General features: G+C 70.1%; 43 protein-coding genes and 3 pseudogenes (1 of these 46 running past the window's edge). 23 read left to right on the forward strand and 23 right to left on the reverse strand.

Annotated features, from left to right (window positions below; all coding sequences use genetic code 11):
- Nucleotides 1-204 precede the first annotated feature (204 nt).
- The 4 genes from ACZ5K7_RS39310 to ACZ5K7_RS39325 are packed head-to-tail and all read right to left on the reverse strand — an operon-like array spanning nucleotide 205 to nucleotide 5,975.
- Nucleotides 205-2,223, reverse strand: coding sequence for an acetoacetate--CoA ligase (locus tag ACZ5K7_RS39310; protein WP_468921675.1), 2,019 nt, complete (start codon nucleotides 2,221-2,223; stop codon nucleotides 205-207).
- A 16-nt stretch (nucleotides 2,224-2,239) separates the two neighbouring features.
- Nucleotides 2,240-3,862 carry a bifunctional 3-(3-hydroxy-phenyl)propionate/3-hydroxycinnamic acid hydroxylase MhpA gene (mhpA, locus tag ACZ5K7_RS39315; protein WP_468921678.1) on the reverse strand — a complete coding sequence of 541 codons (1,623 nt, stop codon included), beginning with the start codon at nucleotides 3,860-3,862 and terminating at the stop codon, nucleotides 2,240-2,242.
- Complete coding sequence (locus tag ACZ5K7_RS39320) at nucleotides 3,859-4,833, reverse strand: fumarylacetoacetate hydrolase family protein (protein WP_468921680.1); 975 nt, start codon at nucleotides 4,831-4,833, stop codon at nucleotides 3,859-3,861. The genes mhpA and ACZ5K7_RS39320 overlap by 4 nt, the downstream gene beginning before the upstream one ends.
- Nucleotides 4,830-5,975, reverse strand: coding sequence for a VOC family protein (locus ACZ5K7_RS39325; protein ID WP_468921683.1), 1,146 nt, complete (start codon nucleotides 5,973-5,975; stop codon nucleotides 4,830-4,832). The genes ACZ5K7_RS39320 and ACZ5K7_RS39325 overlap by 4 nt, the downstream gene beginning before the upstream one ends.
- A gap of 137 nt (nucleotides 5,976-6,112) precedes the next feature.
- On the opposite strand from ACZ5K7_RS39325, the gene ACZ5K7_RS39330 reads away from it, so the two are divergent.
- Nucleotides 6,113-6,748, forward strand: coding sequence for a TetR/AcrR family transcriptional regulator (locus ACZ5K7_RS39330; protein WP_468921686.1), 636 nt, complete (start codon nucleotides 6,113-6,115; stop codon nucleotides 6,746-6,748).
- Nucleotides 6,749-6,903: 155 nt separating this feature from the next.
- A complete protein-coding gene (locus ACZ5K7_RS39335; RefSeq protein ID WP_468921689.1) occupies nucleotides 6,904-7,089 on the forward strand; it encodes a hypothetical protein in 186 nt (61 codons plus the stop codon).
- Nucleotides 7,090-7,146: 57 nt separating this feature from the next.
- Here ACZ5K7_RS39335 and ACZ5K7_RS39340 read toward each other — a convergent pair whose 3' ends face one another.
- Both ACZ5K7_RS39340 and ACZ5K7_RS39345 read right to left on the reverse strand, forming a co-directional pair.
- Nucleotides 7,147-8,193 carry a zinc-binding dehydrogenase gene (locus tag ACZ5K7_RS39340; RefSeq protein ID WP_468921692.1) on the reverse strand — a complete coding sequence of 349 codons (1,047 nt, stop codon included), beginning with the start codon at nucleotides 8,191-8,193 and terminating at the stop codon, nucleotides 7,147-7,149.
- A gap of 134 nt (nucleotides 8,194-8,327) precedes the next feature.
- On the reverse strand, nucleotides 8,328-11,549 hold the full coding sequence (locus ACZ5K7_RS39345) for a bifunctional cytochrome P450/NADPH--P450 reductase (protein WP_468921694.1): 3,222 nt from the start codon (nucleotides 11,547-11,549) through the stop codon (nucleotides 8,328-8,330).
- Between the two features lie 413 nt (nucleotides 11,550-11,962).
- Between ACZ5K7_RS39345 and ACZ5K7_RS39350 the strand changes: the two genes are divergently transcribed.
- Nucleotides 11,963-12,619 (forward strand): TetR/AcrR family transcriptional regulator, encoded by a 657-nt coding sequence (locus ACZ5K7_RS39350; RefSeq protein ID WP_468921697.1) that lies wholly within the window; start codon nucleotides 11,963-11,965, stop codon nucleotides 12,617-12,619.
- A 577-nt stretch (nucleotides 12,620-13,196) separates the two neighbouring features.
- Here the strand turns inward: ACZ5K7_RS39350 and ACZ5K7_RS39355 are convergent.
- The 4 genes from ACZ5K7_RS39355 to ACZ5K7_RS39370 form a co-directional block, all read right to left on the reverse strand.
- Nucleotides 13,197-13,949: a TetR/AcrR family transcriptional regulator gene (locus ACZ5K7_RS39355; protein WP_468921700.1), complete on the reverse strand. Its 753-nt coding sequence runs from the start codon at nucleotides 13,947-13,949 to the stop codon at nucleotides 13,197-13,199.
- 275 nt (nucleotides 13,950-14,224) lie between these two features.
- Nucleotides 14,225-14,554, reverse strand: a complete 330-nt coding sequence (locus ACZ5K7_RS39360) for an NIPSNAP family protein (protein ID WP_351704457.1) — start codon at nucleotides 14,552-14,554, stop codon at nucleotides 14,225-14,227.
- A gap of 70 nt (nucleotides 14,555-14,624) precedes the next feature.
- Nucleotides 14,625-15,044 carry an SsgA family sporulation/cell division regulator gene (locus ACZ5K7_RS39365; protein ID WP_468921703.1) on the reverse strand — a complete coding sequence of 140 codons (420 nt, stop codon included), beginning with the start codon at nucleotides 15,042-15,044 and terminating at the stop codon, nucleotides 14,625-14,627.
- 27 nt (nucleotides 15,045-15,071) lie between these two features.
- Complete coding sequence (locus ACZ5K7_RS39370) at nucleotides 15,072-15,326, reverse strand: hypothetical protein (protein WP_468921706.1); 255 nt, start codon at nucleotides 15,324-15,326, stop codon at nucleotides 15,072-15,074.
- 485 nt (nucleotides 15,327-15,811) lie between these two features.
- On the opposite strand from ACZ5K7_RS39370, the gene ACZ5K7_RS39375 reads away from it, so the two are divergent.
- Complete coding sequence (locus ACZ5K7_RS39375; RefSeq protein WP_468921708.1) at nucleotides 15,812-18,274, forward strand: SpoIIE family protein phosphatase; 2,463 nt, start codon at nucleotides 15,812-15,814, stop codon at nucleotides 18,272-18,274.
- A gap of 80 nt (nucleotides 18,275-18,354) precedes the next feature.
- The gene (locus ACZ5K7_RS39380) at nucleotides 18,355-20,790 is read left to right on the forward strand and encodes a SpoIIE family protein phosphatase (protein ID WP_468921711.1); all 2,436 of its coding nucleotides are present in this window, start codon (nucleotides 18,355-18,357) and stop codon (nucleotides 20,788-20,790) included.
- A gap of 216 nt (nucleotides 20,791-21,006) precedes the next feature.
- Here ACZ5K7_RS39380 and ACZ5K7_RS39385 read toward each other — a convergent pair whose 3' ends face one another.
- The 3 genes from ACZ5K7_RS39385 to ACZ5K7_RS39395 form a co-directional block, all read right to left on the reverse strand.
- The gene (locus ACZ5K7_RS39385) at nucleotides 21,007-23,184 is read right to left on the reverse strand and encodes an FUSC family protein (protein WP_468921714.1); all 2,178 of its coding nucleotides are present in this window, start codon (nucleotides 23,182-23,184) and stop codon (nucleotides 21,007-21,009) included.
- A 388-nt stretch (nucleotides 23,185-23,572) separates the two neighbouring features.
- Entirely contained in the window at nucleotides 23,573-24,748 is a 1,176-nt protein-coding gene (locus ACZ5K7_RS39390) for a glutathione-independent formaldehyde dehydrogenase (RefSeq protein ID WP_351704475.1), read from the reverse strand.
- 324 nt (nucleotides 24,749-25,072) lie between these two features.
- On the reverse strand, nucleotides 25,073-26,194 hold the full coding sequence (locus ACZ5K7_RS39395) for a hypothetical protein (protein ID WP_351704478.1): 1,122 nt from the start codon (nucleotides 26,192-26,194) through the stop codon (nucleotides 25,073-25,075).
- A 155-nt stretch (nucleotides 26,195-26,349) separates the two neighbouring features.
- On the opposite strand from ACZ5K7_RS39395, the pseudogene ACZ5K7_RS39400 reads away from it, so the two are divergent.
- Both ACZ5K7_RS39400 and uvrA read left to right on the forward strand, forming a co-directional pair.
- Nucleotides 26,350-26,490 (forward strand): annotated as a pseudogene (locus ACZ5K7_RS39400) (transcriptional regulator); the annotation flags it as partial.
- A gap of 367 nt (nucleotides 26,491-26,857) precedes the next feature.
- Nucleotides 26,858-29,344 carry an excinuclease ABC subunit UvrA gene (gene uvrA / locus ACZ5K7_RS39405; RefSeq protein ID WP_468921718.1) on the forward strand — a complete coding sequence of 829 codons (2,487 nt, stop codon included), beginning with the start codon at nucleotides 26,858-26,860 and terminating at the stop codon, nucleotides 29,342-29,344.
- Here uvrA and ACZ5K7_RS39410 read toward each other — a convergent pair.
- Together ACZ5K7_RS39410 and ACZ5K7_RS39415 are read right to left on the reverse strand one after the other, a co-directional pair.
- A pseudogene (locus tag ACZ5K7_RS39410) lies at nucleotides 29,317-29,406 on the reverse strand (transposase); the annotation flags it as partial. The gene uvrA and the pseudogene ACZ5K7_RS39410 overlap by 28 nt on opposite strands.
- A 140-nt stretch (nucleotides 29,407-29,546) precedes the next feature.
- Nucleotides 29,547-30,740, reverse strand: coding sequence for an MFS transporter (locus ACZ5K7_RS39415; protein ID WP_468921721.1), 1,194 nt, complete (start codon nucleotides 30,738-30,740; stop codon nucleotides 29,547-29,549).
- A 260-nt stretch (nucleotides 30,741-31,000) separates the two neighbouring features.
- Here ACZ5K7_RS39415 and ACZ5K7_RS39420 point away from each other — a divergent pair, with 260 nt between their 5' ends.
- Nucleotides 31,001-31,891 (forward strand): LysR family transcriptional regulator, encoded by an 891-nt coding sequence (locus ACZ5K7_RS39420; RefSeq protein ID WP_468921723.1) that lies wholly within the window; start codon nucleotides 31,001-31,003, stop codon nucleotides 31,889-31,891.
- A 333-nt stretch (nucleotides 31,892-32,224) separates the two neighbouring features.
- On the opposite strand, the gene ACZ5K7_RS39425 is transcribed toward ACZ5K7_RS39420, so the two are convergent.
- Nucleotides 32,225-34,006 (reverse strand): PucR family transcriptional regulator, encoded by a 1,782-nt coding sequence (locus tag ACZ5K7_RS39425; protein ID WP_468921726.1) that lies wholly within the window; start codon nucleotides 34,004-34,006, stop codon nucleotides 32,225-32,227.
- A 292-nt stretch (nucleotides 34,007-34,298) separates the two neighbouring features.
- On the opposite strand from ACZ5K7_RS39425, the gene dnaK reads away from it, so the two are divergent.
- The 9 genes and pseudogenes from dnaK to ACZ5K7_RS39470 form a co-directional block, all read left to right on the forward strand.
- Complete coding sequence (dnaK, locus tag ACZ5K7_RS39430) at nucleotides 34,299-36,200, forward strand: molecular chaperone DnaK (RefSeq protein ID WP_351704494.1); 1,902 nt, start codon at nucleotides 34,299-34,301, stop codon at nucleotides 36,198-36,200.
- 8 nt (nucleotides 36,201-36,208) lie between these two features.
- Nucleotides 36,209-36,817 carry a nucleotide exchange factor GrpE gene (locus ACZ5K7_RS39435; RefSeq protein ID WP_351704497.1) on the forward strand — a complete coding sequence of 203 codons (609 nt, stop codon included), beginning with the start codon at nucleotides 36,209-36,211 and terminating at the stop codon, nucleotides 36,815-36,817.
- Between the two features lie 6 nt (nucleotides 36,818-36,823).
- Nucleotides 36,824-37,774, forward strand: a complete 951-nt coding sequence (locus tag ACZ5K7_RS39440) for a DnaJ C-terminal domain-containing protein (RefSeq protein ID WP_468921730.1) — start codon at nucleotides 36,824-36,826, stop codon at nucleotides 37,772-37,774.
- Complete coding sequence (locus ACZ5K7_RS39445) at nucleotides 37,774-38,181, forward strand: chaperone modulator CbpM (RefSeq protein WP_468921733.1); 408 nt, start codon at nucleotides 37,774-37,776, stop codon at nucleotides 38,179-38,181. The genes ACZ5K7_RS39440 and ACZ5K7_RS39445 overlap by 1 nt, the downstream gene beginning before the upstream one ends.
- A complete protein-coding gene (clpB, locus tag ACZ5K7_RS39450) occupies nucleotides 38,172-40,811 on the forward strand; it encodes an ATP-dependent chaperone ClpB (protein ID WP_450973671.1) in 2,640 nt (879 codons plus the stop codon). Before ACZ5K7_RS39445 ends, clpB begins: the two co-directional genes overlap by 10 nt.
- The gene (trxA, locus tag ACZ5K7_RS39455; RefSeq protein ID WP_468921736.1) at nucleotides 40,808-41,254 is read left to right on the forward strand and encodes a thioredoxin; all 447 of its coding nucleotides are present in this window, start codon (nucleotides 40,808-40,810) and stop codon (nucleotides 41,252-41,254) included. Before clpB ends, trxA begins: the two co-directional genes overlap by 4 nt.
- Before the next feature lie 5 nt (nucleotides 41,255-41,259).
- A complete protein-coding gene (locus ACZ5K7_RS39460) occupies nucleotides 41,260-41,523 on the forward strand; it encodes a UBP-type zinc finger domain-containing protein (RefSeq protein WP_351704513.1) in 264 nt (87 codons plus the stop codon).
- Nucleotides 41,523-43,310, forward strand: coding sequence for an FAD-dependent oxidoreductase (locus ACZ5K7_RS39465; RefSeq protein WP_468921740.1), 1,788 nt, complete (start codon nucleotides 41,523-41,525; stop codon nucleotides 43,308-43,310). The genes ACZ5K7_RS39460 and ACZ5K7_RS39465 overlap by 1 nt, the downstream gene beginning before the upstream one ends.
- 240 nt (nucleotides 43,311-43,550) lie before the next feature.
- Nucleotides 43,551-43,835, forward strand: a pseudogene (locus ACZ5K7_RS39470) (transposase); the annotation flags it as partial.
- A 40-nt stretch (nucleotides 43,836-43,875) separates the two neighbouring features.
- Here ACZ5K7_RS39470 and ACZ5K7_RS39475 read toward each other — a convergent pair.
- The 3 genes from ACZ5K7_RS39475 to ACZ5K7_RS39485 all read right to left on the reverse strand — a co-directional run bounded on the left by ACZ5K7_RS39475 (nucleotide 43,876) and on the right by ACZ5K7_RS39485 (nucleotide 48,927).
- On the reverse strand, nucleotides 43,876-45,741 hold the full coding sequence (locus ACZ5K7_RS39475) for a phosphorylase family protein (RefSeq protein WP_468921742.1): 1,866 nt from the start codon (nucleotides 45,739-45,741) through the stop codon (nucleotides 43,876-43,878).
- Between the two features lie 790 nt (nucleotides 45,742-46,531).
- Nucleotides 46,532-46,939, reverse strand: a complete 408-nt coding sequence (locus ACZ5K7_RS39480; RefSeq protein WP_468921745.1) for a (2Fe-2S) ferredoxin domain-containing protein — start codon at nucleotides 46,937-46,939, stop codon at nucleotides 46,532-46,534.
- A complete protein-coding gene (locus ACZ5K7_RS39485) occupies nucleotides 46,936-48,927 on the reverse strand; it encodes a heavy metal translocating P-type ATPase (RefSeq protein ID WP_468921748.1) in 1,992 nt (663 codons plus the stop codon). Before ACZ5K7_RS39485 ends, ACZ5K7_RS39480 begins: the two co-directional genes overlap by 4 nt.
- Before the next feature lie 95 nt (nucleotides 48,928-49,022).
- Here ACZ5K7_RS39485 and ACZ5K7_RS39490 point away from each other — a divergent pair, with 95 nt between their 5' ends.
- Complete coding sequence (locus ACZ5K7_RS39490; RefSeq protein WP_351704531.1) at nucleotides 49,023-49,412, forward strand: ArsR/SmtB family transcription factor; 390 nt, start codon at nucleotides 49,023-49,025, stop codon at nucleotides 49,410-49,412.
- Between the two features lie 65 nt (nucleotides 49,413-49,477).
- On the opposite strand, the gene ACZ5K7_RS39495 is transcribed toward ACZ5K7_RS39490, so the two are convergent.
- Entirely contained in the window at nucleotides 49,478-49,978 is a 501-nt protein-coding gene (locus tag ACZ5K7_RS39495) for an MFS transporter (RefSeq protein ID WP_468921751.1), read from the reverse strand.
- Nucleotides 49,979-49,984: 6 nt separating this feature from the next.
- Between ACZ5K7_RS39495 and ACZ5K7_RS39500 the strand changes: the two genes are divergently transcribed.
- A complete protein-coding gene (locus ACZ5K7_RS39500) occupies nucleotides 49,985-50,116 on the forward strand; it encodes a hypothetical protein (protein ID WP_468921753.1) in 132 nt (43 codons plus the stop codon).
- On the opposite strand, the gene ACZ5K7_RS39505 is transcribed toward ACZ5K7_RS39500, so the two are convergent.
- A complete protein-coding gene (locus tag ACZ5K7_RS39505) occupies nucleotides 50,113-50,286 on the reverse strand; it encodes a hypothetical protein (protein WP_468921756.1) in 174 nt (57 codons plus the stop codon). The genes ACZ5K7_RS39500 and ACZ5K7_RS39505 overlap by 4 nt on opposite strands.
- Between ACZ5K7_RS39505 and ACZ5K7_RS39510 the strand changes: the two genes are divergently transcribed.
- Entirely contained in the window at nucleotides 50,287-51,651 is a 1,365-nt protein-coding gene (locus ACZ5K7_RS39510; RefSeq protein WP_468921758.1) for a glutamate decarboxylase, read from the forward strand. It abuts the gene before it with no gap.
- A 498-nt stretch (nucleotides 51,652-52,149) separates the two neighbouring features.
- On the opposite strand, the gene ACZ5K7_RS39515 is transcribed toward ACZ5K7_RS39510, so the two are convergent.
- Together ACZ5K7_RS39515 and ACZ5K7_RS39520 are read right to left on the reverse strand one after the other, a co-directional pair.
- Nucleotides 52,150-52,827, reverse strand: coding sequence for a GAP family protein (locus ACZ5K7_RS39515; protein ID WP_468921761.1), 678 nt, complete (start codon nucleotides 52,825-52,827; stop codon nucleotides 52,150-52,152).
- A gap of 47 nt (nucleotides 52,828-52,874) precedes the next feature.
- On the reverse strand, nucleotides 52,875-54,263 hold the full coding sequence (locus ACZ5K7_RS39520) for a glycoside hydrolase family 43 protein (protein WP_468921763.1): 1,389 nt from the start codon (nucleotides 54,261-54,263) through the stop codon (nucleotides 52,875-52,877).
- Between the two features lie 225 nt (nucleotides 54,264-54,488).
- Here ACZ5K7_RS39520 and ACZ5K7_RS39525 point away from each other — a divergent pair, with 225 nt between their 5' ends.
- The 3 genes from ACZ5K7_RS39525 to ACZ5K7_RS39535 form a co-directional block, all read left to right on the forward strand.
- Nucleotides 54,489-55,913 carry an amidase gene (locus ACZ5K7_RS39525; RefSeq protein WP_468921764.1) on the forward strand — a complete coding sequence of 475 codons (1,425 nt, stop codon included), beginning with the start codon at nucleotides 54,489-54,491 and terminating at the stop codon, nucleotides 55,911-55,913.
- A gap of 75 nt (nucleotides 55,914-55,988) precedes the next feature.
- The gene (locus ACZ5K7_RS39530; RefSeq protein WP_351703794.1) at nucleotides 55,989-56,207 is read left to right on the forward strand and encodes a hypothetical protein; all 219 of its coding nucleotides are present in this window, start codon (nucleotides 55,989-55,991) and stop codon (nucleotides 56,205-56,207) included.
- 132 nt (nucleotides 56,208-56,339) lie between these two features.
- Nucleotides 56,340-57,671, forward strand: partial view of a flotillin family protein gene (locus ACZ5K7_RS39535; protein WP_468921768.1) — the 5' portion only. Its footprint extends 159 nt past the window's final position; only the first 1,332 of its 1,491 coding nucleotides appear in the window; the start codon lies at nucleotides 56,340-56,342; its stop codon lies off the right edge, out of view.

The raw sequence follows: 57,671 nt of genomic DNA on the forward strand, positions 1-57,671 counted from the left end.
TTTGTTTTTGGGTGGTGGGGGGGGGGGTGTTTTTTTTTTTTTTTTTTTTTTTTTTTTTCTTTTTTTTTTTTTTTTTTTTTTTTTTTTTTCCCCCCCCCCCCCCCCCCCCCCCCCCCCCCCACCCCCTGGGGACGGGGTCTGCGGAGCCGGGCAGGGCACCAGGACCCGGTGCTGTCACGTGGGTCTGGGGTCCCCCGGCCGACGTCATGTGTTGTGCGCTGACCGCTTGTTCCGCTCCGCGCCCAGGCGGGCGAAGTAGGCGATCAGGTCGGGATTGTCGACGGCCTCGGGGTTCAGGACCTGCTCGGCGGGGGCGCCCTGGAGCAGGCGCTTGACGGGAACCTCGAGCTTCTTGCCGGTCTTCGTGTGCGGGAGCGCCGCTACGGCGAGGATCTCGTCGGGGACGTGGCGGGGTGAGGCGCCGGTGCGGATGGCGTCGCGGATCTTCTCGCGCAGGGAGTCGTCCAGGTCGACCCCGTCGGCGAGGACCACGAAGAGCGGCATCCAGTAACCGCCGTCGGGTTGCTCCGCGCCGATGACGAGAGCCTCGGTGATCTCGGGGAGGCGTTCGACGACGTCGTGGATGTCGGCGCTGCCCAGGCGTACGCCGTTGCGGTTGAGGGTGGCGTCGGAGCGGCCGTGGACGATCACCGAGCCGTGCGAGGTGAGGGTGATCCAGTCGCCGTGCCGCCAGACACCGGGATAGGCGCCGAAGTAGGCGTCTCGGTAGCGGCTGCCGTCGGGGTCGTTCCAGAAGTACAGCGGCATGGACGGCATGGCCCGGGTGACGACCAGTTCGCCGACCTGGTCGAGGACGGGGTTGCCCGTCGCGTCGTAGGCGGCCAGGGCCACGCCGAGACTGGGGGCGGACAGCTCCCCCGCCCAGACGGGGGTCGTGGAGGCGCTGCCGGCGAAGCCGGAGACGATGTCGGTTCCGCCGCTGGTGGAGGCCAGCTGGATGTCGGGGTGGACGTGGTCGCGGACCCAGGGATAGGCGGAGGCGGGCAGGGCGGAACCGGTGCAGCCGACGACGCGGACGGCCGACAGGTCGTGCACGGAGGGTTCGATGCCCAGCTTGGCCATGGTCAGCAGGTACTGAGGGCTGGTGCCGAAGACGGTGACTCTGTGACGGGCGGCCAGCTCCCACAGGACGTCCGGACGCGCCTGTGGTACCGGGCTGCCGTCGTAGGTACAGGTGGCTGCTCCGGTCAGCAGGGTGGAGACGACCAGGTTCCACATCATCCAGTGGGTGGTGGTGTACCACAGCAGCCGGTCCCCGGTGCCCAGGTCGGTGTGCAGGCCGAGCATCTTGAGATGTTCGAGCAGGACGCCGCCGTGCCCGTGGACGATGCCCTTCGGCAGGCCGGTGGTGCCGGAGGAGAAGACGACCCACAGGGGGTGGTCGAACGGCACCGGGACGATGGTGAGGTACTCGACGCGGGTGGCCGCGTCCTCCCAGGGAACTCTCAGCCCCGAGTCGCCGCCCTCGGGCCACTCAAGGCCCACGTGGTCCACGAGCACCGTGGCCTTCAGCGTCGGCAGGGCGGCGGCCAGTTCGAGCGAGGCGGCGCGGCGGTCGTGGGTCGTGCCGTTGAAGAGGTAGCCGTCCGCGGTGATGAGCACCGTGGGTTCGAGCTGGGAGAAGCGGTCGGCGGCGGCCCTGGGTGCGTAGTCCTGGCCGCACACCGACCACACCGCGCCCAGGCTTGCGGTCGCGAGGAAGGCGATGACGGCGTGGGGGGTGTTGGGCAGGTAACCCACCACCCGGTCCCCCTGTCCGACGCCCAGGTCGCGCAGGGCGGCAGCGACGGAGGCGACCCGGGCGCGCAGGTCCCGGCCCGTGATCTCGTAGCCGGCCCCGGTCTCGTCCAGGGCGGTGATCGCGGGAGCGTCCGGCCGCAGGTGGCGCAGCGCGTGATGGGCGTAGTTGAGGGTGGCGCCGGGGAACCAGCGGGCGCCGGGCATGGTCTCCTCGGCCAGCACCCGCTCGTACTCGGTCGTCGCGTCGATGTCGAAGTACTCCCACACCGCGGCCCAGAACCCGTCGAGGTCGGTGACGGACCACTGGTGCAGGGCTCGGTAGTCCGTGGGGTCCTGGAGACCTTCGGCGCCCCGGTGCCGGGCCGCCCATCGGGCGAAGTCCGCGATGCGGCTGCGGGCGGCCGACTTCGGGTCGGGAGTGAAGAAGGGTTCCGTATACGGCTCGGGGTGCGGGGTGGTCATGGTGTGGTGCTCCTCGTCAGGCTGGCCGGGCATCGGCGGTACGGCGGGCCGTGTGCAGCAGGGGGGCCCAGGCGACGGTGTCCGTGAAGTCGCCGGTGCCGGCCGGGACGGTGTCCATCACGACGCGGTCGGGGCGCAGCAGGACGGCGTCGGCACGGCCGCGGGCCAGCCAGCCGGCCAGGGTGCCGTCGTCGCGCAGGTCGTCGACGTGGATCGTCGGGGCGCCCAGCGCCGTGGCCACGACCGTCATCTGCGCCGTGGGTGGCACAGCGGTCAGGACGGCGAAGGAGTCTCCGAGGACGTCATCGAGACGCACTCGCCTGCCGTCGTGCCGCACCCAGGGCTGCGGGCAGAAGGTGCCGGCCAGCACGCGGCCGGTCAGTCTGGGCCGGCGCCGTACGAGTGGACCGGCGGTCAGGGCGGGACTGAGGTCACGGCTCACCGCCGCGGTCACACCGGGGATGCGACAGGCCGTGCCCACGGCCGCCCGGCGGAACGCCGCACCGCGGTCCTGGCCGCCGGTCATGGCCCAGCCGACGGCGACCGCCACGCGGATCACATGGCGGGCGTGCGGCTTGCGTTCACGCTCGTAGGTGTCCAGCAGCCCCTCGTTCGCACCCCGTTGGAGCACCCGGGCGAGTTTCCACGTGAGGTTCTGGGCGTCGCGCAGGCCCGCGCACAGACCCTGCCCCACGAAGGGCGGGGTGAGATGGGCGGCGTCGCCCAGCAGAAAGACACGCCCCCTGCACCACCGGTCGGCAAGGCGGGCCCGGAAGGTGTACTGCGCCTGCCGTATCACCTCGAAGTCACCGCCCTGCGAGGCGTCGGACGGCAGGTCCACCCAGGGGGCGACCAGCTCGCGCAGGCGCTCCCACCCGTCCGGGCCGTCCAGGTTCTGGTCGTCGGCCAGCCGGAACTCCCAGCGGTAACGGTCCTCGCCGACGCGCATGAAGGTGGCCGGCCGGGTGGGCGAGCAGATCTGCTCGGCGCCCTCCCAGGTGCGCACAGGGCGACTGGTGCGCACGTCGATGACCCGCCAGCTCTCCTCGAAGTGCAGGTCCTCCCACACGGCGCCGATGGCGTCACGGGTGAGACTGCCCGCACCGTCGCAGCCGAGTACGGCATCGGCCCACAGGTGCTCCTCCTCGTCGCTGCCGTCGCGACGGAAAGTGACCCGGACGGAACCCGTCGGATCGTTCGGTCCAGCGGTGCCACGTGCGACGGACTGGGTGAGGGACACGACCTCCACCCCACTCCATAGCTCGCACTCAGGGCGACGCGCCAAGGCGTCACGCAGCAGGCGTTCCAGCTCGGGCTGGTCGAACATGCTGGTCTGGGGGAAGCCGTGGTGTCCGTGCGTGGACCGCGGGAATTCGGCGATCACCCGGCGCCCGGCGTCCAGCAGCCGCAGCCCGCGCGCCGGCCGCGCGAGGGCGGCGAACTCCTCGTGCACACCGGCGCTCTGCAGGATCCGGCGGATCTCGTCGTCCACGACGACGGCGCGCGGCAACGGGTAGACGTCCCGGTGCCGTTCCAGGACGACGCTGGGCACTCCGTGCCGGGCGAGGAGCAGGGCGGCCGTGACCCCGACGGGTCCCGCACCGATGATCACCACCGGTTTCCGGGATGCAGCCCTCATGGCGCGTCCGTAACGGGGGTCCGCTGCTCGCCGAGGTCGATCCGGCCGTCCGCGGTGGCGATCGTCGCGGTGATGAGGTCACCGTTGCGCAGGTACTTGGGATTCTTGGCCTGGCCCTTGAAGAACGCCTTCCACTTCAGTGCGGGCGGCAGCAACGCGGCGATCTTCTCGGCCGCCTTGGGCGGGGCCTTCAGGGCCGTGCCGCCGGGAGTGCCGGTCAGCAGCAGGTCGCCCGCGTCGAGGGTCTGGAAGCGGGCGAGCAGGGTGAGCGCCTGTGCGGGCCGTACGATCATGTCGGCCAGCGTGCGGTCCTGGCGTGACACGCCGTTGACCGACAGCCGCAGCCGCAGGTTCAGCAGATGGGTGAAGTCCTCGGGCTCCAGCAGGGTCAGGTACGGACCCGTCGGTGTGAAGGTCGGATAGGACTTGCTCTCGTAGAACTGGGTCTTGGTCAGCTGGACGTCGCGGGCGCTGACGTCGTTGGTCAGGACAAGGCCGGCGACGTAGCGCGGCAGGTCCTGCTCCTCGACGACGGTGCCCACGGGCAGGGTCGCGCCCATGACGAGGCCGAGTTCCACCTCGTAGTCGAGGAACTTCACGTGGGCGGGGCGGATGATCGTGTCGTGGGGGCCGCTGACCGAGCCGGACGCCTTGCGGAAGAAGGTGGGCGGGATGTCCCCCGTGAAACCGGAATCCTTGGCGTGGCTGCGGTAGTTGACCATCTGGGCGACCACCCGGCACGGAGTGGTGACCGGAGGCAGCGCCACCAGGTCGGCGACGGGCGTGCCGCTCTCGGTGGAGGCGGCGGCCGCGCGGACCGCGTCCCGGTCGGCGAGCAGTTCGGCGGTGGTGACCGCCTTGGTCTCGACGCGGACGGCGCGTTCGTCCCGGACGACCCACCAGCCTCCCCCACTCTCGGCTTCGCTCGAGCGGGAGGTGCCCCCAGCGGTCCGCAGAACGTTGTTGCTCATGAGCTCATCGCTTTCATCAGGCCCAGCAGGCGTGCCGGGTCGAGTTCGTTGTCGCCACGCAGGGCCGTCATGACCTCGCGCAGCTTGGCGGGGGAAGGGGTGGCGCCCAGGAAGTCGCGGGTGACCGGCGGACCCCACTGGGCCAGGCCGCTCGCCGACATCGGTGCCCAGCCGGGCTCCAGGTCGCAGGAGAAGAGGTCGCCGTCGGCGAAGTGCTCCAGCATGAAGTGGTCGGGGTCGCGCCAGTAGTCGAAGAGCTGGCTGCCCTGGATGTGCCGGCCGATCCCCCAGCTGCGCTGGTAACCGCGCTCGGCGAGGTACTCGCCGCCGGCGCCGATCGCGTCGAGGTCGGTGACCTGGTAGGCGGAGTGGACATAGCCGGTTCCGGGCCCCAGGTGCAGGGCCAGCGTGTGGTGGTCGACGGACACGCTCCCCTGGTCGCACCGGATGAACGCCATCGTCGGACCGCGCCCGCGCTGCCCGTCCAGGAACAGGAAGTCGGACACGATCATCCCGAGGGTGTCCAGGTACCAGTCCAGGGTGCGGGCGAACACCCGTGTCTCCAGCACCACATGGCCCAGCCGCTGGATACGGGACGGCTCGCGGGGCGGGCGCTGGGTGGCGTTCGTACGACGGTGGTCGGTACCGAAGTTGAGGATCAGCGGCTCCTGCTCGGGCAACGCGGGCAGCCGCTCCGCGCAGTGCACCACCCGGACCGGCAGACCCGAGGGATCGAGCAGGGCGACCGACTGCCCACCACCCGGTACGCCGATGTCCCGGACGGTAGTGCCGGTTGCGCGGGCCAGCCGGTCCAGGTCGGCCCGCTCGGCCGCGCGGAACGCCGGCCCGACGAACCGGGACGCACGCCCCCGCCGGATGACCATGCACGGTGACCCCGCGAAAGTGCCGCGCAGCCACAGCTCCCCCTCGGTGCGGGCGGCGATCGCGAACCCGAAGTCACGGGCGAAGACCTCGGCCCGGTCCAGGTCCGGCTTCTCGAACTCGAGCCAGGCCAGATCCGCCACCTTGATCAAGGGGTTCCGGGAGCGTCCGGGGTGCTCTCCGCGCAGGGCGCCCTGCTCACTGTGGAGGTCCTGGTGGGGCGTCTGGGGAACGGCTTTGTTAACGGGGGCGTGGGACATGGTGTCCTCCAAGCAACACTGCTGTAATGAGGAAATCATCAACTTTGCCGTTCCTCACCGTCAATAGGCTGGACCCAAATAATTGATAATCTCATCAGTAATGGCAGACTCATCGCGGCGGTTGTTACACTCGCGGTATGCCGACGTCAGCCCCGCCCAAGAACCGCTTCGAGCGACGCCGAGCCGAGACCCGTCAGGCGCTCGTCCGCGCGGCCCGGCAGATCCTCGCCGAGACCGGTGACACCAGCGCGAGCATCCAGGCCATCGCCGAGCGCGCGGACGTCGGATTCGGCTCCTTCTACAACCACTTCGAGTCGAAGACCGAGCTGTTCGACGCCGCGGTGACAGACGCGCTGGACGAGTTCGGGCAGGTCATAGACGAGCGCGTAGAAGGAATCGACGACCCGGCCGAACTCGTCGCCGCGGGCTTCCGGCTCACCGCCCGCATGGCCGACTCCCACCCCGAACTCATGCGGATCCTGCGTGACCGCGGTCTGGCCTACATCCACTCCGACCGCGGACTCGCCCCGCGAGCCCTGCGCGACCTGGAGAACGGCATCGCCTCGGGCCGCTTCACCTGCCGCAACGCGACAACCGCCCTGTCCGCCTTGGGCGGCACCCTGATGTCCCTCGTGGCGCTGCGGCTGGCCCGCCCCGACCTCGACGGCGACGAGGCGGCCTCCGACCTGGCCGAGATGGTCCTGCGCATGCTCGGCGTCCCTCCGGACGACGCCCACCAGGTGACCCGGCGACCGCTGCCCGGACACGGCTGAGCCAGCGGCGGCCGCCTGCGGCCTCGCGGCCCTCCAGGGCGGCGGAACGTCGTGGTTGTGGACTTCACCGCGGACAGTCTCCTGTCCCGTGCCTCGCGTGAACTCAGCCCGAGAGCGGACGAGCTGATCGCCAGTCGCAGTGGCGGCCGTCGGTGGTGAACGAGGCGAGCCTACGCGTCGGAACGACCCTGGACATCGCCCGCACCGCCCAGGAGTTGGCGGACCTGGCCACCGAGCACCATCTCGGCATCACCGGGCTCGCCCGGCCCGGCTTCCCCCCAGGAGTCCGTGTGCGCCAGACCCGGACACCGGGAAACCGTGGGCGCCGGTACTCCCTCTAGCACCGGCGCCCACTCACCCCTGCCCGGGGTGGTCTTGATCTACTTTCTGTTCAGTTGTCAGGGGACGAGGATGAGGCGGATCGGGTCGCCGATCTTGTGCTCCAGCCGGTTGACCGCGTCGGCGGCCTCGGCGAGCGGGATGTGGTCGGTGATGGACGGGGCCAGGTCGAGACGACCGACCTCGGCCAGCCGGACCAGCTCGGTGACGGACTCGGGGGTGCCGCCGTAGTGGCCGCGCACCTGCTTGCCCAGATAGTTGAAGGTCAGGCCCTCGCTGATGGTGATCGGCCTGGGGCTGATACCGACCAGGATGAGCACTCCGTTCAGGCCGAGCACAGTGGCGGCCTGCTCACGGACCGCCGGCACGCCGGCGCAGTCGAAGGCGAAGTCCAGACCCCGCCCGCCGGTGGCCGCGCGGACCTGGTCGGCGAAGTCGGAGGCGGCCGGGTCCAGGGCGAAGTCCGCACCGAAGGCCAGAGCACGCTCCCGAGCTCCGGGCAGCGGGTCGACGGCGATGATCGGCGCTGCGCCCGCCAGGCGGGCGACGCGGACGTTGTGGGCGCCGACACCGCCCACACCCCAGATTCCGACGGACTGCGCGGGGCGCACCCCCGCGGTGGCGACGACGGCGGCGTAGGGGGTGGAGACCGCGTCGGGGATGATCGCGGCCTGGTCGAAGGGAAGGTTGTCGGGGATGGGGATGAGGGTGTCCTCGCGGGCGACGGTGTACTGGGCCCAGCCGCCGTCGTAATCGATACCGGCGGTGAGCATCTGGGTGCAGGGGCGGCGGCGCACGCAGCCGGCGCACTGGCCGCAGGTCTTGCCGGCCTCCAGGGTGACGCGGGTACCGACGGTCAGGCCGCGCTTGAGGTCGGGGCCGAGAGTGTGGATCACACCGGCCATCTCGTGGCCCACGGTGACCGTGTCGGAGGTGGCGAACAACGGAACGAGGGAGCCGTCGAGGAGATGGACGTCCGAGAGGCAGACGCCGGCGGCCTTGACCTCGATGAGGACCTCGCCCGGGCCCGGCACGGGGACGGGGACCTCCTCCACGGCGAACTTCTTGCTGTCCAGGTGGAAGCGTCCGGCGAGCATGGTGTCCATGAAGATCTGCTTTCTGTGAGCGGCATTCCCGGCGGTTCGGGCCGTCGGGTGCCGTGGGGTGCATCGCGGGTGAGTGGTGGCCGGGAGGCGTGCGGGACGACGGATGCGCCGCACGCCCCCGGCGTCCGGAGGGGTCAGGCGAAGACGTCCTGCTGGTAGCGTTCGTCCGCTTCCAGTCGGGCGAGCCACTGCTGGGCGGCTTCGTCGTCGCTGCCGGTGTTCTTGCGGTAGATGGCGGCGAGCGCCTCACGCACAGCGGGTGCCATGCGACGACCGTCGCCGCAGACGTAGATGTACGCGCCGTCCTGGATGGCCTGCCACACGATGTCGGCGGCGCCCGCGATGGCGTCCTGGACGAACCGGGCCGGGTGTCCGGTCACCGCGGAGAAGGCGGTGTGCACCTGGGCGATCCCGGTCTGCTCCCAGTCCTGCATCTCCTGCCGGTAGAAGTAGTCGTGCTCCGGGTGGCGGCATCCGACGAAGACCTGGGACAGGCCTACCTGGGTGCCGTTCGCATGCTGGTGGGCACGCTCCTCCAGGAAGCCGCGCAGCGGCGCGATGCCGGTGCCGGGGCCGATGAGGATCAGCGGCGTGGCGGGATCGATCGGCGGGGCGAAGGTCGGGGACGGCACGCGCACGTAGCCGTAGAAGACGTCCCCGGGATGGAGCCCCGCGATGTAGGAGGAGCAGGTGCCGCGGTACCGGCCGTCGCCGGACAGGGCCGGCCCTTCCAGCAGACCCACGGTCAGCCGCACGTGCCGGGGGTTGGCCAGCGGGGCGGAGGAGATGGAGTAGAACCGCGGGCGGATCGGGCCCGTCATCTCCAGGAAGACCCCCAGCGGGAGTTCGACCGCCGGGAAGCGCTCCAGCAGGTTGAGCACGGAGACCCGCTTGCCCAGGACCTCGGTCTGGTAGCGCTCCTCGGCCTCGGCGGTGTCGGCCGTGTAGGCCTCCAGCTGCGGCCGGGTCCACGGGCAGTCGGTGTGCCTGGCCAGCGTCTGTATCTGCGAGCGGGTGGCCACGTCCTGCAGCTCCACGAACTCGGTGAACAGCAGGCCCGCTGTGACGGGAGTGCCCACCGGGAGGTGCGTGCGGCCGCCCGCGGGCTGGTCCAGACGCAGAACCTGGTCGCGGTCGACGCCGAGCCGCGCGAGGACTCGGGCGACCAGCTGCGGCTCGTTCTTGGCGAACACGGCCAGGTGGTTGCCGGTGTCGTAGGTGACACCGTCGGGGAGTTCGATGGTGATGGACTTCGCGGCCGGGCGCGGCGGTTCGATGCTGAAGTCCCACAGCCCGGTCGCGTCGCTGACCAGTTCCTCGTTGGCCACGACCGTGAGGGGGTAGGCCTGCTCGGAGACGATCGCGGGGCGCACGTCGGCTTCGGTGAGCAGCTGGACCTCGAAGCGCGGCCCGGTGGTTTCGGAGGTGTCGGCGGCGTACTCCTCGGCCAGGGTGGCCCACAGGGTGTCCATCCAGCGGGTGGCCATGCCGTCGAAGTCACCGGCGGCGTCCGCGATGCCGCGCTCGATGACACGGGTGGCGCCGGCGGCCAGCAGACCTGCCTCGATCCGCTTGGGGAAGCCCTGGTAGGTGGCCACCCACTGGGTGTTGCCGGCCCCCAGCAGCGCGAACCGCACGTTGGACAGCGAGCCCTCCGGGAGTCCGGTGGCGAGCAGGTCGTCGAAGCGCTGCGCGTTGTCCGGGGCCTTGCCGTTGTAGCTGGAGGCCACGACGACCAGCAGGCCCTCGGTGGGCAGGTTGTCGCCCAGCTCGTCCAGACCGACCAGGGTGGTGCCGAATCCGGAGCGCTCACCGCGGTCGGCGATGGTGCGCGCCAGGTCCTCGCACGAGCCCAGGCTGGAGCCGTAGGCGACGGTCAGGTTGACCCCGACACCGCTGACCGCGGCCTGCGCCCCCGTGTCGTCGGCCTGCAGGTCCACTGCGCCGAACACGGTCCGCTCGTGCTCCTGACGGGCCCGCACCGTCAGTTCGAAGCCACCGGGCTTGCGCGTCAGCGCCTCCTTGACGTCCATCTTGTAGTCGTCGGGGTCGGCGAACTTGAATTTCTGCAGGACCAGCGCGAGGGCAAGACGGGCCTCGGTGAGCGCGAACTGCCGGCCGATGCAGGCACGTACGCCGTTGCCGAACGGCTTGTAGGCGTGCGGGTGGTGGTTGACCCGGTTCTCCGGCAGCCACCGGTTGATGTCGAACTCCTCCGGCCGCTCCCACGCCTTGGGGTGGGTGTGCAGCGGACCTTCGAGGATGTTGACCCTTGTTCCCTTCTTCAGCCCGTAGCAGCCGCCGATGACGGTGTCCTCCAGCGGGGACTTGCCGATCATCGGGATGGGAGCCCACAGGCGCAGGGTCTCCTCCAGGATCCGCGGGATCACGTCCATCTGCATGATCGTGTCGTAGTCCGGGACCGTGTCACCGGGCAGCAGCCGGTCCACCTCGGCGTAGGCCTGGGCCAGGATGTGTGGGTTGCGCATCAGTGAGTACGTGGCGAACGACAGCAGACCGCTGGTGGTCTCGTGACCGGCGATCAGGAACGTCAGCACCTGGTCACGGACGTTGTCGTCCTCCAGCCCCTTGCCGGTCTCCGGGTCGGTGGCCTCCAGCATCAGGCCCAGCAGGTCGTCCTCACCGGTGCCCTTCCCGTCATGGCGCTCCTTGATCACGTTCTCGACCAGGTCGCGCATCAGCCGGATGTTCTCGCGGTACTTCCTGTCATCGGCCTTGCGCATCCTGGTCATCATCGGCAGCTCCTGCGAGCGCCGCAGCGACTCGACGAGCGCCTGCAGCAGCGCGTTGAGGAAGGGGTGCAGATCCTCCTTGGCGAAGGAGTCGAACCGGTAGCCGAAACCCGTCAGGGCGATGGTGTCCAGGGTCAGCCGGGTGTAGTCGTCGGTGATGTTGACCGGCCGGCCCTCCTTGCGCTCCCACTTGCCCACCAGGTTCTGGGCGATCTCCAGCATCTGCCCGAAGTAGCCCTTCATCGCCCGTTGGCTGAAGGCCGGGAGGAGGACTCGGTGCGCCATGCCCCATTCCTCTTCGTGCTGGTGGGCCGTGAACAGGGCGGCTCCCGCGTAGTCACGGACGTGCGCCAGCGGCGTCTTGTCGATCTGCTTGAAGAACCGCGTCTCGTCGCAGACCTCGGCCACCAGGTCCGGGTCCCAGACGAAGACCTGCTCGATGCCGGCGATCTCCATGCCGTAGAGCCCCTCGGGGAACTGCTTGGACAGCCTGCCGAAGTACTCCACCGGGTTGGTGCTGGGGATCTGCGGCGTGTGGCCGAAGAGCGGGACCCCCCGCGGAGAACGGATGGGCCGCAGGTCGGTCTCGGGCTGTGTGGTCATGGCTGGCTCCTTCAAGGGGAAAGGCGAGCAGGGCACCGTTCGGTGTCGCGGGGCGTCGGTACGGCAGCACCCGATTTCCATACGCCGTATGGCTTCAGTGATACCATACGACGTATGGAACTTCAATCGGCGGGCCTGCGGTCGAGAATCAGGAATGCCCGCCCACCAGGGGCGGCGTCGCTCGCGCAGCGGGGCCGTGTCAGCTCCAGGCGCTTCCTCGCGGCGGCGCCTCCATGCCGCGCTCGCTCACCCGGTGCCAGTCCGCGGGATCGGGCAAGGCGGGGTGCGCCAGGGTGCCGTGGCGACCTCGCCGCCACCAAGGCCACCCGGTCCGGGACTGTCCGCGAAGCCGGAGGGACCGGGAGTGAAAGCGGTGCCCCCCCACGTCGGCGAAGCCTGGTACCGTACGCCGTATGGCGACTGATCGGAAGCCCCCTCGGGGCACGAGAAAGAGGGACGTACCGCTCACCGAGGACGGCATCCATGCCATGGCGTTGCAGCTCATCGATGCCGACGGGGTCGAGGCGCTCACCATGCGCAAACTCGCGGCCGCGCTCGACGCGAACCCCATGTCGCTGTACCACCACGTGCCGAACAAGGACGCCGTGCTGCGCGGCGTGGCCCGCCGGGTCGGTTCGCAGTTCAGCGCGGAGGACCAGGGAGACATCCCCTGGCAGGACCGACTGCGTGAACTGGCCCGGGACTTCCGTGAACTGTCGCACCGTCACCCGAAACTGATGGGGTATTCCTTCACGCGCCCCGACTACGTGCAGCCGGAGGACCCCTTCTGGCAGGCACTGGTCGACATCCTGGCCACCGCGGAACTGCCCGAGGAGGAGATTCCGCGCGTCGCCGCGACCCTGGTCGGTGTGTTCACAGGTTTGCTGCTCAGCGAACTGAACGGGGCACTGCAGCGGTGGGCCACTCTGCCACCGGCACCGTCGGGCCCCGACGAGGAAGAGGCGCCCCCGCCCTCCAAGGACGTGATCGACACCATGTTCGACTCCGCGCTGGACGCCGCGGTCGCCGGAGTGGAGAACCATCTCGCACGAGCCCGCCAGAGGGTGTGACGGAAGCCAGACGGCTCCGGCGGGGCGGTGAGCGGTCCGGCGGCGGCTCGCCCCTCGGTGTCAGCGGCACCGAGGACGGCCCCCGGTCGGCGAACCCGAGTGCGGCCACTTCGCTATGCAGTCCAGTGCGCTCCAGGGCCACAGCGACCTCGGCCGGCTTCTGGACCACCGTCCAGTGGTTGCAGTCCAGCTCGACGACGCGCGACGCCCGCACGGCTTTGCCGAGCTTTGCGGCGAACTCGACGGGACAGGCGGGGTCGAGCGTGCCCCAGAAGATCAGGCACGGCGCGGACACGTTCGCCAGTTCCGGCTCCCACTGCGCACCCACCGTCTCGGCGGAACGGTACAGCTTGAGGATGCTGTCCCTCATGGTCCCGTCCACGCGCAGAACCATGTCCCCGGCCACCTCAGCCGGGACATCGAAGTGCTCCATCAGATCCTTGGCGAAGGACGCCGGGTGGAGTTCGTCCATGAACCGGTCGCCCTCGACCGGGTCCTGCCAGATCTTGGCCAGCGGATGCCAGACGTAGTCGGCACTGACCGGAGCAGCTAGAACCGCATGACTTGGCTTTGGTCATCACTGCTCTTTCAGGTCGAAACCGGCCGCCATGTCCGAGACGGGAGTTCCCGGGGGCTCTCCTTCGCAGCGTGCGGCCGGTGGTCGGAGTTGGCGGGGGACACGTCCGGCGGTGCGCGGGGGGTTCTGCGGGGGCCGGCCGTCGCGCCCACCGGCGTGATCGGCCGCGAGCCGACTTTCCATGCCGCTGATGATCGTGTCCAGCACCAGGCGGAACATCCGGTCCTCGCCGAAGTCCTCGTTCGCCGGCCCGTCCTCGCCGGAGGCGGGCGCGGCGGGCTGGAGGTTCGACCACCGGTGGAGCGCGCCGTTGAGCTCGGCGATCATCACGCCGATGACGACGGCGCACACGAGGGCGGCGAGCTGCGGGATATCCGACTGCGGAACCCCTGCGGCGTCCAGCACGGCGGTGAGCGCGACCCAGAAGGGATCTTCGGGCTGGATGAAGTCCGGCTGGCTGAACGAGTAGGCCATGAGGTTGGGATGACGGTGTGCCAACGTCCGGAAATCCGTGGCAAGCAGGCGCATGCGCTCCTGCCAGGGGGCGTCCTCCAGTGTCACGGTGCGGAACCGGGCGCCGACCATTCTCGCCACGCCACGCACCACTGCCTCCTTGTTCGGCACGTGGTGGTACAGCGACATCGGGTTCGCGTCCAGCGCGGCGGCGAGTTTGCGCATCGTGAGCGCCTCGACCCCGTCCGCGTCGATGAGCCGCAGGGCGGAGGCGCAGATCCCTGCCTCGGTCAGGGGCACATCCCTCTTCCGAGTACCTCTGGGGGTACGCTTCGCTCTTTCCATACGATGTATGGTATCAAGGCGCAGGCGGCGAGGGGGGCTCACCATCCGTGGCGGCGGTCACTCCCGCGGCCCCATGTACGGGCACCGAACGGGCAGGACCGGCCTTGAAGTCACCTGCGGCCCATGGTCGGGCGCGCCGTGGCTGCGGCGCACGAGGAGGCACCCATCCCATCCGGGAAGGCCCTCCCCCAGGACACGAGGGCCGCAGAGTTCGATGGGCTCGGCACCCGTCACCGCAAAGGCGAGTCGGCGGTGGGCGTCAGCACCGACTCGGCGACGCCGACGATCTGACTGATGTCGAAGCCCTCCATGTCCGCACGGAATTCGGGGCTGGAGAGGTACGCCTCCAGCCGCTCCTGCACGTCGTCGGCGTCCCGGTAGGAAACGAGGGCGTACAGCTGGGGCGCCTCACCCCCGGCTGCCGCGGCCACCGTCCAGACGCCATGTGTGGCGATCCTGTGCTTGGCCATACCGGGAATGTGCCTGGCCCAGATGTTCTCGTAGGCGACGAGCGCCTCAGGGCCGCGCAGCGTGTAGACACGAAGCTGGTACTGGGACATGAATACTCTTTCCTTCTCTTCTGCCGCTGGGACAAAGGTCCCCAGCGGCACGACGGTTGGGAGGCTTCTCTCAGCCTTTCGCGAACAGGTTCGTCAGTTCGAGCTCCCAGTCGATGTGCCCGGACTCGGTACCCCGTGGCACCAGCGCCTCCGTGTCCTCCAGGAAGGCCCTGACGTCCTGCACGGGAACCTCGAGCAGGGCGGTGCCCGCCGGCGACCCGAGGACGATGTACATCGCTTGGTCACCACGGGCGACGCCAGGCCAGACCCGGACGTCCCCGCACCCTGCGGAGCCGGTCAGGCCATCTGCCAGAAGGTCACGCCCCAGAACCCATTCGACGGGCTCGCCGGTGTCGGCGAAGAAGACGGCACGGACGACATAGGGATCAGCGGGCTCGTATCGCAGGCTCATGCGCATGGACAGCGAACAGGTACGCGAGATGACGAGTTCTACGGCCACCCCCTGCATGACGGTCTTCAAAGACTCCATCGATTTCCACTCCCGCGCGGGCGGCGTTCAGCGACCGCTGATCTCGTCCGGGCCGTCGTAGTGCCAGCCATGGATCTCGTCCCAGGAGTAACCCAGCTCGAGCAGGTAGCCGACACCGTGGTCCCAGCGGTAGTCGCCGACGTCGACACGGACGGCCGGACGCTGGACGTGCGCGGATGCGGAAGCCGTGGCCGAAGCCGTACCCCCGGCACCAAGAACAGCGGCACTCGCGACCGCCACGGAGCAAGCGGTGACGGCAACGCGCCTCGTGAGCTTCTTCATGATCTTCCCTTTCCCGATGGGTGCGATCTGCACCAGGTGGCCGCATCAGGCGATATGCGACACCTGGCATGACCGGGCAAACTTTTCCATACGGCGTACGGAACTGCCCTTTCAGATTTACCATACGTCGTATGGAAATGTCGAGGGGCAAGAACGGCCCGCACGGACTGCCCCACACACAAGATCGGTAGCTCACCTCACGGTCACATCGGTGCGCTTGATCAGTTTCGGGGGGACTTGACGATAAAGCCGTCGTATCTGACTATTCCATCAGAAGTGGACAAAGTCGTCCAAGGTCGGCGGACATCGTGCCGGTAGATCGCTGAACCGTCGGCGAGGTCCGCGCCATGTCGCCCACCCAGCGCAGGTCCTCCCGGGGCGATCCTCAGCCCCCAGCCAGCGCCGTTCCACCACGGCCACCGACGATCGGGCCGACGCTGCACACGCCGACGCTGTCTCACACCCACACCGATGGGAAGAACCGGATGACGAACACCGACCACACGCCGCTCACCGATCCGGTGAGTCCCCGACAGGCACCCGATGCGGCAATAGCGATGCTCGATGCGGAGGGGACCGTGGTGGGGTGGACGCACGCCGCCGAGCAGCTTGTCGGGTACTCGGCCGGGGAAGTGGTGGGCCGGTCCGCCGCACACGTGCTGCCGCCCGCCGAGAACGCCCCGAGTGCTTCGGCGTTCGCCGAGCAGTGCCGTGCCCAGGGTGGCTGGTCCGGCACCGTGACGGTCCGCCACCGCGACGGCCACGCCATCAGAATGACGCTGCGGATCTCGCTGCTGTGGGGTCAGGACGCCGGCACCCGGTGGCTGGTGTCCGTGACGGACATAGGCACCCTGTCCTCGGGGGCCTCCAACGGAGCTGTGCGGGAGTCGCTCCTGGCCCACGCACCGATCGGCATCGCCGTCTATGACGCGCAGCTGCGCTGTACCTGGGTCAACGACGCCATGGAGCGCCACGACGGCACTCCTCGCGAGCGACGGTTCGGACGCCGCCTGCGGGACTCACTGCCCGCCGTCGAGGCCGAAGCGCTCGAGGTGGTGATGCGGCAGGTGCTGGAGAGTGGCACCACCATGGTCCACGAGTACCGGGCGTGGTCATCGACGGACCGGCGCCGGGAGCACGCGTTCTCGGCCTCGTTCTTCTGCCTCCAGGACGCGGACGGCAGGGCGTCGGCAGTGTGCTCCATGAGCGTGGACGTCACCGGCAACCGGCGGGCGCGCGAGCGCCTTGCCATCCTCAGCGAAGCCGGCACGCGCATCGGCAGCACCCTCGAGGTCATGCGGACCGGGCAGGAACTGGCCGACCTCGCCGTACCCCTGCTGGCCGACCACGCACTCGTCGACCTGATGGAGTCGGTTCCGTTCGGCGTGGATCCCTCGGCGGGGACCGGCAACGCCAACGGCCGCCCACCTGTGCTGCGCCGTGCCGGTGTTGCCTCCGTCGACCCGAGCATCCTCAAGTTGCCATGGGTGCGCGAAGAGGTGATCCGCCCGTTCCCGGCCTCGCTGTTCGCCACCGCCCTGCGCACGGGCAGGTCTTACCTGGAATCGGTGCTGGACACCTATTCAGGGCCCTGGGCCAGCCACGACCCGGTGCGGACGCAGAAGCTTCGCGACACCGGCGTCCACTCTCTGATGGTCGTACCCATCCGGGCGCGGCGCTGTGTGCTGGGACTGGCCGTGTTCGGCCGCTCCGAGGAATCGACACCGTTCCAGGAGGACGACCTCCTCCTCGCCGAGGAGCTCGTCACCCGGGCCGCGCTCAGCCTGGACAACGCTCTCCAGTACGCCCGTCAACGCACCGCGGCCCTGACGCTCCAACGCGACCTGCTCCCCCACCATGTGGGCGGCGGCGCCGCCCTCGATGTGGCCTCGCGCTATGTGCCGGCCGACCTGGACCACGGGGTGGGGGGCGACTGGTTCGACGTGATCAAGCTGTCCGGCGCCCGGGTGGCCCTCGTCGTCGGAGATGTGGTCGGTCACGGCATCAACGCAGCGGCGACGATGGGCCGACTGCGCACCGCCGTCCGCACGCTCGCGGACATGGAACTGCCTCCCCACGAACTGCTGGCGCACCTCGACGACACGGTCAGGCGGCTGAGCGAGGAAGACACCGACGCTTCGGACGAGCTCCCCGCGGCGGTGGGCGCCACCTGTCTGTATGCCGTCTACGACCCGGTCACCCGGCGGTGCACGATGGCGCGGGCCGGGCATCCCCCGCCCGCGGTCATCGACCCGCAGGGCCACATCACTTTCCCCGACATGCCCGCCGGGGCCCCGCTCGGCCTCGGCCTCGGTCTGGTCCCCTTCGAGTCCGTGGAACTGGAAATGCCCGAGGGAACTCTGCTCGCGCTCTACACCGACGGCCTGGTCGAGTCCCGCGACGACGACATCGACGTGGGCCTGGATCGCCTGGGCGCCGCCCTGGCAGAGTCCGGTTCGTCGCTGGAAGAGCTGTGCTCCCACGTGATCGGCACCTTGCCGACTCAGTCCCCGGCCGACGATGTCACCTTGCTCCTTGCGCGGACCCGCGGACTCGAACCGGCCCAGGTCGCCTCGTGGGAACTGCCGAACGAGCCGACCGCTCTCCGCATCGCCCGACAGGCGGCCGCCCGTCAGCTCAGCGAATGGGGGCTTGAGCATCTGGTGGCGACCGTGAAGCTGATCGTCAGCGAACTGGTCACCAACGCCATCCGCCACGGCGGCGGCCCGATCCGCCTACGCCTCATCCAGCACCAGGTCTTGACCTGCGAAGTCTCCGACAGCAACACCAGCCACCCACGCCCCCGTCAGCCCCGCATCGTCGACGAGCAGGGCCGCGGCCTTTTCCTCGTCGCTCACTTGTCCCGCAGGTGGGGCTCCCGCTCCGCGACGGACGGCAAGGTCGTCTGGGCCGAACAGGACCTGCCCTCCACAGCCGTTGCGGCGTGACGCGCTGCCGACCGGGCGGCCCACGGCCGCCACAGCATGCCGACCTCTCGAGCGGCAGGCTCTCGCGAAGGAAGCCACTTATGGACCTGGAGAATCTCAAAAATGCGTGCTCGGCAGGCGGCTCCCAAGGATCGACGGGCGTACCCGGCTCCGGTCCCGGCGGAGGGTTGTACGCCTTCGACGGGCCGGCGGCCGCCGTGCTCGACCATCGAGGCGCGGTGGTGCGGTGGACAGGGGCAGCAGAGGATCTGACCGGGTTCCGCGCCGAGGAGGTCTGTGGCCGCCTCGTACGGGAGCTGGTGGCCGACCTCCCGGACGACCTGTGCGACGCGGAGATACCGGCGTCCGGCCGGGTACGGCTGTGGCATCAGTGCGGCGACACCATCGATGTCACCTTCCGGACCACCGAAGTGGGGTGCTCCGGCTCGGAGGAGGTCCTCGTCCTGGCGGCCCCTACCCACCACGTCGCCGGCCACGAGCACGGCGCGGCGCTCCTGCGTGCACTGTCCGCACAGAACCGGATCACGATCGCCGTGTACGACACGGATCTCACCACCGTGCAGACGAACGCCACGCCGAACACTCTCGACGGCCGTCCGGTACAGCCCGGCGCTCGGCTGATCGACATGCTGTGCGCCGAGGACGCCGAGGGCCTCGAGGCGGTACTGCGCCAGGTACTCGAGACGGGTGCCCCGGTGGTCCGCAGAAACCAGCAGGTGAGCTGGCGGCACGACCCGGCGCGACAGCACGATCTGTCGCTGTCCGCCTTCCGTCTGGAGGATGCGCGAGGACGCCCCACGGGGGTCGCGGCCCTGTACCTGGACAACGCCGACCAGATGCGCGCCCGCCGGAATCTGGATCTCGCCCGCGAGGTGGCCGAGCGCGTTGGAGGATCCCTGGATGTCGTGCGCACTGCGCAGGATCTTGCGGACGTTCTCGCACCCGCGTTCGGGGATCTCGCCGCCGTCGACCTCGCGCACTCCGTTTTCGACGGGGACGAACCGTCGAAGCAGCTGGGCGGTGGAGACATGGGCAACGCGGCCCTTGCACCGGCCGGCGCGGTGTGGCCGGCCGGCATCAAGCGCGGCGAGTCCATCCCGCCCCTCCCCGAGCACCCCCTGCTGCGCAGCTTCCACCACGGCGAGCCAGTCGTCTTCGCCCTTGACGACTTCGTCGCCATGGTCAAAGACCCGCAACTGGTCGTCTATCTCGTCCCGAAGGACGCCCATTCGGTGATGGCGGCACCGTTGCATGCCCGCGGGCACACGCTCGGCGCCATATCGGCCTGGCGCTGCGGCCGATCCGACCCCTTCACCGAGGACGAGGCGGATCTCATGAAGCAGATCGCCTCACGGGGTGCGCTCGCCATCGACAACGCTCGCCGTTACACGCGCGAGCACCGGGCGGCCGTAGCGCTGCAGCAGCGTCTTCTTCCGCCCGGAACGACCGACACCCCGGCAGCCGAGACCGCCGGCATATACCTGCCCGCAGGCGGCGGAGCGGACATCAGCGGCGACTGGTACGACGCCATTGCTCTGCCCTCTCTCCGGGTGGCCCTCGTCGCCGGAGACGTGGTCGGCCACGGCATGCCCGCAAGCGCCACCATGGGTCGCCTGCGCGCCGCCATCCAGACGCTCGCAGACCTGGAACTCGAACCGGACGAACTACTCTCCCGGCTCGCGGACCTGGTCCAGCGCCTCGCGGCCGAAGCCCCGCCCGGCGACCGCGACATCGTCGGCGGCACATGCCTGTACGCGGTCTACGACTCGGTCACCAGGCGCTGCGCCATGGCCAGTGCCGGACACCCGCCCCCCGTCCTGGTCCGGCCGGACGGGACCGCCGAAGCAGTCGCGATCTCCCCGGGGCCACCACTCGCCCTCAGCGGCATGCCGTACGAGACCACGGTGATCGACGTCGAGCCGGGCAGCGTGCTCGCCCTCTACACCGACGGCCTGGTCGAACGTGGCGATCGCGACGTCGGCCAAGGTCTGCCGCGCCTGGCGGAGGCCCTCGCCGCGCACTGCCGGCCGGGTCGTGCTCTGGACGAAACCGGCCGGGCTCTCCTCGCCGACCTGGCGGACCAGGCCCCGCGCGACGACGTGGCCCTGCTGCTGGCCCGCACCCGCGCCGTCCCAGCGGCGGACACCGCTCACTGGGAGATCCCGGCCGATCCGGCCGCTGTCTCCAAAGCTCGAGAATGGATCTCCCGCCAACTCACCATATGGGGCCTGGACGACCTCCTCTTCGCCACCGAACTCATCGTCAGCGAACTGGTGACCAACGCCATCCGCTACGGCCGTCCGCCGATGGACCTCCGTCTGATTCGCCACCACGTCCTGGTGTGTGAGGTCACCGACTCCAGCAGCACCCAACCCCGCCTGCGTCGTGCCCTCACAACCGACGAGGGAGGACGCGGCCTGTTCCTCGTCTCTCAACTCGGCGGACGCTGGGGCTGCCGCCATGGCCAGAACGGCAAGACGATCTGGTCCGAGCAAGTCATCCAGGAGTACCCCTGAAGCCACGGCTCACCCCGGAGACGGCGCGCAGGAGCGGCCCCCTGCCCCGTGGCCGCGACGCGGTCGATGGAGGCGCAGCGGCCGGAATCAGCTGCCATCGTCCTGGCAGGGCTGATCCTCGTGATGGCGACAGCGACGTACGTGTGGCGGCGCTCGACGCGGCCGGGAGACTACTTCCCGCTCCACGAGGCGCGGCGCTCCCCGCCGCCGGCGCCGTCACCCACCCCGGGGTGCGGGCCCTGAGCCGTCACCTTCCGCCGCCACGGCCGCCCGCACCCGCTGCTCCTCGCGAGCGGAGCCGACGTCCCGTTCCAGGGGTGTGCGGCTCACGGCCGTCGCGAGGTCCTCCAAGGCCTGCTTCTGCAGTTCCGCCCCGCGCCGCACCACCGGGCTCCGGTCCCCGGCGGCGGAGCCCTGCCACGCGTGGAGCGCCTCCTCCACCCGCCCCCAGTCCGGATTCCTGTGCTCGCGCACGTCGACTGCCGCCTTCGCGGTGTCCGTCTCCAGGGCCTCGGCGAACCGCTCTGCCTCGGGGACGAAACGGCTGTCGGCCCGCGGGAGGTGGCTCTCCATGAGCATCGCCGCCCGGCCGAACCCCTTGAGCGCCTCCTGCGCCTCCTCCGCCTCACGCGACGTCAGACCCCTGGGGCGGACCGGTTCCTGCCTTGCCCGGTCGTATGCCTCCTGCCAGGCGGCACGTGCCTCCCTGCTCGCCAGCAGGGCCCTGCGCATGTCGGCGTGATGCTCCTGGGTCGGTTCGGCGTAGTTGCGGAGCACCGCGGCGGCGTAGCGGCCGTTGGCGGCGAGCCAGTCCGCAAGCCGGCCCGGCAGCCGGGGCGTCTCCCACGCGGGGAACACCACGTAGGCCAGCATTGCCAGGGCCCCGCCGAGCAGGGTGAGCACCACCCGCTCCGGGACCGTCTGCTCCCACGCCTGGCCGCCCATGCCGAGCAGGAAGACGACGTACGTGGCAGTGAAACACTGGGAATAGGCGTAGCCGGTACGGATCAGCGTGTACGACAGGCCCGCCGAGATCACCGCCAGAGCGCCGGACACATGGGCGTCCGGGCCCAGGGCCCGCACCGTCCCGGTGGCGAGCGCGACCCCCGCCAGGGTCCCGGCGAGACGGGCCACCGCACGCGCGTACGTCCGGTGGAAGTCCGGCCGCATCACCATCACCGAGGCGATGGGCGCCCAGTAGCCGTGGCCCAGGGGCAGCCGGGCGGCGATCAGATAGCCGATCGTGGCTACGGCCGCCAGGCGGACGGCGTGCCGGAACACGGGCGAGTCCCACCGGAGCTCACGGCGGATCGCCCGGACGACGACCGGGACCAGCCGGAGCATTGTCGGGCGCACCAGGAACTGGGCGCCGGCTGGGCCGGGCGGCGGGAGCGTCCTCCCGCGCGCGCCGCCGCTCCCGGCGATCTCCAACGCCTCGCCGAGCAGTTCCACGAGCCGCTCGGCGGCCTGCCGCGCGGGGCCCTCCAGCACCTCGTGCTCCTCGTCGACACGCAGGACGTCCGCGCTCCCGGGCCGCACCTCGGCGGGAGTGCCGCGGCGGATCGAACGAGCGGCCGCATCCAGGACGTCGGCGGCCGCGTCGAGCAACTCCCGCGCGCGGTCCCGCCCGGGTCCCTCCGCCGGGGCGCCGACGTCCGGGTCGGCGAGCGCGGCGACGACCGGCCGAATGCGCTCGGCGAGTCCCCGGGGGCCGTGGAGGACGGGGGGACGGGTGCGGGCCTGTGACGGCGTCACGGCGGCCGCGTCCCGGGCCGTCATCAACGGCTCCGGGTCGAACGGGGCGGTCGGGTCGTGCCGCAACCTGCGGGCGTAGTCCGCCACGGCGGCCAGGGCGTCGGCGAGCGCGTCACAATGCGCCCCCCAACGCCGGATCGGGAACAGCAAGATCAGCACGGCCTGCGCCACGCCTCCGAGCGCGATGACCCCGGCGTGCTCCAGGGCTTGCCGGAGGCTCGTGGGCAGAGTGACGGTCACCAGCATGCTGCCCACGGTCGTCGCTGCGACGATCCCAGCGGTCGATCCGACGGCCCACGCCATCCCCGCGGCAAAGGCCCATACGGCCAGCAGCGGGAGGAACGTCACGAGTCGCCCCGCCGCCAGGTAGCCCACGAAGGTGCTGAGCGCCAGACCCGCGCCCGCGCCGAGCGCGATCACCTTGCGTGGACGCCAGGTGCGCTGGAAGGTGGCCCCACCCGCGGAGTAGGCGCCGAGGGCGGCGGATGCGGCATACGCAGGGGAGACCAGCCACAGCGCCGGCCCGACGACGATCGCCACCCCAGCGGCCGTGCGCAACGCGAGCAGGGGCTCCAGCCGCGTCTCCTCGATCGTGAGCCCGGATCGCACGACCTCCCCGAAGGCCCGCAGCCACGTCACGGGTGTGAGCCTAGCCGGAACACCCTGCCGGGTCGCGTCGGCCTGGTTGAGGTGCGGCAGCCGTCGGGCAAGGAGCCTCCCGCACGCCCCGCGAACAGGCCGACAGCCTCAGCCGCTGGACAGGGTGCAGCCACTGCGGACACTGCTGAGCGTCCGCCGTCCGTCCTACCGGGCCGGAGCGCGGGCAATCGCCGTCGGTTCAGGTCCGACCGGAGCGCGGGCAATCGCCGTCGGCTCAGGTCCGGCCGGAGCGCAGGGATTCGCCATGGGTTCAGGTCCGACCGGAGCGCGGGCGATAGCCCCCAGCCCCGGCCGGAGGACGAGCAGATCGCCGCCCGGCCCCCGGACCGGTCCGCGTGAAACTGGCGGGACGTCGGGCCCGGGTCTCTTACCGCTTGTGGCCGTTCCCGTGTCCGTTCGGATGCAGGACCACCTTGGTCCAGCCCTCGTCACGGGCGTCGAAGTGCTCGTAGGCGGTGGGGGCCTCGTCCAGGCTGAGTTCGTGGGAGACGACGAAGCTCGGCTTTGCCTTCTCTCCGGCGATCAGATCCCGCAGCGCCCGGTTGTACCTCTTCACCGGCGCCTGCCCGGTACCCATGTGCTGGCCCTTGAACCACATCATGCCGAAGTCGATCGGGACCTTGCCCTGCGCCTCCAGCTCCCCCTGGGCCTGCGCGCCGCCGGGGTCCTGGGGCAGGAACACGCCCACCACGCCGATGTCGCCCGTGAACCTGACCGAGTCGATCAGTCCGTTGAGCGTGAGGCTGGCGTCCTCGTGTCCCTCGGGGTCGTGTGCCTGGTATCCGACACACTCACAGCCGTTGTCGGCGCCCAGACCGAGGGTGGCCTCCTTGACGACCTCCGCCGGCTGCTGCTCGGCGGAGTTGATCGGGATGGCCCCGATCTCCTCCGCCTTGCGCAGCCGGTCGGGCTGGTGGTCGGCCACCCAGACGCGCCCGGCGCCCTTGAGGACGGCGGAGTAGGCCGCCATCAGCCCGACGGGACCGGCCCCGAAGACGATCGTCTGGTCGCCCGGTTTGACGTGGGCCATCTCGGTGGCGTGATAGCCGGTGGGGAAGATGTCGGCGAGCATCACGTAGTCGGTCTGGCGCTCGGCGGCGTCCTCCCCCAGACGCAGCGCGTTGAAGTCGCCGTAGGGCACGCGCAGCAGTTCCGCCTGGCCGCCCTGGTAGGGGCCCATGTCGGCGAACCCGTAGGCGGCTCCCGCGAGAGCCGGTTCCGGCTGCATGGTCAGGCAGTAGTTGGTCAGACCCCGCTCGCACTGCTTGCAGAAGCCGCAGGCGATGTTGAAGGGCAGGACCACATACTCGCCGACCTGGACCTTGCGGACGGCCGAGCCGACCTCCACGACCTGGCCCATGTTCTCGTGTCCCAGGGTGCGGCCGGACTCGAACGAGGTGCGGCCCTCGTACATGTGCAGGTCCGAACCGCAGATGTTGGTAGTGGTGATCTTGACGATGATGTCGCAGGGGTGTTCGATCTTCGCGTCCGGTACGTCCTTCACGGTGACCGTTCGCGGGCCTTCATATACCGCTGCTTTCATGATCGCTTCCTTCGGTGCCGCGGCATGACCGCAGCACGGGTGCGATGGAGACGGCGCACCGAGCCTGGCTCCCGGGAGTTGGTGCGACGGGGTCGATGGCTCCGGCATGCCTCTGGGGGCCGTTCGCCCGGTTCAGGTGGAACGGCGGTGCCGCCATGGGCCTGCTCGTCGGGCTTCGGCGCTCCGGCGGCGTGCCTTCCGAGTCCCCGTCGGCCCTTGACGCGAAACGACCACGCACCGATCGATCAGCGGAGTCTTCGCACACCGACGACCACCAGCCACCAGCCACCAGCCACCAACGAATCTCCGACTCGGCTCAACCAGCTAGTAGCCGTCGTCGTCCTGGAGCATCTGGCGGCGCTCCTGTTCGCGCTTGGAGTAGGCGGCTGCCCGGATCGCCTCGTCGCTCTCCAAGCCTGATCCCAGCGCCCCGCCCACCGTGGCGACCGAAGCGACGAACCAGGACAACGTCCAGTATTCCGCGGCGTGAAGCGGGGTTCGTGTCGTGGAGGCGAACACTTGGTCGTTGAGGATGAACAGGGCCCACACCAAGTTGACGACGATCAGACCGCCGTAGCAGACGAGCACCCCGATACCCACGGTCACGACCGTCGAGGCGTTGTAGAGCCTCGCCCTCTGCCTCGCCTCCCGCGAGGCCTCTGCTGATCGATGCCACAGCTGCGCGTCCACGATCAGCCAGCCGATCATGAGCACGACGGACCCGACCGTGGCGATCACGAGGCGTGGCGCGCTCAGGGACTCGGCCAGGTTCCAGATGGTGGAGTTCACAGTGGCGACTGCTCCCGTGGCGAGTGCGGCTGCCAGGGCTTTCGACAAGCCCGGCACCAAGCGCCACGGCCGGTTGGCGCGGACCATACCGACGAGCACCCTCAGGTAACCGCGCGGTCCGCTGACGACGTACCGAAGATCAGCGGTCTCCTCCTCACCGACCTGGCCCGGGTGAATAGGCGCGAGGCGGCTGACGAAGGGTCCCAGAAGCGGCTGACTCCGCGGAGGTCCCCCAGCGCCGGTGGCCCGCGGGGCCGCCAAGCTGAGCACGGCTTCTTCCACGGCCCGCCGGGCTCTCGTCTGCAGACGCAAGCCCCCCAGCGGAGGAAGAGACAGCAGGGCCACGCCGTGTTCATGACTCAGATCCACAACGAGCTTGCGCCCGTGCGAGTGCAGCGGAAGGTCGGTGAGGGCCACGATGATGTCCCAACTCTCCGCTCTTCCGCGGTCCATGATCCGGCGCATCAAGGTAGGCGGGTCCTCGGTCCCCGCGGTGAAGGGCTCACTGACCACCTCGACGTCGAACCGTCGTCCCTGGCCTGACCTGTCGGCGAGCCGAGCGGGAAGTGTCCGGGCCATGCGCTGCGCGATCTCCGTGGGCGCGTCGGGATCCGCCAGGAGGGCCACGACCGTAACGCCCTGAGACGACACCCGCATGACTCCTTCTCGTCGGCTGCCCCCGCGCGACCGCCCGTGCCCACAGGATGCCTCCGAGGTATCGCCGACGCCGCTTGACACGCTGGCCCCTGCCAGCAGGTGCAGGCGGTACGGTCAGGTCTCCTCGTCCTCCCCGCACAGGGCCTGATCCACCGCAGCCGATCGTCTCCCACCGTCCGAAGAAGCGCGGGGAGACCGGGCCGCTCACCTCCGAGCGGCGCGGCACGTGGGTCTGCTACCGGGGCGAGCCCTCGGTCATGGCCGCCATGGGGCGCATGCTCGCGACCTGGGGCTGAGCCGCCGGGGCGAGTGCGTTACCGGGAGGCGAACCACCGCGTTCGCCGAAGGGCGCCGGCAGGGGTCAGGCGAAGGCCCCGACTGGTTCGGGGGATCCCCAGCCGGGGCCGATCGAGAGTGGGCGCGAAGGGCGGTCGCCTCGCGGCGGGGGCTCCATAAGGCTTCAGCCGAACGATCGTCCTCATGGGCAAAGGGTGAGGCCCGGGGACACTGTTCCCTTCACGCCCACATACGGATCAACGCTGAAGCACCCTCGAATGTTCCCTGGGAGCGGCTCATACCGGGATTCTCCGGACGCTCGTGTGAGCGGGGCCCGGTGACGGCGCCTGTCGCGCGGTTCCCGGCGCGATCAGGTAATCAGGAACGGTGAACAAGGACGCGACCGACCCCTTCGTGCATGTCCGGGGCGCCGGTGAGAACAACCTGCGGAACATCGATGTCGACGTTCCGCGGGACGCGATGGTCGCCTTCACCGGCGTCTCCGGTTCGGGCAAGTCCTCGCTCGCGTTCGGCACGCTCTACGCGGAGGCCCAGCGGCGCTACTTCGAGTCCGTGGCACCGTACGCCCGAAGGCTGTTGCAACAGGTCGGCGCACCGCACGTGCAGGAAATCACCGGACTGCCACCGGCCGTGGCCCTGCAGCAGCGACGCGGGTCGCCCAGCTCGCGCTCGACGGTCGGCACCATCACCACGCTGTCCAATCTGCTGCGCATGCTGTACTCCCGCGCCGGCACCTATCCGCCCGGGGTCGCACGGCTGGAGGCCGAGTCGTTCTCGCCCAACACCGCGGCCGGGGCCTGCCCGGAGTGCCACGGACTGGGTGTCGTGCACGACGTCGCCGAGGACCTGCTCGTGCCGGACCCCTCGCTGAGCATCCGCGAGGGGGCGATCGCCGCCTGGCCGGGCGCCTGGCAGGGCGCCAACCTGCGCAGTGTCGTGAGCGGCCTGGGGATCGACATCGACCGACCGTGGCGCAGGCTCAGGAAGAAGGACCGGGACTGGCTGCTGTACACGGACGAGCAGCCCTCCGTGTACATCGAGCCGGAGGAGGACCGCGTCGACTACGGCTACCAGGGCAAGTTCTGGAGCGCCCGCAAGCACGTCATGCACGTCCTCGCCGACTCCAAGAGCGAGAAGATGCGCGAACGGGCGCTCCGGTTCGTCAGGAGTGTGCCCTGCCCCGAGTGTCACGGCAGCGGACTGCGGCCCGAGGCGCTCGCCGTGACGTTCGCCGGACGTTCCATCGCCGAGATCAACGCGATGCCGCTCACCGAGGTCGTGGCGCTGCTGCGGCCCGTCGCGGGGCGGTCCGAGGCCGACGCCACCACGTCGACCGCCCGATCCGGGGAGACGACCGAGGTCGCGGTCCGGATCTGCGGCGATCTGGTCGCGCGGGTCGACGTACTGCTCGACCTGGGCCTCGGATATCTCAGCCTCGGGCGCCGCTCGACGACCCTGTCGCCCGGCGAGGCGCAGCGCCTGCGGATCGCCACCCAGCTGCGCTCGGGGCTGTTCGGCGTCGTCTACGTCCTCGACGAACCCTCCGCGGGCCTGCACCCGGCTGACGCGGAACCGCTGCTGGACGTGCTGGACCGCCTCAAGGCGGCGGGCAACTCGCTGTTCGTCGTGGAGCACGACATGGACGTCGTACGGCGGGCGGACTGGGTGGTCGACATCGGCCCCGGCGCGGGTGAGGGCGGCGGACGCGTGCTGTACAGCGGCCCGGTCGCCGGTCTTGAGCAGGTCGGGGAGTCGGCCACGAGCCAGTACCTGTTCGGGCGCGCCCAGCCGCTCGATCACCGCCCGCGCACACCGCACGGCCGGCTGCACCTGAGCGGCGTCTCCCGCCACAACCTGCACGACGTGTCCGTCGACGTACCGCTCTGCGTACTGACGGCGGTGACGGGCGTGTCCGGTTCCGGAAAGTCGACGCTGGTGACGCAGGTGCTCGCCGAGGTCGTCCGCGGCCACCTCGGACTCGTACCCGAGGAGCCCGACGAGGCGCACCTGGAGGTCGACGTCCAGGACGCGTCGGGGGTCGAGTCGTTCGACCGGCTGGTCCTGGTCGACCAACGGCCCATCGGCCGGACTCCCCGGTCCAACCTGGCCACGTACACGGGGATGTTCGACGCGGTGCGCAAGCTGTACGCGGCGACGGACGAGGCCAGGGCGCGCGGCTACTCGGCCGGGCGGTTCTCCTTCAACGTGCCCGAAGGGCGGTGCGAGACCTGCCAGGGCGAAGGATTCGTCGCGGTGGAACTGCTGTTCCTGCCCGGCACCTACGCGCCGTGCCCGACCTGCCAGGGCGCCCGGTACAACGCCGAAACGCTGGAGGTCACCTACCGCGGCAAGAACATCGCGGAAGTGCTGGCGCTGTCCGTCGACGCCGCCGCCGAGTTCCTGTCCGCGGTCCCGGCCGCCTCCCGCAGTCTGGAGACGTTGCGCGAGGTGGGACTGGGGTACCTGCGGCTGGGGCAGCCCGCGACGGAACTCAGCGGTGGTGAGGCGCAACGCATCAAACTGGCCACCGAACTGCAGCGAGCCCGCCGCGGGCACGCGCTCTACCTGCTCGACGAGCCGACGGCGGGGCTGCACCCCTCGGACATCGCACTGCTGCTGCGACAGCTGCACCGGCTCGTCGACGCCGGCAACACGGTCGTCCTCGTCGAGCACGACCTGGACACGATCGCCACCGCCGACTGGGTGATCGACCTCGGGCCGGGCGGCGGCGACGCGGGCGGGCGGGTGGTCGCGGCGGGGCCGCCGGCCAAGGTGGCGAGGGCCCGCCGCAGCGCCACCGCGCCCTATCTCGCGGCCCGGCTCGCGCGCGGCCATCGGCGGAACAGGTCGTAGACCCGGCCCCACGGCCCGTACTCGACGGGCATGTCCCGCCACGGAACACCGGTACGCACCCGGCACTGATGGTGCCCCCCGCCGGGGAGTGGAATCCCATGGCATCGATCCAGTGATCCGGATGGCGTTCATCATGGTGATGACAGGTAGAGGTCCCGTCCGCGCCCCCCGGACAACCGAGGTCGCATGCGCCGCAGGGAGGTCAGGAGGGGCGAGCCGACCGCGCCGAGAGAGTGCCGGGACCGGGCGCGCGGTCGCGCAACGCGACGGCGACCGACACAACGGCGCCGCATGAGAGGACCGCCGCGAAGCCGATCATCGCGGTCTGCACGGCGAAATGCCGCAGGGCGATGCTGAACAGGACGGAGGGCAGGCCCATTCCCAGGTACGCGACGACGAAGAACACGGCGAGGACCCCCGCGCGTGAGGCGGGCTCGGCCGCTGAAACGGCACGTCCGACGCCTCCCTTGAACAGCAGCCCGGAGCCCGCTCCCGACAGGGACACGGCGACCAGGTAGAGCCAGAGCACCGGGTGGTAGAGGGCCACGGCGCACAGGACCAGGCCGACCGGGAAGACCACTGCTCCCACGGTCAGGACCCGGGGCAGTGGGAGGCGGCCCAGCACCAGCTGGGCGGCCGCCGCGGAACCGAACATGAGGAAGGCCGCCAGGCCGACCACGAGGTGCGAGTCGGTGTGCAGGGTGCCGTGGAGCACGCTCGCCCCGAGGGAGGAGATCAGGCCGAGGATCGCGAAGGCGAAGGCGCCCAGCGCGCCGGCCGCGCCGAACGTCCGCCGGCCGCCGGGGCGGAGGACGAACCTGCTGGGCGGTTCGGCCGCGGGCAGCTCCAGGTCCACGGTCTCCGGGGTGGACAGCACCAGCACCAGGCACACCGCCATGGCGAGCGTGAAGATCGCCTGGGTGGTGATCAGGGGCATGGGAAGCCACTCGGCGGCGGCTCCGGCGACCAGGGGCCCTGCGGCCAGGCCGCCGAGGTTGGCGGCGGTGGCCACGATGCCGGGCAGCACCGAACCCGTCCGTTCCGGGCGGGCCTCGTGGTGGAGGTCGTGCAGGTACGTCGTCGCGGTCGAGGCCATCAGCCCCAGTCCGACACCGTTCAGGATCCTGCCCGCGATCAGCCCCGGCAGGTCCCGCCACGCGATCAGTACGACCGACGCGACGATGCCGACCAGCAGCGCCGGGACGATGACGCGGCGCCGGCCGAGCCGGTCCGACAGGTGTCCCAGTCCGAGGAAGGCGGCCGCCGCGCCCACGACCATCGAGGCGTACGCGACCGTGACCGTGGTCGCGCCGAAGTGGTCCCGGGCCTCGTACAGCGGCCACAACGGGGTCGGCGCGGTGCCGAAGGCCATCAGCACGGTGAAGGCCACCGCCACGAACCAGAAGCCGGTCGTGTGCGAGGCACGGCCCCGGGCGGGGGCGCGGGGCGGCAGGTCGGCGGGAGCGGGTGCTGGGATCCGGTGGGTCGGGTAGCCGGGAGCGTCGGTTGCGGGACGGCTCAGCGGCGTGGGAACGGCAGGCAGGGGTACCCCTCCTCGGGCGGAAGTGGATGGCGTTTTCCATCCTCCTCACCAGCCTGGATCAGTGCCAACGAATGTTTCTGCTGGGCTCTAGCAATGTGAGTGATACTTCTCGTGTGGAGCTACGTCAGCTGGAGCAATTCATCGCGGTCGCCGAGGAGCTGAGTTTCACGCGTGCCGCCCGTCGGCTGCACGTGGTGCAGTCCGGGGTGTCCGCCGCGATCCGCTCCCTCGAGCGCGAGCTCGGCTGCGCGCTGTTCGAGCGCACGTCGCAGCAGGTCCGGCTCACCGGGGCGGGCGCGGCGCTGCTGCCGGAGGCTCGGGCCACCCTGCACGCCGCCCAGGCGGCCCAGGACGCCGTGCGCGAGGCACAGGACACGCTGCGCGGCACGGTGAACGTGGGTGCCATGGCCTCGGTCGAGGTGGTGGACCTGCCTGCGCTCCTCGGGCAGCTGCACGCGCGGCATCCGGCGATCGACGTCCGGCTGCGGCTGGCGACGACCGGCTCGGCGGGTCTGGCGCACGCACTGCTCAGCGGGGACCTGGACGTGGCCTTCCTGTCGCTGCCCGAGCACAAGCCCGCCGGGATCGACGCACGGGCGCTGGCCACCGTGCCGCTCGTCCTGGTGGTGAGCGCCGCCCATCCGCTCGCGCAGCGGGGGGAGGTGGCACTTGCGGACCTCGCGGGGGAACCCTTCGTGGACTTCCCGCCGGGTTACGGCAACCGCGAGGTGGTCGACCGGGCGTTCGCGGCGGCGGGCGTCGTACGCCGGGTGGCACTGGAAGTGCCCGACATCGACATGGGGGCGGCACTGGTCCGGCACGGTCTGGGCATCGCCTTCCTGCCCGCGTTCGCCGTTGCCCGCACCCCCGGCCTGCACGTCCTGGACGTCCACGGCACCATGCTCCGCTGGAGCATGCATCTCGGCACGTCGTCGACCCGGCGGCCCAGCTCGGCCCTGCGGGCGCTGCTCGACCTGGTCGACCTCCACGTCATCGCCCTGTGACGCCCGGCCACGGCCCGGGCATCACCCGTCGGTGGTGTCGGCCCCCTGCGTTCGCCTCGTTCCGGCCGCGACAACTGCCGCGGCATCCGCTGACGTTCACGCTGCCGTCGTCCACAGGCGGCGTCGGACACCTTCTCGTCCCCTTCGAGGCTGGTGCCGAAGGCCCCGCCGATCATCGAGATGGCGGTGATGAACCAAGGCCCCCGTCTTCTGGCGCGACGCGACCTCGCTGGAGCAAACCGGGGAAGGGCCACCCACCCACCGCGGCGCTGTAGCAGGGCAGCCCGCCCAACTGGCTGCTGACACCGCTCGCGCAGAGGTTCCAGCGAGGCATCAGCCGGGTCCGCCCAGCACGATCTTCCACACTCGGGTCGCCACCTGGAGGTTCAGCCGGTCCTCGACGTTCGCGAGGTCGTTGCCGCTGATGTCGCGGATGCGCTGGAGCCGATAGCGCAGCGTGCTGCGGTGGATCGCGAGGGAGTCGGCGGTCTCGTCGTAGTTGCCGCCGCAGTCGAAGTACCGGGACAGGGTCTCCACCATGGCCGCGTGGTGCCGCGAGTCGTAGTCGATGAGCTGCCCGAGCCACTCGTGGACGAACGTCTCCAGTTCCCGGTAGTCGTTGCCAGGTCCCAGGATGCGGTAGAGGCCGAGCTCGTCGAAGAACGTCGTGCCGTAGCGCTCGCGGGAGTGGCGGCGCACTTCCAGGGCGCGCTGCGCCTCCTGGTAGCGGTGGGGGATGTCGGTCAGGGAGTCGCAAGGGGCGCTCACCCCGATCGTCCCGGACCGTGTCCCGGTCTCCCGGGCGAGCGCCTCGTACAGCGCGCGGGCGTGCGGCCTGTCGTCGGTGACCAGGACCACGTGGTCGGAACGTCGGGTCAGCAGCGAGCGCATGCCCACGGCAGAGGCCGCCCGGCCCACGGTCTGCGCGAAGGAATCGTCCACGGTCCGGTTCGACCACTGCACCACGACGACGTAGTGGCTGCGGTGCAGATCGTGTCCGATCGCCTCCGACCGGGCGTAGGCGCTCGCAGCGTCCGTCCCTGCCAGGAGGTCGTCGACCAGCTCGCGGTGCAGCCTCAGCTCGACTTCGGCCAGATTACGCAGGTGCACCAGCTCCAGGGCGAGCGACGTGGCGGCGTGTTCCAGCGCGAGCACCGTGTGCTCGTCGGCGTCGCCCCGGGCATCGACCAGGGCCAGTACGCCCAGGGTCTCGCCGTGCGGGCGGACCAGGCTGATCAGCCGGTCCTTGATCCGCACCGGCCCGACCTCCCGGGCGACGGCGTGCAGCATCTCGTCCTGGCGCACGGGATCCGGTTCCGGATAGGGGTCGGGACGGCGGGGGCCGGTCCAGGACCTCAGCCGACCGAAGCGGTCCTCGACCAGCGCGGGGAGTCCGGTGAGCCTGTGCAGTGCGCGGGTGATGGCTTCCTCGCCGCCGCCCGAGGCAGCGACGTCGGCCATGAGCGTGTGAACGGCTCGCTGGTACTCCAGCTCAGCCTCGACGGAGATCAGCTGCCGCTGGAGGGCTGTGCGTTCGTCCCTGAGTCGGTGCAGTTCCAGCGCGTCCTCGCGTTGGTGGCGGTGTGCGAAGGCGACTGACAGTGCGGCAGCGGTGTGCCGGACGATCGTGGCGAGCAGGAATCGCTCCGCCTCGGACGGCCGGGAGCGGGACGTCACCACGAGGTAGCCGTGAAGTTCCTCAAGTCCGCGTAGCCCCAGGGCCCGGCCCCAGGGCCTGCCGGGTACGGTCACAGGGCCGTCCTGCCCCGCCAGCTCCCGCACCCTCCGGCCCACGGCCGAGGCATGCGTCTGCCCGTTCCTCGGGCTGGGGACCAGGCCGCCGCCCACCTTGAGGTATCCGGCCTCGGCGCGGTACGGCCCCGCGGCGGCTATGTGGTCCATGGCCAGTCGCAGGATCTCGTCTTCGTCCGAGGTGTCGAACAGGGCGCGGGAGAGCACCATCAGGTCGCGGGGGTCATGGTCGGCCGGGGTGCGAGCGGATGGGCGGGGCTGTCTGCGCGCGGCCGTGGGGTGCCGCCGGGCGCTGCCCCGCGAAAGGCCACCCGCCCGGTCGGGGCAGCGGTGGTACGGGCTGTGCGTCCGGCTGCCGGCCATGGCATCACTCCGTTCTCCCCGAGCCTTCAGGGAGGCGAGCGGTAATTCGCGTACCCGCTCCCGGCCGGCTTACCCGAGATGTTCGGATTCTTTCTTTCTCTCGTACTCGTAGGGCGACCGGGCCCGTGCATTCCTGACTCGCCAGGCGCAGGCGTGGAGCCACCCGGTTCGTCACCCTGGGGAGTACTCGAGACCCTCCGTGCGCACGGGTGGGAAACCGGCGGAGGTCCCCCTACCTGAACGAACGTGATCCGGAGAGTCGACGCGGGCGCCGTACCGGGAGGAGTTCCTCATGGCCAAGGCAGTGGGCATCGACCTGGGCACCACCAACTCGGTGATCGCCGTGTGGGAGGGCGGCGAGCCGTCCGTCGTGCCCAACAGCGAGGGCAACCGCACGACACCGTCCGTGGTGGCCTTCACCGACACCGGGGAGCGTCTGGTGGGCCAGCTGGCCCGGCGCCAGGCGATCCTCAACCCGAAGGGCACCATCTACTCGGCCAAGCGGTTCATCGGCCGGCACTTCGACGAGATCTCCGACGAGGCCAGGGCGGTGGCGTACGACGTCGTCGAGGGCGACGGCGGGGCGGCCCGCTTCAAGGTGCGCGACAAGCTCTACGCGCCTGAGGAGATCAGCGCACAGGTGCTGCGCAAACTCGCCGACGACGCCTCCAAGCAGCTCGGGGAGCGGGTCACGGAGGCGGTCATCACGGTGCCCGCATACTTCAACGACGCTCAGCGCACCGCCACCAAGGACGCCGGACGGATCGCGGGACTGGAGGTGCTGCGGATCATCAACGAGCCGACGGCGGCCGCCCTCGCGTACGGCATGGACAAGAAGGAGCACGAGACCGTCCTCGTCTTCGACCTGGGCGGCGGCACCTTCGACGTGAGCATCCTCGACGTCGGCGACGGCGTGGTGGAGGTGCGCTCCACCGCCGGCGACAGCCACCTGGGCGGCGACGACTTCGACCGGCGTCTGGTGGATTACCTCGCGGACGACTTCCAGAAGGAGAACGGCATCGACCTGCGCAAGGACCCGCAGGCGCTGCAACGACTGTTCGAGGCGGCGGAGAAGGCCAAGACCGAGCTCAGTTCGGTGACGCAGACGCAGGTCAGCCTGCCGTTCATCACCGCCGACGCCTCGGGCCCCAAGCACCTCACCGACTCGATCATGCGGTCCACGTTCGAGCAGATCACCGGCGACCTGGTGGAGCGCTGCCTGGGACCGGTCCAGCAGGCGATGGCCGACGCCAAGGTCGGCGAGAGCGACATCGACGAGGTCATCCTCGTGGGCGGTTCCACGCGTATCCCGGCGGTCCAGTCCCTGGTCCGCCGACTGACCGGCGGCAAGGAACCCAACATGAGCGTCAACCCCGACGAGGTCGTGGCCCTGGGCGCCGCGATCCAGGCCGGGGTGCTCAAGGGCGAGGTCAAGGACGTCCTGCTGCTCGACGTCACACCTTTGTCGCTGGGCGTGGAGACGCGCGGCGGAGTGATGACGAAGATCGTCGAGCGGAACACCACCATCCCGGTACGCCGCAGCGAGACCTTCTCCACTGCGGAGGACAACCAACCGGCCGTCGATGTGGTGGTGCTGCAGGGCGAGCGTGAGTCCGCGGCCGACAACCGCGTGCTCGGCCGGTTCCAGCTCACCGACATCCGGCCGGCGCCGCGGGGCGAACCACAGATCGAGGTCACCTTCGACATCGACGCCAACGGCATCCTCAACGTCAAGGCCCGCGACCGGGACACCGGCAAGGAACAGGGCATCACCATCAGCGAGAGCTCCAACCTGGACCGCAGTGAGGTCGAACGCATGCTCCAGGAGGCCGAGCGCAACCAGGGCCAGGACCAGGCACTCCGCGAGGCCGTCGACGCCCGCAACGAACTCGACGCCATCGCGTACCAGGTCGAGAAGCGCCTCGCCGAACTGGGCGACGCAGCGCCGGCGCACGAGAAGGCACGTGCCGAGATGCTCGTGTCCGACGCCCGGGCGGCGGTCAAGGATGAGGCGGGCGTGGAGCGTGTGCGGCCCCTCACCTCCGAACTCCAGCAGGTGCTCGCCGGGCTGGCGGCCCATCAGGGCGCCGCCACCGCGGATGGCGGTCCCGGCCAGGATGCCGCCACCGGTGGTCCCACGAGTGGCGGTGGCGGTGACGATGATGTCATCGACGCCGAGTTCGACAAGGGCTGAGGCGCGCCATGCCCACCTACCCCCAGGAACCCGACCGGGCCGCGTCGGATCCGGTCGAACCGGTCCCGGAAGGCGCCGGACGCCCTCCTCGCGGGGATTTGCCCCAACCGGGCTCGCCCCGGCCGGAAGCGGCGAACGGCGAACCGGGACCCGACGCCGCCGGCCCCGCGCCTGCCGAGGACGAGTACACGACCGCGATCCAGGAACTGGAGGACCGCTGGCGGCGCGCACTCGCCGACCTCGACAACCTTCGCAAGCGTCACGCCAGGGAACTGGAGCGGGAACGGGCGGTCGAGCGGTCCCGCACGGCGGCCGCCTTCCTGCCCGTCCTCGACAACCTCGAACTCGCCCTGACCCACGCCGGCGCCGATCCGGGCGCGGTCGTGGAGGGCATCCGGGCCGTACGCGACCAGGCGGTGAACGTCCTCGAACTGCTCGGCTACCCGCGGCACGCGGAGACCGGCGTCGCCTTCGACCCGGCCCGGCACGAGGTGGTCGGTGTCGTCCAGGACCCGGACGCCCCACCGGGCACGGTCGTCGAGGTGCTGCGCCCCGGCTACGGGGACGGCGACAGGCAGCTCAGGCCGGCCGCGGTGACCGTCGCGAAGCGGGAGTGACCGGTCATGGCACGGGACTACTACGAGGTGCTGGGCGTGTCGCGGACCGCGAGCCAGGACGAGATCCAGCAGGCGTATCGCAAACTCGCCCGCAGGTACCACCCCGACGTCAACAAGGACCCCGGGGCGGAGGAGCGTTTCAAGGACCTCAACGAGGCACACAGCGTCCTGTCCGATCCCAAGACCCGGGCCCGCTACGACCGCTTCGGCGAGGACTTCCGCAAGATCCCCGAGGACTTCGACGAACGGGTCGCGGCCGGAGCGGGCGGCGGCTTCCGCGGTCGGAGGACCGCGGGCGCGGGCGGCCCCCGTGTCCGGTACGCCACCGGCTTCGGCGACGACTTCGGCGCGGAGGGCATCGACATCGAGGACCTGTTCGGCTCCATGTTCGGAGCCGGCGCCGCCCCGGGCGGCGTCCCCGGAGCGGACCAAGAGGCCGAGCTGCCGCTCACCGTCGAGGAGGCGTACCGAGGCGGCCGTCGCACCGTCACGCTCGCCGGTCCCACCGGGCAGCCGCGGCGGTACGAGGTCGACGTGCCGCCGGGCGTCACGGACGGGCAGCGCATCCGGCTGGCGGGCGAGGGCGGCCGGGGCAGTGGTGACGCCGCCGCGGGCGACCTGTACCTGCGGGTGCGCATCCGGCCCCACCCCCGGTTCCGGCTGGACGGCCGCGACGTGCACATCCAGGTCCCGGTCGCCCCCTGGGAGGCGGCCCTGGGCGCGACCGTGCCGGTGCCCACGCCCGGCGGCGGGACGGCCAAGGTCACGGTGCCCGCGGGTTCGTCCAGCGGCCGGCGGCTGCGGCTGCGTGGCGAGGGCATGCCGAACCCGCGCGGCGCGAACGGCGACCTGTACGCCGAACTCCGCATCATGGTGCCGCCCACCCTCGGCGACCGGGAGCGCGAACTGTTCGAGGAGCTCGCCGCCACTTCCTCGTTCGACCCCAGGAGGACGTGATGAACGACCGACCCGTGGGAGCGGCAGGCATCGGCCGGGCCGGCGGGGGCGCCCGTCCGGTACGAACGGGCGCAGACGTCACCGCCTCGACGGCTGTCCGGTACGCGCTCGTGCCCGCCCCCAGGCTCTCCCTCGTAACCGTGGCCCGTCGCTCGGGCCTCCACCCCGATCTGATCCGCCGGTTCGTGGCCCTCGGCCTTGTCGACGCCGAACGCGACGCCGCGGGGCACCTGGTGTTCGACCCCACGGCCCCGGCGGTTCTCGCCCGCATCCAGCGGTTGCGCACCGGACTCTGCCTCAACTACGCATCCATCGGCCTGGTGCTCGACCTGCTCGACCGCATCAGCCTGCTCGAAGCCGCCCTGCGCGGCCGCGGCACGAGGAGTGAAACACCCCCATGGACATGAACCGTCTCACCCAGAAGTCCCAGGAAGCCCTCCAGGAGGCCCAGACCGCGGCCGTCGGCATGGGGCACACCGAGGTCGACGGGGAACACCTGTTGCTCGCACTTCTCGATCAGGAGGACGGTCTGATCCCGCGGTTGCTGCAACAGGCCGGCACCGAGCCGAAGGAACTGCGCGCGGCCGTGCGCGAGGAACTCTCCCGCCGCCCGAAGGTCACCGGCCCCGGCGCGGCACCCGGCCAGGTCTTCGTCACCCAGCGCCTCGGCCGCCTCCTCGACGCCGCCGAACGGGAGGCCAAACGCCTCAAGGACGAGTACGTGTCCGTGGAGCACCTCCTGCTCGCCCTGGCCGAGGAGAGCTCTTCGACCGCCGCCGGGCGCCTGCTCAAGCAGGCCGGCATCACCAGGGACTCGTTCCTGAGCGCGCTCACCCAGGTCCGCGGCAACCAGCGCGTCACCTCCGCCAACCCCGAAGTGGCCTACGAGGCTCTGGAGAAGTACGGCCGCGACCTGGTCCTCGAGGCTCGGTCCGGGCGGCTGGACCCGGTCATCGGCCGTGACGCGGAGATCCGCCGCGTCACCCAGATCCTCAGCCGCAAGACCAAGAACAATCCCGTCCTCATCGGCGACCCCGGCGTCGGCAAGACCGCCATCGTCGAGGGCCTGGCCCAGCGCATCGTTCGCGGCGATGTCCCCGAGGGCCTGCGCGACAAGACGGTGTTCGCCCTCGACATGGGCTCCCTGGTCGCCGGCGCCAAGTACCGCGGCGAGTTCGAGGAACGCCTCAAGGCCGTGCTGTCCGAGGTGAAGGCCGCCCAGGGGCGCATCCTGCTCTTCGTCGACGAACTCCACACCGTCGTGGGAGCGGGCGCCGCCGAAGGGGCCATGGACGCGGGCAACATGCTCAAGCCGATGCTCGCCCGCGGCGAACTCCACATGATCGGCGCCACCACCCTCGACGAGTACCGCAAGCACATCGAGAAGGACGCCGCCCTCGAACGCCGCTTCCAGCAGGTCCTGGTCGACGAGCCGAGCGTGGAGGACACCATTTCCATCCTGCGCGGACTGCGCGAACGCCTGGAGGTCTTCCACGGCGTGAAGATCCAGGACAACGCGCTGGTCTCCGCGGCCACCCTCAGCCACCGCTACATCACCGACCGGTTCCTGCCCGACAAGGCCATCGACCTCGTCGACGAGGCGTGCGCCCGGCTGCGTACCGAGATCGACTCGATGCCCGCCGAACTCGACGAGATCACCCGCCGCGTCACCCGCCTGGAGATCGAGGAAGCGGCCCTGTCCAAGGAGACCGACGCGGCCAGCAAAACCCGCCTGGAGGAGCTGCGCAGGGAACTTGCCGACCTGCGCGGCGAGGCCGATGCCAAACACGCCCAGTGGGAGGCCGAACGGCAGGCGATCCGCCGCGTGCAGGAGCTGCGCCAGGAACTGGAACAGGTCCGCCACGATGCGGAGGAGGCGGAACGCGCCTACGACCTCAACCGCGCCGCCGAACTCCGCTACGGCCGCCTCCAGGACCTGGAGCGCCGACTCGCCGCGGAGGAGGAGCAACTGACCGCCAAGCAAGGACAGGAGCGGCTGCTGCGCGAGGTCGTCACCGAGGAGGAGATCGCCGAGATCGTCGCCGCCTGGACCGGCATCCCCGTCGCCCGCCTCCAGGAGGGCGAACGCGAGAAGCTGCTGCGCCTCGACGAGATCCTGCGCGAGCGCGTGATCGGCCAGGACGAAGCCGTCAAGCTCGTCGCCGACGCCGTCATCCGCGCCCGCTCCGGCATCCGCGACCCTCGCCGCCCCATCGGCTCGTTCATCTTCCTCGGCCCCACCGGCGTCGGGAAGACCGAGTTGGCCAAGACCCTCGCCCGGACCCTGTTCGACTCCGAGGAGAACATGGTCCGCCTCGACATGAGTGAGTACCAGGAGCGGCACACGGTCAGCCGGCTCATGGGCGCACCGCCCGGATACGTCGGCTACGAGGAAGGCGGCCAGCTCACCGAGGCCGTGCGCCGCAAGCCGTACTCGGTCGTGCTGTTCGACGAGATCGAGAAGGCGCACACCGATGTCTTCAACACCCTGCTGCAGATCCTCGATGACGGCCGCATCACCGATGCGCAGGGCCGCACCGTCGACTTCCGCAACACCGTGATCATCATGACGTCCAACATCGGCTCCGAGCACCTCCTCGACGGCGCCACCGCCGAGGGTGAGATCAAGCCGGACGCCCGTGCCCTGGTGATGGGCGAGCTGCGCGGGCACTTCCGCCCGGAGTTCCTCAACCGCGTCGACGACATCGTGCTGTTCAAGCCGCTCGGCGAGCGGCAGATCGAGCGGATCGTGGAGCTGCAGTTCGACGAGCTGCGGCAGCGGCTCGCCGAACGCCGCATCACCGTCGAACTCACCGACGCCGCCCGGGAAGCGATCGCCCACCAGGGCTACGACCCGGTGTACGGGGCCCGGCCACTGCGCCGCTACATCTCCCACGAGGTCGAGACCCTGGTCGGACGCGCCCTGCTGCGCGGCGACGTCCAGGACGGCGCGACGGTCCGCGTCGACGCCGAACACGGAGAACTGGTGGTCACCTACGACCAGCCCGAGGACGTGAAGGAGGCACGGGCGGCATGAGCACGATGCAGGCGACGACCGTCAGTTGTCCCAAGTGCGGGCGCACCAACCGGGTGCCGGTGGCCGCGGAGGGCCGCCCCAAGTGCGGCCACTGCAAGCAGCCCCTACCGTGGATGGTGGACGCGGGCGACGACGACTTCACCGAGGTCGCCGAGCGGGCCGACGTCCCCGTCGTGGTCGACCTGTGGGCCACCTGGTGCGGCCCCTGCCGCATGGTCAGCCCCGCGCTGGAGAAGGTCGCCACCGACCTCGCCGGCCGCATCAAACTCGTCAAGGTCGACGTCGACAAGAACCCGCGGCTGTCGCAGCGTTTCGAGGTCCAGGCGGTACCGACACTCCTTGTCCTGGACCAGGGCGAGACGGTCGCCCGGCAGGCCGGCGCGGCACCCGCGGACGTTCTGCGCCGGTGGGTGGAACAGTCGATCACGGCCCGGGAAGGGTGATCCGGATGACCCTGCACGCAGACCCCCACCTCGCGCTCGTCCGGCCGGTCCAGCCGCTGACCCCAGAAGGGTGTCAGGAGTGTCTGCTGCTCGGCTCCCCGTGGGTCCACCTGAGGCTCTGTCTGACCTGCGGGCACGTCGGCTGCTGTGACTCCTCGCCGAACAAGCACGCACGTAAGCACGCGGCTGCCGTCGTCCATCCGATCGTGCAGTCGTTCCAGCCCGGCGAGGATTGGCGCTGGTGCTACGTTCACGAGGCGTTCGTCTGATGTCCGGCGACCAGTCGCTGCCGGGCGGAGAACCGGTGCCGGAGGAAGCGGACGAGGCCGTCTTCTGGGAGACCCCGGACATCTACGGCGCGTATCCGCGCCTCACGGAGGACCAGACAGCACGTCTGGCGGAGCACGGGCAACGCCGGAGCATGGCTCCGAACGACGTGCTGATCCAGGAGGGGGAGCGCTGCGAGACGTTCTTCGTCGTCCTCAGCGGTACCGTCGCCGTCCTCGAGGACTACGGCACTCCCGAGGAACACGTGCTGCGCGTGCACGGCCCCGGTCGCTTCATCGGCGAACTCGGGCTGCTGCACGGGCAGGTGGCCTTCTACACCGCTGTCGCCAGGGAGCCGGGCGAGGTTCTCGTCGTCGCCTTGGACCGATTGCGCCACCTGGTGTCCCAGGACTCCACCATCGGGGACGTCGTGCTGCGCGCCTGTCTGGGCCGTCGCGCGCTGCTCGTCGGACAGGGCGCCGGCTTCCGCATCATCGGCTCGCGCTACTCGCCCGACACCCGGCGCCTGCGCGAGTTCGCCATCCGCAACCGGCTGCCGCACCGCTGGATCGACCTGGAGACCGACGAGGAGGCCGAGGACCTGCTGCGCCGCTTCGGCGTCGGCCCGGAGGAGACACCGCTCGTCATCTGGCGGAACACCACCCTGTTGCGCAACCCCAGCAACGCGGAACTGGCCCGGCTCATCGGCCTGCCGTCACTGCCCGCCGGAAACCGTCACGGCGACGTCCTCATCGTCGGCTCCGGACCCGGCGGCCTCGCCGCCGCGGTGTACGCCGCCTCCGAGGGCCTGAGCACCACCGTGGTGGAGGCGATGGCCACCGGCGGCCAGGCCGGCACGTCGTCCCGCATCGAGAACCTGCTCGGCTTCCCCGCCGGCATCTCCGGCGCCGAACTCACCGAACGCGCCGTGCTCCAGGCCGACAAGTTCGGCGCCAGGATCAGCATTCCGCTGGAGGCGACCGGTCTCCATCCCAAGGACGAGGACCACTACGTGGTGGCGTTCGCCGACGGCAGCGAGATCGCCGCCCGCGCCGTCGTCCTGGCCACGGGTGCCCGCTACCGCCGGCTCCAGGTGCCCGGCATCGAACGCCTGGAGGGAACGAGCGTCCACTACTCGGCGACCGTCTACGAGGCCCAGCAGTGCCGCACCGACCCGGTGGCCGTCGTCGGCGGCGGCAACTCGGCGGGCCAGGCGGTGCTGTTCCTCGCCGGGTTCGCGCCGAAGGTGCACCTGCTGGTCCGAGGACCCAGCCTTGAGGCCAGCATGTCCCGCTACCTGGTCGACCAGGTCGAGCGCCATCCGCGGGTGGACGTCATGCTGCACACCGAGGTCACCGAGGTCATCGGCCAGGAGGTGCTGGAGGAGCTCGACGTGGTCGACAACCGCACGGGCGGGCACCGCCGACTCGCGGTACGGAGCCTGTTCGTCTTCACCGGCGCCGACCCCCACACCAAGTGGCTCGCCGGCATCATCGCCCTCGACTCCCGCGGTTTCGTCCTCACCGGCCCGGAGGCCCAGGAAGCCTGCGCCTGCCCCGAGGTGTGGCACGGCCGAGGGCGCTCGTGCATGACCCTGGAGACCAGCCTGCCCGGGGTCTTCGCGGTAGGGGACGTCCGTAGCGGCTCGGTGAAGCGGGTGGCCTCCGCGGTCGGCGAAGGCGCGATGAGCATCCACTTCGTGCACCGCTACCTGGGCCGCACGGCCGCGCACGGCGGCACCGACAACTCACCGCACACCCGTTCGAAGGAATCCGCTTGGCTCGCATGACGCCCAGGCGATGCGGGACCTGCGGGATCTGACGCGGTCACGGACAGCGATGACGCAGGAACGGGCCCCACGTTCGCCGCCAAGGAGACGGGGAGGCCCAGCAAGAAGGCTGCCATACTGCCCACTTGGCGCGGCGCCCATGGTGGACCGTCTACACCCCCTTCCGCCGTCACGCCCTAGCCGGCGTGTTCACCCGGGCCCTGCCAGGACCGGCAACTGCCAAGCCACAGCGCCTATTAGGCCTACATCTCCCGAGGCTTCCGCGCCTACCTGCATCGACTCGGCATCGTGCACACCATCCCGGAAACAACCGACCAGCGACGTCACCGGCACAACCGGGGCCGCCGCGGCGGGCGACCGCCGGCGTTCGACCGGCAGCTCTACCACCGACGCAACATCGTTGAGCGCTGCTTCAACCGACTCAAGGGCTTCCGCGACATCGCCACCCGATACGAAAAGACCGCCACCTCTTACGAAGCGGCGGTCACACTCGCGTCACTCCTGCTCTGGGCAAGATCCGCATAAAGACGGACCCAAGGCTGGGCAGTAGGAGACGGCTGGTCGTTCAGCGGGTGAGTTTCCACAGTCGGATCGTCTGATCGGCACTGCCGCTGGCCAGCAGGTTTCCGTCCGGGCTGAAGGCCACGGCGTAGACGGCGCCGCGGTGACCGGTGAGGGGGTGCCCGATGGGGGCTGGGCCGGCGGAGTCGGTCACGCGCCACAGGCGGATCGTGTTGTCGCTGCTGCCGCTGGCCAGGATACCTCCGTCGGGGCTGAAGGCGACGGTGTTGACGGCGTCCCCGTGTCCGGTGGCGCTACCGAGGAGCACCGGGTCCGCGGGGTCGGTGACCTTCCACAGGCGGATCGTGCGGTCGCCGCTGCCGCTGGCCAGCAGGTGGCCGTTCGGACTGAACGTCACACTGTAGACGCGGTCGGTGTGGCCGGGCAGGGCCGGGCCGATGGGAGCCAGAGGGTCGGCCACGTTCCATAGCCGGACCGCGTGGTCGGAGCCGCCACTGCCCATGACGCTCTCGTCGTGGCTGAACGCTACCGACAGGACGGCATCGGTATGCCCGAAGACGGGTTTGCCGATGAGTTCGGGGTGCGCGGGGTCGGTGAGTTTCCACAGGCGGATCGCGCGGTCCCCGCTACCGCCGGCCAGCAATTCCCCGCTGGGGCTGAAGGCTACCGAGAAGACGGCGTCGGTATTGCCGGTGATCGGGTGGCTGAGGAGGACCGGCTTGGCCGGGTCGGCCACGTTCAGCAGCCGGACCTTCTGATCGGCGCTCGCGTCAGCCAGAAGGTTCCCCTCGGGGTGGAAGACCACCGAATAGACCGTGTCGGTATGGCCGGAGACGGGGGAGCCGATCGGCTTGGGGCGCAAGGGATCGGCCAGGTCCCAGAACCTGAGCGTCTGGTCGGCACTGCCACTGGCCAGGACACGCCCGCCCGGCCGGAAGGTCACCGAGTAGACACGGTCGGTGTGGCCGATGAGCGGGTGTCCCAACGGGGCCATCGCCGCCGTGCTCAACGCGTTGCTGGGGGCACCGGGGTCCGAAGCCGCCGCCGGGTCGGCAGGACGGCCGGGAAACGTCAAGATGGTGTCGGCGACAGCCAGCCCGAAGACACCGATGGCGTTCAGCAGCATGCGCCGGTCCAGCAGGGACCACCGTCCAGCGACTGCCCGCGCTGGGATATCGGCGGCGTCGGTCGGTATCAGTTTGCAGAGAATGGCGATGGCGGCCGCAGCTGCGCTCTTGGCAGCCTGAGGCTGGGAGCCTTCTGCGTCCCGCTTGCTTTTGTCCGGGTCGGCCTTGTCACTGATGCCCCGGATGATCAGTGTGTCCAAGGTGCCGGTGAGGTGGGCAGCTTGGGCGACGCCGGCGCCTTCCATCTCGATGGCGGCGGCGTCGTTGTAGTGCTCGTGGATGTGGCGGGCGATCGCGGACCCGGCGTCGGCGAGGATGACATCCCCGACGGCGATCGGCTTGAAGTGGGCCTGGTACTCGGCGCCACGCAGGGCGTGACGGGCGACCTGTTCCAGGCGGTGGGAGGCGTGCCAGACCTCGGGACGTGCACGGAAGCCCTCCGGGGTCTGCTTGCCCCCGTGAATGCCGTACACCTTGGTCGCCACCACGACGTCGCCGATGTTGATGTCGTCTTTGAGGCCACCCGCGACACCCACAAAGAAGAGGACTTGCGGAGCGAGCCAGGAGTTGACCCGTTCGGTAAGGGCGGCTGCGGTGAGGGTGCCCTCACCGATCTCGGCGAGGGCGACATACCAGGGGGTTCCGGGGAGCCGGCCGCGTTCAACGCGGGTGCCGGAGGGGTGCACGAGAGTCCTGGCGTCGGTGAGGTGTTCCCGTACGGCGTCATACTCCACAGACAGGGCGGTGAGGATGACCGCGGTGGGGGGAGCGGTGTCTGCCACGTGACCAGCCTCGACCGTTCTTCTCTCGCGTGGGTACAGAGTTCACCGTAAAGCACATCCATGGCGGAATATGCAGTTCCGTGGTGAATGCGGGGACTTGCTGGAGCCAGTCCGTCAGGCAGGGGATCGCGGGCGGGCATGCCGGACACGTGGGATGCGCGACGGGGTCCGTCGCCAGGAGGGCCGGCAATGCCCGCCGCGGATCGGCAGAACACGGACCCACTACCTCAGCCGTTTCCGTTCCTGTACCGAGCATCCCTGCGTACAGGAGGATCTGGACGGCGAGCCCGGTGATCGCCGGGCGCTCTCTCAGTTAGAGACTTTCGGGGAACGTGTCGTCGTAGTAGTCGTGGCGGTGGCGGGCATGCCGTCGTAGTTGTCGCCGCACACGTCATTGCCGCCGATCATGCCCCCGATCCACCCGAGGACGCCGCTGACTTTGCAGATGGTTCGGGGGCTAGGTGCGGGCGAGGATGGGACGGGGTGGCGGGGCGCTGCTTGGGCGGGGATCGCGGCGGTCGCAGTGACGACGAGGGCCATCGCGGACGTGGTCGCGAGCTTGATCAGCGTGGTCTTCACGATCGAGGAACGAGCCGTATGACGCCGTGGTCACGCATCGTCTGCCACTGGCGCACGTGACGCCTTCATGTCCCGCTGCACAGGTGGTGCTCGCCGCGGACCGATGACCTGGATCCGGCGCACCGGACGGTGCGGGTGCGTCGTGAGGGCCCGCCATGGCCCCGGAGGCTTCCGCTCCGGCCGGATGCGACAGCACCCGGCCAGGCGCCGGTCAGTCTTCGAGTTCGTGGCGGATGCGTCGGGAGGGCTGGAAGGTGTAGAGGTCGAGGATGTCGGGCGTCTCGGCGAGGCCGGGGCCGCCGTTCTTGACCCAGGCGGTGATGTCGGCAATGGCTCCGGGGTCGTTGACCTGCCCGAGCCAGACCGGGCGTCCGCCGGCTTTACGGCCTTCGGCGGAGGGCTGGATGACGATGACGTTGGCGCGTTCGCACGCGTCGAGGCAGTCGGTTCGCCGCACCATCGCCACTCCTGCCAGCTGGGTGCGCAGGTCGGTGATCTGGGCTTCGTGGTCCAGGCGCGGCACCTTGGCCGGGGAGCCGCAGCAGCAGCCGCGGCAGACGGTGACGGTGGGCCGGGCCGCCCCCGGCGTGGGGGCGGCCTTCTTGGTCCGGCGGCTCACCGCAGGTCCTTTGCGGCGCGGTTCCATGCGGCGTCGCGCAGCAGCCGCAGTCCGTTGAGGCCGACGATGACGGTCGATCCCTCGTGGCCGAGCACGCCCAGGGGCAGCGGCAGGTGACCCGCCAGGTCCCAGATGACCAGGCCGGAGATGAACACTGCGGCGATGAGGAGGTTCTGCACCACCAGGCGGCGGGCGGTGCGGGACAGGTTCACGACGGTGGGGACGGTGGCGAGTTCGTCGCGGACGATGACGGCGTCGGCGGTTTGCAGGGCGAGGTCGGATCCGGCGCGGCCCATGGCGATGCCGGTGTGGGCGGCGGCCAGGGCGGGGGCGTCGTTGACGCCGTCACCGATGACCAGCACCTTGCGCCCGTGGGCTTGAAGGCGCTGTACGGCTTCGACTTTCTCCTGCGGCAGGAGGGCGGCGTGGACGTCGTCGCCGGTGATGCCGACCTCGGCGGCCAGGCGGGCGGCGGCGCGCGGGTTGTCGCCGGTCACGAGCACCGGGGTGCTGCCGGTCAGGGTGGTCAGGGCGGCGACGGTCGCGGCAGCGTCGGGACGTAGCCGGTCGGCGAGGCCCAGCACGCCGGCCGGGGCGCCGTCGCGCAGGACCAGGACGGCTGTGCGGCCGCCGTTCTCCAGGTCGGCCGCGACCTCGGCGGCGCGGACCGAGCAGGTGTCGTGGCTGTCGTCGAGGAGGGGGGCGGGGGCGCCGACCGCGACGGTGTGGCCGTCGACGGTGGCGGTGACACCGACGCCGGGGGTGGAGGTGAAGTCCCGCATGCCGGTGATGGCCAGGCCCCGAGTGCGGGCGGCGTCGACGACGGCGCGGGCCAGGGGGTGTTCGCTGGGGTGCTCGACGGCTGCCGCGAGGGCGAGCAGGGTGTCCTCGTGCAGGCCGGAGCCGGGCAGGGGGCGGATGTCGGTGACGCGGGGGGTGCCCTGGGTGAGGGTGCCGGTCTTGTCGAGTGCGGCCGCGTCGACCTGCCCGAGACGCTCCATGACGACGGCGGACTTCACCAGGACGCCGTGGCGTCCGGCGTTGGCGATGGCCGAGAGCAGGGGCGGCATCGTCGCCAGGACCACCGCGCACGGCGAGGCCACGATCATGAAGGTCATCGCCCGCAGCAGCGAGCCGGTGAGGTCCGCACCGAACGCGAGAGGGATCAGAAAGACGGCCAGGGTCGCGAAGACCATGCCGAGGCTGTAGCGCTGCTCCACCTTCTCGATGAACAGCTGGGTGGGCGCCTTGGTCTCGGAAGCTTCCTCGACCATGGCCACGATCCGGGCGATCACCGAGTCCGAAGGGTCCCGCTCGACCTTGACCTGCAGGACCCCGGTGCCGTTCACAGTGCCGGCGAAGACCTCGTCACCGGCCCCCTTCGCGACCGGCAGCGGCTCGCCGGTGATGGTGGTCTGGTCGACCTCGCTGGCCCCCTCCAGCACCCGGCCGTCCGCGCCGACCCGCTCCCCGGGCCGGATCAGGACGATGTCGCCGACCACCAGGTCCTCGGTCGCGACGTTCTCCTCTGTCCCGTCATCGGCCAGCCGGGTCGCGGTGGCTGGGGCCAGGTCGAGCAGACCGCGCACCGCGTCCTGAGTGCGGGCGGTGGCCAGCGCCTCCAGAGCGCCCGAGGTCGCGAAGATGACGATCAGCAGTGCACCGTCCATCACCTGCCCGATCGAGGCCGCACCGATCGCGGCCACGATCATCAGCAGATCCACATCCAGGGTCTTCTCCCGCAGCGCCGTCAGCCCCGCCCAGGCCGGTTCCCACCCGCCGGTGACGTAGGCGGCGGCGTACAGCGGGCCCCACGCCCAGGCGGGCGCGCCGGTCAGTTGGAGCGGCAGCGCCATGAGGAACAGCACCAGCGCCGCGGCGGCCCAGCGTGCCTCGGCCAGGGCGAACACCCGCGTACGCCGCTTCGGTGCCGTACGCGAGGCGGCCGGGGCGACCCGTCCGGGCCGCTGGAGCAAGGCGGAAGGCATGACAAAACAACCCCTTCAGGGCGGAAGACGGCGACACATCCACCGTACAGGAACATCTGAACAGGTCTTCACATGTGACCGGTAGGATGGACGCCATGGGTCACGGAGCCGACGACAAGAACCACGCCACCCCCCGCGAGCGCCTGGACGCGGCAGGGGCCACCGACGTCGCCGCCACCCTCCAGGCCCTGGCCACCCCCTCGCGCCTGTACATCCTGGCCCGCCTCCAGGAAGGCCCCTGCGCGGTCGGCGACCTCGCCGAAGCCGTCGGCATGGAAGCCTCCGCCTGCTCCCACCAGCTCCGCCTGCTGCGCAACCTCGGACTCGTCACCGGAGAACGCCGCGGCCGTTCCATCGTCTACGCGCTTTACGACAACCACGTCGCCGAACTCCTGGAACAGGCCCTCTTCCACGTCGAGCACCTGCGCCTCGGCCTGCGCGACGCCCCCGCGGCCGAAACAGCGCCGGCCTCGGTCCGGCGGTAGCGACCTTCGGGACCATCGGCGCAGCCTGAAGACGACGACGGGAGGAGGAGCAGGCCGTGTCCGGCTCAGGCCGGGGGCGTGGGAGCGGGAGGTGCGTCGCAGCGCCGGGCGAGTATGGCGAACGGTGCGAGGGCCAGGAGGAGAGCCAGGGCAGCGTAACCGTAGGTGAGGGTGGTTGTGGTGGCGATGGCGGCGACCACCAGTGGGCCACCCGCGTCGCCGAGTTCACGGCCGAGTTCGGCCGAGCCCATGGTCTGACCGAGACGCTCTTGAGGGGTAGCGGCGGCCAGGGCGGCGAAGCCAAGCGGGGTGATCAGACCGGTGCCGGTGCCGATCAGAACAGCGGCGGACAGCAACCCGGCCAGGCCCGGAAGGATCGCGCAGACCATTCCGACGGCCGTGAGGGCAAGGCCCGTGCCCAGTCCGGTGCGGGTGGTGATCCGTCCGTCATCCAGGGCACGCCCGGCCCACGGCTGGACGAGGGCGGCGCTGACGGCCAAGACCGACACGGCAGCGCCGGTGGCCACCGTGCCCAGGTGGATCGCAGCGCCTGAGACCGGCATCATGGGCGCATGGAAGACGATCTCCCGATCGTGTCGGTGCGCCTGAGGCGTGCGGACGCCGTCCGGACCGAGGCCCACCGCCGTGAGGAGCTGCGGGGCGTGGCGTTCCACGAGCCGGGCCAGTGGCCTTCCAAGTCCTAGATCTGTTCGGTGAGCTGCCCGATACGCTGGGCCAGCAGACACAGGGTGATGCGGGTGGCCTGGAGCACCGCCTCTTCACTGTCCTCGCTGTTCTTGCTGTCGTCGGCTAGCCGTTTCCGTCTCGGCGTGTCCCTCGTCGAGGCAGGCACTGGCGCTGTTTGAATCGTCATATGACTAAGCGTGACGATATGGCCCTGTTCGGTAACCGATTCCTGACCGTGCCCGCTCCCTCGGAGACCTTCCCCGAGGAGGGCATGGCCGCGACGGACGCCATGAGGCTGCTGGATGTGGACCTCGCCATGGAGGGTGACCCGCAGCGCAACCTCGCCACGTTTGTCACCACTTGGATGGAGCCTGAGGCGCAACGGATCATCGCCGAGAATCTCCACCGCAATTTCATCGACCACGCGGAGTACCCGATTTCCGCCGAGATCGAGCAGCGTTGCGTGCGTATGCTCGCCGACCTCTTCCACGCACCGGGCAGGACAACCGGATGTCGGACCCAGGGCTCGTCCGAGGCGATCATGCTCGGGGCGCTGTCGCTGAAGTGGAAGTGGCGGGAGCGCCGCCAGGCGGCCAATCTGTCGGTCGACCGACCCAACTTGATCTTCGGCGGGGACGTCCACGTCGTGTGGGAGAAGTTCTGCCGCTACTTCGACGTCGAGCCACGGATCGTGCCGCTTGCCGAGGACAAGTACACGATCGGCCCGGAGGACGTGGAGCCCCACCTCGACGAGAACACGATCGGCGTCGTCGCCGTCCTCGGCACCACGTTCACCGGCCACAAGGACGACGTCGTCGGGATCGACAAGCTCCTGCGGGACGTCCGCAAGGAGCGGGACCTCGACATCCCGATCCACGTTGACGGAGCCAGCGGCGCATTCGTGTGGCCCTTCCTCTACCCGGACTCGAAATGGGACTTCCGGCTCGAGCAGGTCCGTTCCATCAACGTCTCGGGACACAAGTACGGCCTGGTCTACCCCGGCATCGGCTGGCTGGTCTTCCGCGAGGAGTCCGACCTGCCCAACGACCTCGTGTTCCACGAGAACTACTTGGGCAAGACCGACGCGACGTTCACGCTGAACTTCTCCACCGGCGCGTCGATGGTGCTCGCCCAGTACTACAACTTCGTCCGGCTCGGTCGCCAGGGCTACACCTACGTCATGAAGATGCTGCAGGAGAACGCCCACGCGTTGGCGGACAACCTGCGCAGCAGCGGCCGCTTCGAAGTGATCGGGAACGGCCTCGAGCAGCTGCCGCTGGTCGCTTTCCGTCTCGCCGGCAAACACGCCTACGACGAGTCCGACGTCGCCTGGCAACTCTCGGCCGAGCGCGGCTGGATGGTGCCGGCGTACACGCTCCCGCCCAACGCGGACCAGGTGAAGATCCTGCGTGCCCTGGTCAAGGAGACCCTGAGCCGCGAGCAGATCGACCGCCTGACCCAGGACATCGCCGACGCGTGTCGCACTTTGGACGACAAGGGTGCGACCCACGGGAACGAGCGAGCCCAGGTCAAGCGCGGCACCGGCTACTGACGCACCTCCGCCCCGGTCGCACACACCTGCCGGATCTGAGGACGACTCCACCGCGAACCCTGCCTCCGGTAGATCTGCTGCGCGTGCCAGATACCTGCCAGATCGAACGGTCAGCCGCGGTCAGTTGAGGAGCCCAGCGGCGTCCACGTCGACGGAGTTCCGAACGCTGTGGCGCCCGCATTCACGGTGAGGTCATCGGGCACGCTGAGCACAACCACCAGGTGAGAGTTCGACTGCACGCGCCAGGAGCGGCACCGGCGTGATCACGTCTGGACCGTTCCTGGGCCGTGCGAGGGCACTCAACGACGGCCAACTCTGACAACCACCGACGCTACGTCGCAGGTCGCAGAGTTGATCGGTTACATGGCAGCAGGTCAAAGACCCGGCCCTTCACTTCTTCGGCTACTGAGTGCACCCAGCGGCGCTTGACTCGCCCATTCGCCGGCCTTCTCTATTGCACGTCTGTGAGCGAGCCACACGGCGACGCGAGTGAACCTGTCAGGAGGTGAGGATGGAGATGCCGTCTCCGAGCAGTTTCAACCCTAGAACGAAGAACAGGACGGCCATCACGGCAACGTTGTGCTGGGCTGCCCAGTCTTTCCAGTTGCCGAGTGTGGTCTTGGCTCGCTCTCCCCCCAGAAGAAAGACCCCCAGTGGGGCCAGCAGGCCGAGGGTGGCGATCACGACGAAGATTGCCAGCGATGCGACCTGCTGCCCGACCGGCAGTCCGGCTGAGCCAATGGAGGCGGCAGCGGCGATGGTCAGCGGAGCGTTCTTGGCGTTCAGCGCAGCCAGGGCCAGTCCGAGTCCGAAGACCTTGACCGGCGTGAGACGGTCGATCGCGCCCATCCACTTCGGCAACTGGGCTTGTGAGGGATCCTTTGGACGCCGGTGCCACTGCCGGGTGCCGAAGACCACGAGGAGCACGCCCAGAGCGAGCTTGAGGGCTCCCACCCAGGTGGCCGGGTGATTGTGTGCGGAGGCACCTGCGGGGGAAGCGATCGCCAGCATGACCGCGCCCAGCGCCGAAAGTCCCAGGATCCAGCCGATGGTGAAGAGGGGGCCGTTGAGGCGTCCCCGAGGCGTGGCGAGGATGAGGATGATGGCGATGATCGGGAGCGGGCTGATCGCGACGGCGGCCGCGAAACCCAGTATGTCACCGAGAACTTTGCCCATGACTGCCTCCAGGTGGGGGTCAGAGCGACTATCAGCAGCGGTGCAGGTCAGCCCCAGGGTGCCACCGGAACGAACGAGCTGTCCTGGCGGAACAGGTCCGTGCCGTCCGCGAGGGATACGCGGAGTTGGTAGTTGTAGTGGCGCAGGTAGTAACCGGGGTAGTTGTACGACTCGAAGCGCACCGAGCCGCTGATCGTGCCCGTGCGGGCGACGAACGTGGCGTCCTGCGCGAACGTCGTCGTGCCGTCGTTCGCATCGAACCGGCCCCGGAAGTCGTAGTGCCGAAGATAGTTGCCCGACGCGTCACGGAACGAGTAGCCGTTGGAGTCCGCCAGGCCCGCGACGACCGTGAAGGTCGCCGCCTGCTTGTCCGCGGCGGCGCTGGACCCGGTCACGACCGGGAGGTTGAGGAGGGCGGACTGCTCCTCCCAGTACCTCGTCGTGTAGTTGACGGACTGGAAGGAGCGGGTCGCGTTCTTCGTCACCGATGTGCCGCCCGACACCGTCTCCTTGATCACCGTGAAGTGACGGGCCGTGCCGGAGAGCGTGGGCAGGGCCGTGGGCGTGCTCCAGGTCGCGAACGTGTCGTAGCTGTCGCTGTAGTAGTAGGTGCCGTCGCCGTAGCCGTCGAAGAAGATCCGCCAGCCGCCGTTGTCGAGCTGGATCACGGACGGACCCTCGCGGTAGCTGCCCCAGCCCGCCCAGTCGCCGGTCCTGGAGATCGCGTAGGGGCCCTTGAGGCTGGCGGCGGTGCCGTACTCGATGTACTTCGCCGTCTCGTTCTTCGTGAACGCGTGATAGGTGGAGCCCACCTTCACGATGTACGTGTCTATGTGGTTCGAGCCGATACCGGACAGGGCAACGGGTGAACTCCAGGCCGTTAGGGCCGAGTTGGTGGCCGTCAGGACATACGGGATGAAGATCCACTCGTCGTCCGTCGTGGAGCAGGAGACGATGACGTTGACGCTGCCGTCGCTGTCCACGAACCACTCCGGCGCCCAGGCACGGGACAGGTCGGTGATCGGGACCGGGTAGTCGTACAGGAACGTCCAGTTGACCCGGTCGGAGCTGCGGGCGAAGCCGATGGTGGTGCTGACGTCCTCCCAGGTGTGGGTGGTGTAGGTGAGGTAGTAGTAGCCGTTCGTGTGCTTGAAGATGCTGGCGTCGCGGATGCGGTTGCTCGGCGGGGTGTAGGCCGAGGACTGCAGGAGGCGGAAGTCGGCCGCGTCGTCGGACTGGTAGACGTTCACGGTGCCGTCGTCGCTGTTGAGGAACGGGACGATCGTGTAGCGGGTCGCGTAGCCGCTCGCGGGCGCGGCGGCCTCGGCCGTGCCGAGCAGTCCGGGCAGTTCGCCCAGGACCAGGGCCGAGGCGGGCAGGGCGGTCAGCGCGCGGAGCAGGGTGCGGCGGGAAGGAGTGGGGGGACGTGTGGTCACGGGCGGCTCTCCCTGGGCTTGTCGCGGACGCAGGGACATCCCGTCGTCCGTCATTTCGAACATGGTTCGAGAATGCGAGCAGAAAGTAGGAGAGGTTGCAGGTTCACGTCAATGGCTTGAACGGGACTGGGGCACGACTGGGTGCCGGCTGTGCGAAATCTGTACTGCACGGCCCGACTCGACGTTACTCTCCGGTAAGCATCATGCCTCCGGAGGTGGGTTCTCATGCCGTACGACCGTTCACCGGGCCTTGCCGAGTCCGTACACGCTCTGGCGGCAGGTGAGTTGACGTCGCGTCAGCTGGTCGAGGAGTGTCTCGCGCGGATCGAGGCAACCCAGGGTTCCCTCAACGCCTTCCGGATCGTCCGTACTTCCGCCGCGCTCGCCGAAGCCGACGCCGCCGACCGGGAGTTGGCCGAGGGAGTGCGCCGTCCGCTGCTCGGGGTGCCGGTCGCGGTGAAGGACGACACGGACGTGGCCGGCGAACCGACCGCCTTCGGCTGCCGGGGCGACTTCCCGTCGGCGACGGAGGACGGCGAAGCGGTACGACGGCTGCGCGCGGCCGGGGCGGTGATCATCGGCAAGACCAACACCTGCGAGCTGGGACAGTGGCCGTTCACCGAGGGGCCTGCCTTCGGCGCCACCCGTAATCCGTGGCAGCCGCAGCACACTCCCGGCGGGTCATCGGGCGGGTCGGCGGCCGCCGTCGCGGCGGGGCTGGTCCCGGCCGCGCTCGGCTCGGACGGCGCCGGGTCCGTGCGGATACCCGCCTCCTGGACCCACCTCGTCGGTATCAAACCCCAGCGCGGCCGTATCTCCACCTGGCCGCACGGCGAGTCCTTCCAGGGCATCACCGTCAACGGCACCCTGGCCCGCACGGTCGCCGACGCCGCCCTGCTGCTGGACGCGGCGAGCGGCAACCACCCCAAGGACCCGCACCGGCCAAGGGAATTGACGGTCTCCGAGGCGGTCGGCCGCGACCCCGGGCGGCTGCGTATCGCGCTCTCCCTGAAGCCGCCGTTCACCGCGCTGCCCGCCCGCCTCCAGCCGGACGTACGCGCCCGGGTCCTCGAAGTCGCCGAGAAACTCGCCGCGTTGGGCCACACCGTCGAGGAGGCCGACCCGCCCTACGGTCAGATCGGGCTCACCTTCGTCCCACGCGCCACGGTCGGGATCGCCGAACGCGTCCGTGAGGTACCGGCGCCCGGCCTGCTCGACCGGCGCACCCTGGAGGCGGCCCGCCTGGGCCGGCTGCTCGGCGGCGCTCCGCTGCGGGCCGCCCGGCGCGCGGAGAGCGCCCTGCGGCACAGGATCGGCGGCTTCTTCGCGACGTACGACGCGATCCTCGCGCCGACCACCGCGGCTCCCCCGCCCCGCGTCGGCGCGATGCTGGAGCTGGGCCAGTTCGCCACCGACCGAGCGATGATCGCCGCGTGCCCCTATGCCTGGCCGTGGAACGTGCTCGGCTGGCCGGGCGTCAATGTGCCCGCCGGGTTCGTGGGTGACGGGCTGCCGGTGGGCGCGCAGTTGCTGGGCCCGGCCGACAGCGAGCCGCTGCTCGTGTCCGTCGCCGCCCAGCTGGAGGCCACACTGCGCTGGCACGAGCGCTGGCCGGCCCTGGCCATGGTCACGGACTCGCCGGCCGCATGACAGACCTACGCCGCACCACCCGCGCCCGACGACCCACGGCTTTCCCGTGGCTTGACCTGACCGTACCCTCTGACCATGGACGATGCGTCGATGGTCGGGCTCATGGGGCGGGTCACCGGAACGATCGGGCCCGGGCTCGTCGGCGAGGTGATCGTCCGGGTGCGCGGGGGCGCCGAGCACTTCCTCGCCTACTCCGCCGACGGCGGCACCCGGATCGAGCCGGGCACCGTGGTCATGGTGGTCGAGCACCTGCCGCCCCGGACGGTCTACGTCACGCCCGCATACGACAGTTGAGCATGCGTAGCCCCAGGTGAGGGCGTATGCGTCAAGATTGCAACAAGGAACCGTCAGCGTCTTCTCCCCGCGCTTGCGCGAGCGCACACTCCCTTCGTTCGGTGCCGAAAGGGCACCATGCAAAGGGGGCGTATGCCGATGGTTGTCGGCGTCGTTGCGGGGGTGGCGGTTCTCGCCGTTCTCGTGTTGATCGGTGTGTTCAAGATGATGTGGCGGGTCGCCGAGCCGAACGAGGCGCTCATCATCTCCGGTTCGAACCATCGGACCGAGGGTCTCGAAGCAGGCATGGGGTTCCGCATCGTCACGGGGCGCGGCACCCTGGTGCTGCCGGGCGTGCAGGCCGTGCGCAAGCTCTCTCTGGACCTGAACGAGACCGAGTTGTCGGTGGACTGCGTGACCCAGCAGGGCATTCCGCTGAAGGTGCGGGGCGTGGTCATCTTCAAGGTGGGCGACGACTTCGTGTCGATCGCCAACGCGGGCCGGCGGTTCCTGGACCAGCAGAAGCTGATGTCCGAGCGGGTGCACAACGTGTTCGCCGGTCATCTGCGGTCCATCGTGGGCGGGTTGACGGTCGAGGACATGATCCGCGACCGCGAGAAGCTCACCGGACAGACCCGGGCCGCCTGTGGCACGGAGATGGAGAAGTTGGGGCTCATCGTCGACTCCCTGCAGATCCATGAGATCGAGGATCCGACCGGGTACATCAAGAACCTGGCGATGCCGCACGCGGCCGCCGTCCAGCGGGACGCGCGGATCGCGCAGGCGGAGGCGAATCGTCTCGCCACCGAGGCCGAGCAGGCGTCGTTCGCCCGGATGGCGGAGGCCACCCGGGACAGCGAGATCCTCCAGGCCGGCTACCAGGCCGAGCGCGACAAGGCGGCGGCCCAGTCCCGCCAGGCCGGTCCGCTCGCCGACGCGGCCGCCCGGCAGGAGGTCGTCGTCCAGGAGACGCGGGTCGCCGAGCTGGAGGCGCACCGGCGCGAGCAGCAGCTCCAGGCGGATGTCCGCAAGCCGGCCGACGCCAAGGCCTACGAGAAGCGCACGCTGGCCGAGGCCGAGCGTGACGCGCGTATCTCGGCGGCCCAGGCCAAGGCGAAGGAGACGGAGCTGGCGGCGGCGGCCGAGGCGACCCGGGTCAAGGCGGCCGCGGGCGCCGAGGCCGAGGCCACCAAGGCCCGGGGTACGGCGAGCGCCGCCGCGACCCGCGCCACCGGTGAGGCCGAGGCGGCCGCCGCGCAGGCCAGGGGTCTGGCGGAGGCCGAAGCGGCCAAGGCCAAGGGTCTCGCGGAGGCGGAGGCCATCAAGGCCCGTGCCGCCGCACTGGCCGAGAACCAGGAGGCGGTCGTCGCCCAGCAACTCGCCGAGAACTGGCCGGAGATCGTCAAGGCCGGCGCTTCGGCCTTCGGCAACGTCGACAACATGGTGCTGCTCAACGGTGCCGACGGGATGGGCGAGATGTTCGCC

Source organism: Streptomyces sp. NPDC031497, assembly GCF_055580905.1.

Coding starts and splice junctions, on each gene's coding strand:
- ACZ5K7_RS39485 (WP_468921748.1), bottom strand. CDS start 48,927: ATGCCTTCCGCCTTGCTCCAGCGGCCCGGACGGGTCGCCCCGGCCGCC.
- ACZ5K7_RS39325 (WP_468921683.1), bottom strand. CDS start 5,975: ATGTCCCACGCCCCCGTTAACAAAGCCGTTCCCCAGACGCCCCACCAG.
- clpB (WP_450973671.1), top strand. CDS start 38,172: ATGGACATGAACCGTCTCACCCAGAAGTCCCAGGAAGCCCTCCAGGAG.
- ACZ5K7_RS39525 (WP_468921764.1), top strand. CDS start 54,489: ATGCCGTACGACCGTTCACCGGGCCTTGCCGAGTCCGTACACGCTCTG.
- ACZ5K7_RS39375 (WP_468921708.1), top strand. CDS start 15,812: ATGACGAACACCGACCACACGCCGCTCACCGATCCGGTGAGTCCCCGA.
- ACZ5K7_RS39310 (WP_468921675.1), bottom strand. CDS start 2,223: ATGACCACCCCGCACCCCGAGCCGTATACGGAACCCTTCTTCACTCCC.
- ACZ5K7_RS39345 (WP_468921694.1), bottom strand. CDS start 11,549: ATGACCACACAGCCCGAGACCGACCTGCGGCCCATCCGTTCTCCGCGG.
- ACZ5K7_RS39515 (WP_468921761.1), bottom strand. CDS start 52,827: ATGGGCAAAGTTCTCGGTGACATACTGGGTTTCGCGGCCGCCGTCGCG.
- ACZ5K7_RS39350 (WP_468921697.1), top strand. CDS start 11,963: ATGGCGACTGATCGGAAGCCCCCTCGGGGCACGAGAAAGAGGGACGTA.
- ACZ5K7_RS39390 (WP_351704475.1), bottom strand. CDS start 24,748: ATGAAAGCAGCGGTATATGAAGGCCCGCGAACGGTCACCGTGAAGGAC.
- ACZ5K7_RS39510 (WP_468921758.1), top strand. CDS start 50,287: ATGACTAAGCGTGACGATATGGCCCTGTTCGGTAACCGATTCCTGACC.
- ACZ5K7_RS39435 (WP_351704497.1), top strand. CDS start 36,209: ATGCCCACCTACCCCCAGGAACCCGACCGGGCCGCGTCGGATCCGGTC.
- ACZ5K7_RS39490 (WP_351704531.1), top strand. CDS start 49,023: ATGGGTCACGGAGCCGACGACAAGAACCACGCCACCCCCCGCGAGCGC.
- ACZ5K7_RS39380 (WP_468921711.1), top strand. CDS start 18,355: ATGGACCTGGAGAATCTCAAAAATGCGTGCTCGGCAGGCGGCTCCCAA.
- ACZ5K7_RS39440 (WP_468921730.1), top strand. CDS start 36,824: ATGGCACGGGACTACTACGAGGTGCTGGGCGTGTCGCGGACCGCGAGC.
- mhpA (WP_468921678.1), bottom strand. CDS start 3,862: ATGAGGGCTGCATCCCGGAAACCGGTGGTGATCATCGGTGCGGGACCC.
- ACZ5K7_RS39530 (WP_351703794.1), top strand. CDS start 55,989: ATGGACGATGCGTCGATGGTCGGGCTCATGGGGCGGGTCACCGGAACG.
- ACZ5K7_RS39320 (WP_468921680.1), bottom strand. CDS start 4,833: ATGAGCAACAACGTTCTGCGGACCGCTGGGGGCACCTCCCGCTCGAGC.
- trxA (WP_468921736.1), top strand. CDS start 40,808: ATGAGCACGATGCAGGCGACGACCGTCAGTTGTCCCAAGTGCGGGCGC.
- ACZ5K7_RS39465 (WP_468921740.1), top strand. CDS start 41,523: ATGTCCGGCGACCAGTCGCTGCCGGGCGGAGAACCGGTGCCGGAGGAA.
- ACZ5K7_RS39495 (WP_468921751.1), bottom strand. CDS start 49,978: ATGATGCCGGTCTCAGGCGCTGCGATCCACCTGGGCACGGTGGCCACC.
- ACZ5K7_RS39505 (WP_468921756.1), bottom strand. CDS start 50,286: ATGACGATTCAAACAGCGCCAGTGCCTGCCTCGACGAGGGACACGCCG.
- ACZ5K7_RS39330 (WP_468921686.1), top strand. CDS start 6,113: ATGCCGACGTCAGCCCCGCCCAAGAACCGCTTCGAGCGACGCCGAGCC.
- ACZ5K7_RS39395 (WP_351704478.1), bottom strand. CDS start 26,194: ATGCGGGTGTCGTCTCAGGGCGTTACGGTCGTGGCCCTCCTGGCGGAT.
- dnaK (WP_351704494.1), top strand. CDS start 34,299: ATGGCCAAGGCAGTGGGCATCGACCTGGGCACCACCAACTCGGTGATC.
- ACZ5K7_RS39425 (WP_468921726.1), bottom strand. CDS start 34,006: ATGGCCGGCAGCCGGACGCACAGCCCGTACCACCGCTGCCCCGACCGG.
- ACZ5K7_RS39360 (WP_351704457.1), bottom strand. CDS start 14,554: ATGTCCCAGTACCAGCTTCGTGTCTACACGCTGCGCGGCCCTGAGGCG.
- ACZ5K7_RS39370 (WP_468921706.1), bottom strand. CDS start 15,326: ATGAAGAAGCTCACGAGGCGCGTTGCCGTCACCGCTTGCTCCGTGGCG.
- ACZ5K7_RS39445 (WP_468921733.1), top strand. CDS start 37,774: ATGAACGACCGACCCGTGGGAGCGGCAGGCATCGGCCGGGCCGGCGGG.
- ACZ5K7_RS39500 (WP_468921753.1), top strand. CDS start 49,985: ATGGAAGACGATCTCCCGATCGTGTCGGTGCGCCTGAGGCGTGCGGAC.
- ACZ5K7_RS39365 (WP_468921703.1), bottom strand. CDS start 15,044: ATGGAGTCTTTGAAGACCGTCATGCAGGGGGTGGCCGTAGAACTCGTC.
- ACZ5K7_RS39340 (WP_468921692.1), bottom strand. CDS start 8,193: ATGGACACCATGCTCGCCGGACGCTTCCACCTGGACAGCAAGAAGTTC.
- ACZ5K7_RS39460 (WP_351704513.1), top strand. CDS start 41,260: ATGACCCTGCACGCAGACCCCCACCTCGCGCTCGTCCGGCCGGTCCAG.